Annotated in this window: 54 protein-coding genes and 1 tRNA gene; 41 read left to right on the plus strand and 14 right to left on the minus strand. The window is 66.4% G+C overall.

Going from position 1 to position 54,398, the window contains the following annotated elements:
* Positions 1-1,394, plus strand: a 1,394-nt coding sequence (locus IT540_RS10165) for a helix-hairpin-helix domain-containing protein (protein ID WP_291176735.1), incomplete at its 5' end; no start/stop codon positions are given.
* A gap of 84 nt (positions 1,395-1,478) precedes the next feature.
* On the opposite strand, the gene ubiE is transcribed toward IT540_RS10165, so the two are convergent.
* Genes ubiE through ggt form a run of 3 tightly spaced genes read right to left on the minus strand, consistent with a single transcriptional unit; the run spans position 1,479 to position 5,061 of the window.
* On the minus strand, positions 1,479-2,261 hold the full coding sequence (gene ubiE / locus IT540_RS10170; protein WP_291176738.1) for a bifunctional demethylmenaquinone methyltransferase/2-methoxy-6-polyprenyl-1,4-benzoquinol methylase UbiE: 783 nt from the start codon (positions 2,259-2,261) through the stop codon (positions 1,479-1,481).
* 9 nt (positions 2,262-2,270) lie between these two features.
* Positions 2,271-3,326 carry an FAD-dependent oxidoreductase gene (locus tag IT540_RS10175; protein WP_291176741.1) on the minus strand — a complete coding sequence of 352 codons (1,056 nt, stop codon included), beginning with the start codon at positions 3,324-3,326 and terminating at the stop codon, positions 2,271-2,273.
* Positions 3,316-5,061, minus strand: a complete 1,746-nt coding sequence (gene ggt, locus IT540_RS10180) for a gamma-glutamyltransferase (RefSeq protein ID WP_291176744.1) — start codon at positions 5,059-5,061, stop codon at positions 3,316-3,318. Before ggt ends, IT540_RS10175 begins: the two co-directional genes overlap by 11 nt.
* Positions 5,062-6,053: 992 nt before the next feature.
* On the opposite strand from ggt, the gene IT540_RS10185 reads away from it, so the two are divergent.
* Positions 6,054-6,977: a L,D-transpeptidase gene (locus IT540_RS10185; protein WP_291176746.1), complete on the plus strand. Its 924-nt coding sequence runs from the start codon at positions 6,054-6,056 to the stop codon at positions 6,975-6,977.
* 182 nt (positions 6,978-7,159) lie between these two features.
* Here the strand turns inward: IT540_RS10185 and IT540_RS10190 are convergent, their stop codons facing one another.
* A complete protein-coding gene (locus IT540_RS10190; RefSeq protein WP_291176749.1) occupies positions 7,160-8,227 on the minus strand; it encodes a zinc ABC transporter substrate-binding protein in 1,068 nt (355 codons plus the stop codon).
* A 239-nt stretch (positions 8,228-8,466) separates the two neighbouring features.
* On the opposite strand from IT540_RS10190, the gene IT540_RS10195 reads away from it, so the two are divergent.
* The 28 genes from IT540_RS10195 (at position 8,467) to IT540_RS10330 (ending at position 38,046) form a co-directional block, all read left to right on the plus strand.
* Positions 8,467-9,117: a DUF1007 family protein gene (locus IT540_RS10195; protein WP_291176752.1), complete on the plus strand. Its 651-nt coding sequence runs from the start codon at positions 8,467-8,469 to the stop codon at positions 9,115-9,117.
* Positions 9,114-10,271, plus strand: coding sequence for a nickel/cobalt transporter (locus IT540_RS10200; RefSeq protein ID WP_291176755.1), 1,158 nt, complete (start codon positions 9,114-9,116; stop codon positions 10,269-10,271). Before IT540_RS10195 ends, IT540_RS10200 begins: the two co-directional genes overlap by 4 nt.
* Before the next feature lie 69 nt (positions 10,272-10,340).
* Positions 10,341-11,918: a murein biosynthesis integral membrane protein MurJ gene (murJ, locus tag IT540_RS10205; RefSeq protein ID WP_291176758.1), complete on the plus strand. Its 1,578-nt coding sequence runs from the start codon at positions 10,341-10,343 to the stop codon at positions 11,916-11,918.
* Between the two features lie 72 nt (positions 11,919-11,990).
* The gene (trpS, locus tag IT540_RS10210) at positions 11,991-13,049 is read left to right on the plus strand and encodes a tryptophan--tRNA ligase (RefSeq protein ID WP_291176761.1); all 1,059 of its coding nucleotides are present in this window, start codon (positions 11,991-11,993) and stop codon (positions 13,047-13,049) included.
* Positions 13,050-13,140: 91 nt separating this feature from the next.
* On the plus strand, positions 13,141-13,653 hold the full coding sequence (locus tag IT540_RS10215; protein WP_291176764.1) for a universal stress protein: 513 nt from the start codon (positions 13,141-13,143) through the stop codon (positions 13,651-13,653).
* Positions 13,654-13,799: 146 nt separating this feature from the next.
* Positions 13,800-14,354 (plus strand): NifU family protein, encoded by a 555-nt coding sequence (locus tag IT540_RS10220; protein WP_291176767.1) that lies wholly within the window; start codon positions 13,800-13,802, stop codon positions 14,352-14,354.
* Between the two features lie 167 nt (positions 14,355-14,521).
* Entirely contained in the window at positions 14,522-15,112 is a 591-nt protein-coding gene (locus tag IT540_RS10225) for a malonic semialdehyde reductase (RefSeq protein WP_291176770.1), read from the plus strand.
* 50 nt (positions 15,113-15,162) lie between these two features.
* Positions 15,163-15,861, plus strand: coding sequence for a tRNA (adenosine(37)-N6)-threonylcarbamoyltransferase complex dimerization subunit type 1 TsaB (gene tsaB, locus IT540_RS10230; RefSeq protein ID WP_291176773.1), 699 nt, complete (start codon positions 15,163-15,165; stop codon positions 15,859-15,861).
* Positions 15,858-16,343 carry a ribosomal protein S18-alanine N-acetyltransferase gene (rimI, locus tag IT540_RS10235; RefSeq protein WP_291176776.1) on the plus strand — a complete coding sequence of 162 codons (486 nt, stop codon included), beginning with the start codon at positions 15,858-15,860 and terminating at the stop codon, positions 16,341-16,343. The genes tsaB and rimI overlap by 4 nt, the downstream gene beginning before the upstream one ends.
* Before the next feature lie 91 nt (positions 16,344-16,434).
* Positions 16,435-16,887, plus strand: a complete 453-nt coding sequence (locus tag IT540_RS10240) for a Fur family transcriptional regulator (RefSeq protein WP_291176779.1) — start codon at positions 16,435-16,437, stop codon at positions 16,885-16,887.
* 278 nt (positions 16,888-17,165) lie between these two features.
* On the plus strand, positions 17,166-18,047 hold the full coding sequence (locus tag IT540_RS10245; protein ID WP_291176783.1) for a lysophospholipid acyltransferase family protein: 882 nt from the start codon (positions 17,166-17,168) through the stop codon (positions 18,045-18,047).
* A 226-nt stretch (positions 18,048-18,273) separates the two neighbouring features.
* Positions 18,274-19,662 carry a tRNA (N6-isopentenyl adenosine(37)-C2)-methylthiotransferase MiaB gene (miaB, locus tag IT540_RS10250; RefSeq protein ID WP_291176887.1) on the plus strand — a complete coding sequence of 463 codons (1,389 nt, stop codon included), beginning with the start codon at positions 18,274-18,276 and terminating at the stop codon, positions 19,660-19,662.
* Between the two features lie 165 nt (positions 19,663-19,827).
* Entirely contained in the window at positions 19,828-20,796 is a 969-nt protein-coding gene (locus tag IT540_RS10255; protein WP_291176889.1) for a PhoH family protein, read from the plus strand.
* Between the two features lies 1 nt (position 20,797).
* Positions 20,798-21,355, plus strand: a complete 558-nt coding sequence (gene ybeY, locus IT540_RS10260) for an rRNA maturation RNase YbeY (RefSeq protein WP_291176787.1) — start codon at positions 20,798-20,800, stop codon at positions 21,353-21,355.
* A gap of 10 nt (positions 21,356-21,365) precedes the next feature.
* The gene (locus IT540_RS10265) at positions 21,366-22,394 is read left to right on the plus strand and encodes a hemolysin family protein (protein WP_291176792.1); all 1,029 of its coding nucleotides are present in this window, start codon (positions 21,366-21,368) and stop codon (positions 22,392-22,394) included.
* Positions 22,395-22,401: 7 nt separating this feature from the next.
* Positions 22,402-24,048: an apolipoprotein N-acyltransferase gene (gene lnt, locus IT540_RS10270; RefSeq protein WP_291176795.1), complete on the plus strand. Its 1,647-nt coding sequence runs from the start codon at positions 22,402-22,404 to the stop codon at positions 24,046-24,048.
* Positions 24,049-24,242: 194 nt separating this feature from the next.
* Positions 24,243-24,701, plus strand: coding sequence for a helix-turn-helix transcriptional regulator (locus IT540_RS10275; RefSeq protein ID WP_291176798.1), 459 nt, complete (start codon positions 24,243-24,245; stop codon positions 24,699-24,701).
* Between the two features lie 230 nt (positions 24,702-24,931).
* Positions 24,932-26,134 (plus strand): methionine adenosyltransferase, encoded by a 1,203-nt coding sequence (gene metK / locus IT540_RS10280; protein WP_291176801.1) that lies wholly within the window; start codon positions 24,932-24,934, stop codon positions 26,132-26,134.
* Positions 26,135-26,346: 212 nt separating this feature from the next.
* Complete coding sequence (locus tag IT540_RS10285) at positions 26,347-27,060, plus strand: tRNA (guanine(46)-N(7))-methyltransferase TrmB (protein WP_291176805.1); 714 nt, start codon at positions 26,347-26,349, stop codon at positions 27,058-27,060.
* Positions 27,061-27,261: 201 nt separating this feature from the next.
* Positions 27,262-27,888: a ribosome maturation factor RimP gene (gene rimP, locus IT540_RS10290; RefSeq protein WP_291176808.1), complete on the plus strand. Its 627-nt coding sequence runs from the start codon at positions 27,262-27,264 to the stop codon at positions 27,886-27,888.
* A gap of 2 nt (positions 27,889-27,890) precedes the next feature.
* Positions 27,891-29,543 carry a transcription termination factor NusA gene (gene nusA, locus IT540_RS10295; protein WP_291176811.1) on the plus strand — a complete coding sequence of 551 codons (1,653 nt, stop codon included), beginning with the start codon at positions 27,891-27,893 and terminating at the stop codon, positions 29,541-29,543.
* Between the two features lie 42 nt (positions 29,544-29,585).
* Complete coding sequence (locus IT540_RS10300) at positions 29,586-30,278, plus strand: RNA-binding protein (RefSeq protein WP_291176814.1); 693 nt, start codon at positions 29,586-29,588, stop codon at positions 30,276-30,278.
* A 10-nt stretch (positions 30,279-30,288) separates the two neighbouring features.
* On the plus strand, positions 30,289-32,985 hold the full coding sequence (gene infB / locus IT540_RS10305) for a translation initiation factor IF-2 (protein ID WP_291176817.1): 2,697 nt from the start codon (positions 30,289-30,291) through the stop codon (positions 32,983-32,985).
* A 167-nt stretch (positions 32,986-33,152) separates the two neighbouring features.
* Positions 33,153-33,551: a 30S ribosome-binding factor RbfA gene (gene rbfA / locus IT540_RS10310; RefSeq protein WP_291176820.1), complete on the plus strand. Its 399-nt coding sequence runs from the start codon at positions 33,153-33,155 to the stop codon at positions 33,549-33,551.
* Between the two features lie 102 nt (positions 33,552-33,653).
* Positions 33,654-34,568 carry a tRNA pseudouridine(55) synthase TruB gene (truB, locus tag IT540_RS10315; protein WP_291176823.1) on the plus strand — a complete coding sequence of 305 codons (915 nt, stop codon included), beginning with the start codon at positions 33,654-33,656 and terminating at the stop codon, positions 34,566-34,568.
* A 258-nt stretch (positions 34,569-34,826) separates the two neighbouring features.
* Positions 34,827-35,096 (plus strand): 30S ribosomal protein S15, encoded by a 270-nt coding sequence (rpsO, locus tag IT540_RS10320; protein ID WP_291176826.1) that lies wholly within the window; start codon positions 34,827-34,829, stop codon positions 35,094-35,096.
* A gap of 171 nt (positions 35,097-35,267) precedes the next feature.
* Positions 35,268-37,460 carry a polyribonucleotide nucleotidyltransferase gene (pnp, locus tag IT540_RS10325; RefSeq protein WP_291176829.1) on the plus strand — a complete coding sequence of 731 codons (2,193 nt, stop codon included), beginning with the start codon at positions 35,268-35,270 and terminating at the stop codon, positions 37,458-37,460.
* Positions 37,461-37,527: 67 nt separating this feature from the next.
* Positions 37,528-38,046, plus strand: a complete 519-nt coding sequence (locus IT540_RS10330; protein ID WP_291176832.1) for a GrpB family protein — start codon at positions 37,528-37,530, stop codon at positions 38,044-38,046.
* On the opposite strand, the gene IT540_RS10335 is transcribed toward IT540_RS10330, so the two are convergent.
* The 3 genes from IT540_RS10335 to IT540_RS10345 are packed head-to-tail and all read right to left on the minus strand — an operon-like array spanning position 38,015 to position 39,730.
* A complete protein-coding gene (locus IT540_RS10335; protein WP_291176835.1) occupies positions 38,015-38,770 on the minus strand; it encodes a CbiX/SirB N-terminal domain-containing protein in 756 nt (251 codons plus the stop codon). The two genes, IT540_RS10330 and IT540_RS10335, sit on opposite strands and share 32 nt — an antisense overlap.
* Positions 38,767-39,360: a DUF4202 domain-containing protein gene (locus IT540_RS10340; RefSeq protein WP_291176838.1), complete on the minus strand. Its 594-nt coding sequence runs from the start codon at positions 39,358-39,360 to the stop codon at positions 38,767-38,769. The genes IT540_RS10335 and IT540_RS10340 overlap by 4 nt, the downstream gene beginning before the upstream one ends.
* A gap of 10 nt (positions 39,361-39,370) precedes the next feature.
* Positions 39,371-39,730 carry a DMT family protein gene (locus IT540_RS10345; protein ID WP_291176841.1) on the minus strand — a complete coding sequence of 120 codons (360 nt, stop codon included), beginning with the start codon at positions 39,728-39,730 and terminating at the stop codon, positions 39,371-39,373.
* Between the two features lie 178 nt (positions 39,731-39,908).
* Here IT540_RS10345 and IT540_RS10350 point away from each other — a divergent pair, with 178 nt between their 5' ends.
* Both IT540_RS10350 and IT540_RS10355 read left to right on the plus strand, forming a co-directional pair.
* Entirely contained in the window at positions 39,909-40,457 is a 549-nt protein-coding gene (locus tag IT540_RS10350) for a sigma-70 family RNA polymerase sigma factor (RefSeq protein WP_291176844.1), read from the plus strand.
* Positions 40,454-41,173, plus strand: coding sequence for an anti-sigma factor (locus IT540_RS10355; RefSeq protein ID WP_291176847.1), 720 nt, complete (start codon positions 40,454-40,456; stop codon positions 41,171-41,173). Before IT540_RS10350 ends, IT540_RS10355 begins: the two co-directional genes overlap by 4 nt.
* Before the next feature lie 167 nt (positions 41,174-41,340).
* Here IT540_RS10355 and IT540_RS10360 read toward each other — a convergent pair whose 3' ends face one another.
* On the minus strand, positions 41,341-42,081 hold the full coding sequence (locus tag IT540_RS10360) for a superoxide dismutase (RefSeq protein WP_291176850.1): 741 nt from the start codon (positions 42,079-42,081) through the stop codon (positions 41,341-41,343).
* Positions 42,082-42,198: 117 nt separating this feature from the next.
* Here IT540_RS10360 and IT540_RS10365 point away from each other — a divergent pair, with 117 nt between their 5' ends.
* Both IT540_RS10365 and IT540_RS10370 read left to right on the plus strand, forming a co-directional pair.
* Complete coding sequence (locus IT540_RS10365; protein WP_291176853.1) at positions 42,199-42,933, plus strand: TlyA family RNA methyltransferase; 735 nt, start codon at positions 42,199-42,201, stop codon at positions 42,931-42,933.
* Positions 42,926-44,140 carry an RsmD family RNA methyltransferase gene (locus IT540_RS10370; protein WP_291176856.1) on the plus strand — a complete coding sequence of 405 codons (1,215 nt, stop codon included), beginning with the start codon at positions 42,926-42,928 and terminating at the stop codon, positions 44,138-44,140. Before IT540_RS10365 ends, IT540_RS10370 begins: the two co-directional genes overlap by 8 nt.
* Before the next feature lie 116 nt (positions 44,141-44,256).
* Here IT540_RS10370 and IT540_RS10375 read toward each other — a convergent pair whose 3' ends face one another.
* Positions 44,257-44,424 (minus strand): hypothetical protein, encoded by a 168-nt coding sequence (locus IT540_RS10375; RefSeq protein WP_291176858.1) that lies wholly within the window; start codon positions 44,422-44,424, stop codon positions 44,257-44,259.
* Between the two features lie 213 nt (positions 44,425-44,637).
* On the opposite strand from IT540_RS10375, the gene IT540_RS10380 reads away from it, so the two are divergent.
* Both IT540_RS10380 and IT540_RS10385 read left to right on the plus strand, forming a co-directional pair.
* Entirely contained in the window at positions 44,638-45,900 is a 1,263-nt protein-coding gene (locus tag IT540_RS10380; RefSeq protein WP_291176860.1) for a DUF3419 family protein, read from the plus strand.
* A gap of 3 nt (positions 45,901-45,903) precedes the next feature.
* Positions 45,904-46,554, plus strand: a complete 651-nt coding sequence (locus IT540_RS10385) for a class I SAM-dependent methyltransferase (RefSeq protein WP_291176862.1) — start codon at positions 45,904-45,906, stop codon at positions 46,552-46,554.
* Here IT540_RS10385 and IT540_RS10390 read toward each other — a convergent pair.
* Complete coding sequence (locus tag IT540_RS10390) at positions 46,551-47,570, minus strand: VTT domain-containing protein (protein WP_291176865.1); 1,020 nt, start codon at positions 47,568-47,570, stop codon at positions 46,551-46,553. The two genes, IT540_RS10385 and IT540_RS10390, sit on opposite strands and share 4 nt — an antisense overlap.
* A 105-nt stretch (positions 47,571-47,675) precedes the next feature.
* Positions 47,676-48,137, minus strand: a complete 462-nt coding sequence (locus tag IT540_RS10395) for a hypothetical protein (RefSeq protein WP_291176868.1) — start codon at positions 48,135-48,137, stop codon at positions 47,676-47,678.
* Between the two features lie 148 nt (positions 48,138-48,285).
* On the opposite strand from IT540_RS10395, the gene IT540_RS10400 reads away from it, so the two are divergent.
* From IT540_RS10400 to IT540_RS10410, 3 genes are all read left to right on the plus strand, one after another.
* Positions 48,286-49,251, plus strand: a complete 966-nt coding sequence (locus IT540_RS10400; protein WP_291176892.1) for a quinone oxidoreductase — start codon at positions 48,286-48,288, stop codon at positions 49,249-49,251.
* 27 nt (positions 49,252-49,278) lie between these two features.
* Positions 49,279-49,914 carry a glutathione S-transferase N-terminal domain-containing protein gene (locus IT540_RS10405; protein WP_291176870.1) on the plus strand — a complete coding sequence of 212 codons (636 nt, stop codon included), beginning with the start codon at positions 49,279-49,281 and terminating at the stop codon, positions 49,912-49,914.
* Positions 49,915-50,187: 273 nt separating this feature from the next.
* Positions 50,188-50,457: a hypothetical protein gene (locus IT540_RS10410; protein ID WP_291176873.1), complete on the plus strand. Its 270-nt coding sequence runs from the start codon at positions 50,188-50,190 to the stop codon at positions 50,455-50,457.
* A 21-nt stretch (positions 50,458-50,478) separates the two neighbouring features.
* On the opposite strand, the gene rpoH is transcribed toward IT540_RS10410, so the two are convergent.
* Positions 50,479-51,366 (minus strand): RNA polymerase sigma factor RpoH, encoded by an 888-nt coding sequence (gene rpoH / locus IT540_RS10415; protein WP_291176876.1) that lies wholly within the window; start codon positions 51,364-51,366, stop codon positions 50,479-50,481.
* Between the two features lie 321 nt (positions 51,367-51,687).
* Positions 51,688-52,800, minus strand: coding sequence for an RluA family pseudouridine synthase (locus IT540_RS10420; RefSeq protein WP_291176879.1), 1,113 nt, complete (start codon positions 52,798-52,800; stop codon positions 51,688-51,690).
* A gap of 120 nt (positions 52,801-52,920) precedes the next feature.
* Between IT540_RS10420 and IT540_RS10425 the strand changes: the two genes are divergently transcribed.
* On the plus strand, positions 52,921-53,328 hold the full coding sequence (locus tag IT540_RS10425; RefSeq protein WP_291176882.1) for a hypothetical protein: 408 nt from the start codon (positions 52,921-52,923) through the stop codon (positions 53,326-53,328).
* A 92-nt stretch (positions 53,329-53,420) separates the two neighbouring features.
* A tRNA-Glu gene (locus IT540_RS10430) sits at positions 53,421-53,496 on the plus strand.
* Between the two features lie 460 nt (positions 53,497-53,956).
* Here the strand turns inward: IT540_RS10430 and IT540_RS10435 are convergent.
* On the minus strand, positions 53,957-54,398 hold a 442-nt coding region (locus IT540_RS10435), incomplete at its 5' end, for an NAD(P)(+) transhydrogenase (Re/Si-specific) subunit beta (RefSeq protein WP_291176884.1).

Here is a 54,398-nt window from a genome sequence, read left to right on the forward strand (position 1 = left end):
GGACTGAGGTCGTCCCGGCGGCGTCGAGCGTTACGAGCGCAGCGGCCGCTCCGGCGGCGGTCGCGCCAGCCACGACCGACCGCTTCGGCAGGGCCCTCACCGGCGGCGCGGGTCCCTCCGTGCCGCCCGTGTTCCAGCCGGGTCAGCCCGTCGTCGAGGTTCAGCCGCCGCCTGCTCCGGCCCCGCAGCCTGTCGTCGCCCGCACCGCGCCGCCTCCTCCGGCACCGCCGCAGCGCGATGTGCTTCATCCCGAGCCTGCACCGGCGCCGCAGCGGGCCGCGCCGCCTAGCCTGCCACCGGAGCCTGCTCCGAGCCCCGCACCCGCTGCGGAGCCTGAGCCCTCTACCGGCGATAGCTATACGCAGATTGCCGTCGCCGCGGCCGCCGCGGCGCTGGCCGCAGCCCGGGCAAGGGAGGCGGAAGCCGAGGCGCCTGCCGAGCCCGAGGCCGCTCCGGATGAGGATACGGTTGGGGCTGAGATCGATGATGATTCCTCCTCCCGCTTCGGAACACCGGCGGCTTCCACACCGCTCGAACCGGCGCCCGGCGAGCCGGTGGACGATCTCACGCGCATCCGCGGCATCGATGTCGAGCTCAAGGAGCGGCTCATCCGCTACGGCGTGCACACCTTCGCTGCGATCGCGGCCTGGACGCCGGAGGACGTGCGCGGGGTCAGCCAGACGCTCGGCTTTCAGGGGCGGATCGAGCGGGAGAACTGGATCGAGCAGGCGCAAATCCTCGCGGCCGGCGGGGATCCAGGGCTTGCGCCACGCGTCGCGCCGGCTGAGGCCGCCGTGCCCGTCGATGGCGATCGTCTCAACCGCATCCTCGGCATCGATCCCCAGTCGGAAGACCTCCTGCGCGCCAACGGTGTGACGCAGCTCGCCCATATCGCCGCCTGGAGCGGGGACGATATCGTGTGGTTCGAAGGGTTGCTCGGGGCTCCCGGGCGTATCTCGCGCGAGGGCTGGGTGGAGCAGGCGCGTTTCCTTGTTCGCGGCTTGGCACCGGCTGCTGCTGAGGCGCCGGAGGCTCTTCCTTCCGATGCGGCTCCGGCTGCGAGCGCGCCGCGCAGCGACATCTATGTGGCGCTGCGGTCCGTGCGCTCCGAAGCGTTGCGGGGCGACGGCGTCGTCGGCGTTACGACCGACGCTGTGGACGACCTCAAGCGCATCCGCGGCATCGGCGTCTTGATCGAGAAGCGGCTCAACTCGCTCGGCATCACTGCGTACGAGCAGGTGGCCAACTGGACGCGCGCCGACATCGACCGCATCAGCGGGCTACTGGACTTCAAGGGCCGCATCGAGCGCGAGAACTGGATCGAGCAGGCGCGCATTCTGGCGTCGGGCGGGCAGACGGAGTTCTCGCGCCGCGTCGACCGCGGGGATGCGTAGCGTTTTTATCGGTAGATGGCCTGAGGCGATGTGGTGACGCGTCTGGATCCCGGCCTTCGCCGGGATGACGTTTGCCGGTCGATTTTAGAGCTTCCAGGCGGAGTGGATGGCGGCGATGCCGCCCGTGAGGTTGCGTACGGACACGCGCTCGAAGCCCGCCTCTCGGATCATGGCCGCGAAAGCCTCCTGGTTCGGGAAACGGCGGATGCTCTCGACGAGGTAGCGGTACGGCTCGGCCGCGCCGGCAGCGAGCTCTCCGAGGCGCGGGATCACCTCGAAGGACTGGAAATCGTAGAGGCGGTCGAGCAGCGGCACCTGGCACTCGGAGAACTCGAGGCACAGGAAGCGGCCGCCGATCTTGAGCACGCGATGGGCCTCGCGGAGCGCGGCGTCGATGTGGGTGACGTTGCGGATGCCGAAGGCGATCGTGTAGGCGTCGAAGGCGCGATCGGGAAACGGCAGCGCCTCCGCGTTGCCTTGCGCCAGCGTGATGCGTGGCGCGAGCCCCTTGTTGGAGACCTTGGAGCGCCCTTCCTCCAGCATCTCCGGACTGATGTCGGCGAGCACGGCGGTCGCGTTCGGGCCTGAGCCCTCGGCATAGCGGATGGCGATGTCGCCGGTGCCGCCGGCCACGTCGAGCAGCCGGAACGGCCGCTCGTCGCGCGGGGCGCCAATCATGGCCACGAACTCCGCCTTCCAGAGACGGTGCAGGCCGCCTGACATGAGGTCGTTCATCAGGTCGTAGCGCGAGGCGACCGACGAGAAGACCTTGTTGACGAGGCCTTGCCGCTCGCCCTCGGGCACGGCGCGGAAGCCGAAGCTCGCGGTGCTGTCGGGTTCCTGCGGTGGGTTGGGTTCATTCGACATGGCGCGAGCTTAGACGGAATGCGGGCGGCGCGCCAACGGCTCCGACGTAACGAGCAGCGGATGCGGGGTTTGGTTAGCGAGATGCGCGGCCACGGCCTCGGCCAGCACGGGGGCGAGCAGGAAGCCGTGACGGTAGGCGCCGTTGACAAAAATGTGCCGGCCGCCGTCGCGGATCTCGGCGTGGGGCAGGTTGTCGGGAAAGGCCGGGCGGATGCCGGCCCCGGTCTCGAGGATCTGAGCCTCGGCGAAGGCCGGGTGCAGGGCGTAGGCGGTGCCCAGCAGCTCGAGCGCCGAGCGCACGGTGATCGGCCCGGTGTCCTCGCTCTCGATCACTGTGGCGCCGACGAGATAGCGCCCGCTGGTCCACGGCACGACGTAGAGCGGGTGGCGTGGATGCAGCAGGCGGACCGGGCGCGAGAGGCGGATCTCGCGGGTCTTGATCACGAGGCGCTCGCCGCGCACGCCGCGCAGCGCCGGAAGTTCGCTCGCGGAGGCCATGCCGCGGCAGTCGATGACGACGTCGGACGCCGAGGGCGAGGTCCATGCGGCGCCCAGCTCGACGGCCACGCCTGCCATGCGCGCGGCGTCGAGAAGGAAGACGAGCGCGTCGGGCGTGGTCATGTGGGCTTCGTCGGGGAAGTAGAACGCCTGGGCGAAGCGGCCGCCGAGGTCCGGCTCGAGCTCGGCGAGACCGTCAGCGTCGAGCGTCTGCGGTGGGCTCGTGGCGCGGGCGAAGCGCGTGGCCTCGGCCGAGTCCCGCGCGGCGGCGACGACGAGGCTGCCGGCGTTGACGAGGCGCGGATAGGTGGCGCGCCAGAGCGTGAGGCCGTGCGCTCCGAAGTCGCGGATCTCGGGCGCATGCTCGCTCTCGCATCCGGGAGCGAGCATGGTGCCGGCGTAGCGGCTTGCGCTGTCGGCGAAGGGAACCGAGCTTTTTTCGACAAGGCGCACGTGGTGCCCGACGCGGGCGAGTGTCAGGGCCTGCCACAGGCCCAAGATGCCGGCGCCGATGACCGTGATCGTGAGCGGCGTCTCCGTGCGGGTGATCGTGTTCTCAGTCGCCAAGGGCCACTCCTTCGCGCCGCGGATCGGCGCCGCCTTCGAGCCTGCCCGCCCGTTTTGCCACGACATGGAGGCCCGAGTTCATAAGGTCGGGCGTGATGGCATGCCCATAGCTTTTCAGCATGAGGGCCTTCCACATGGTGGACCAGCCGTACTCCAGCTCGAGCGTCTGGCCGGTGCTGCCGAAGTTGGGGAGGTCGACGGCGGCCTGGGCATCGAGCTGCCAGTCGATCAGCCCCACCAGCGTCTTTACGACGAAGAGTATGATGCGATGGCCGCCGGGCGAGCCGAGCGCGGCAAAGAGACGCCCGTCTTCGTCGAAGACGATGGTCGGCGACATGGAGCTGCGCGGGCGCTTGCCGCCCTCGACGCGGTTGGCGATCGGGCGGCCGTCCGCATCGTCGGGACGGAAGGAAAAGTCGGTCAACTGGTTGTTGAGCAGGAAGCCGCCCGCGAACAGGCCTGAGCCGAAGGGGCCCTCGATGGTCGTGGTGAAAGCCACCGCATTGCCATCGGCGTCGATCACCGACAGGTGGCTGGTGCCGGCGCTTTCAACGGTAGCGTCGGTGCCAAAGGCGCGCTTCTGAACATCGGGCGGCTCGCCCGATGTCGCCTGCGTCATGGCCTTGCCGGGGGCGATCAGCGCGCTGCGGGTGGCGACGTAGGCGGGGTCGAGCAGGCCCGCGACCGGTACGGGGATGAAGTCGGCGTCGGCGAGATAGCGGTCGCGGTCGGCGTAGGCCAGCCGCTCGGCTTCGACGATCAGGTGCATGGCGGGAATGCGCATGGCGTCGTCCGGCGTGCGGCCGAGGTCGAAGCGCTCGATCAGCTTCAAGGTCTGGCCGACGGTGACGGCGCCGGACGACGGCGGGCCCATGCCGCAGATGCGGCGTGCGCGATATTCGACGCAGACGGGTGGACGCTCGGCGACCTTGTAGGCCGCGAGATCGGCGAGGGTGAGATCGCCGGGCGTCCCCGGCGCTTCCTTCACGGTGGCGACGACCGCCTCGGCGATGGCGCCGGAGTAGAAGGCGTCGGCGCCGCCCTTGGCGAGCGCCTCCAAGGTTGCGGCATAGTCGGGGTTGCGCAGGCGGTGGCCGATCGGCAGCGGACTGCCGTTGTTGTCGAAGAAGTAGCGCCGGGCGGCCGGCGAGAGCCCTTCGGCGCCGAACCAGCGCAGCATGAAATAGAGGCGCGTCGAGATCTCGAAGCCCTCGCGCGCGAGCTTTACGGCCGGCTCGAACAGCTTCGTCCAGGGCAGCTTGCCGTGGCGCTTGTGCACGTGCTCGAGAAGGCGCGGCAGGCCCGGCGTGCCGACGCTGAGACCCGAGCGCACGGCCATGCCGAAGCCCATGGGCTTGCCATTCTGCAGGAAGCGATCAGGGCGGGCGGCGGCGGGGGCCGTTTCGCGGCCGTCGTAGGTCAAGAGCTCCTTCCTGCCTTCGTCCCAGTGCAGGAAGAAGGCTCCGCCGCCGAGGCCAGAGGACTGAGGCTCGACGAGCCCCAACACGAGCTGCGCGGCGATGGCCGCATCCGTTGCCGAGCCGCCGGCGCGCAGCATCTCGCGGCCGGCCTCGGAGGCCAGAGCATTGGCGGTCGAGATCAGGTATTTGTTTGATATAGCGAGGCTTTTCTGCGTGCGGCCACTGCCTGCCTCGGGCTCGAGCTGGGCGCGCGGGAGACCGGCCTCCTGGGCGCTTGGAGCGTGCAGCGGAGCGCAAACGAGCAGCATCAGCATAGCGCAGGTCGCTCGTCCGCCTACCGATCGGAACGCATCCCTCATGAGCAGCCCATGCTTCCGTCAGTGCTGGCGCGAATCTCAGGCATGATCCTCTCGGGGCTCGCGGTTTTCCGGCTGTCGGCGCGCCCCCCGCGCGTTCGAGGCCACGCTACCGTTCTATAGGGGCGAGCGCATGGTTGGAAACCTCCGTATTCGTGCTGGGAGCGAGGCTGCGTCCGCCGGCCTGGCTTGTGCTTGCGCGGGCTTATTCTTGTCAGATCCGAAAAGGGCAACGCCCCTCAGGGCGCTGCTCTCCATCCGCAGAGACGGTTGTCCGCGAGCGGATCGTCTATGCTGCATGAGCGCCGAAGGGTTCGAGACGGCCGAGCTACAGTGCGCTGAAAAAAGACGGCCGGAATGGTAGGGGGACCATTCCGGCCGCTGGGCCAGGACCGAGGACGCAAACGCTGGTCGATGCCGCAGGAGTGGCAGGCAGGGGACCGTAGCGGCAGAGCGTGTTGCGGGATGGGGGCCGCAAAGCTTACGACGCTACGTTTACGCAAGAACGGAACACACGCTACGCGAAGCCTTCTTCGTGTTCTCCCATCGTCGCAGTCCGGCAGGGCCGGGCCTTGTCGAATGGGTTACGCAACTTACATCCCTAGCAGTCAGGCCTCACGTCATGCTCAGGGATGCTCGTTATGCCGATCGATTTTGTTCTTTTTTTGTTCTCGTGTGCGCTGTGCGCACTTTCCCTCCGCTTGTTGCCTAGTAAACTCCCGCGACGCCTCACAAATCAGCAACCGTTGCCGGCGCGCATCGGTCGATCCGGAAGTCGCCCTGTGCGGCGCAAGATGACCACAGTGTGACTGCTCTGCTCTGCCGAGAGATTTCGGAGTCGTCTATACGAGGCATTCATACGACGGGCGCAACAATGCCAGCGGCGGATGAAGCCAGCAGAGGGAACCGGTTTCACCCTTCGCAGCTTAATGACAGCGGGAGTTCTGTTGATGTCGGTGTGGAAGGCAAAGGTTGGCGGGGTTTTGACAGCGGTGGCCGCAGCGGTCGCCCTGGCAGGCGTTCCGAGCGCGGCCAATGCGCAGGGCCTGATCGAATTCCTTTGGGGCGGAGAGCCCGAGTACGGCGGCGGCAAGCGCCAGGTCGTGAGCTTCAATCCGCAGTACAAGGCGGGGCAGATCATCGTCAGCTTCGGCGACCGGCGTCTCTATCACATCACCAAGGAAGGCCAGGCGACCAGCTATCCGATCGCGATCCCGCGCGAGCAGAGCCGCTGGCAGGGCACCACCGTGGTCTCGATGAAGCGCGAGAACCCGGATTGGCGGCCGACGCAGGAGATGCTGAAGGAAAATCCCCGGCTGCCGAGCTGGGTGCCCGGCGGGCATCCCATGAATCCGCTCGGCGTGCGCGCGCTCTATCTGGGCACCAGCACCTACCGCATTCACGGTACCGACGCGCCCTGGACCATCGGGCAGAATGTCTCGAAGGGCTGCATCCGCATGTTCAACGAGGACGTGCTCGACCTTTATCCGCGCGTGCCGGTCGGTACCAAGGTCGTGGTGACGTGGGAGCGCTTCAAGACCGGTAACGTCGAGATGTCCGACGCGTCGGGCGACGAGCCGGCGCCGAGGGCGACGAGGAAGAAGACGCGCTCCGTGGCGTCCGCTCCGAAGACCGGCTTCTTTGTCTCCGATGACGAGGCCAATCCGCCGCGTCCCGAGGAGGACATGGTGACGTACTACAGCCGCCAGCCGGACGGCACCTATTCCGAGGACAACGTCGAGGAGGTCATCGACGACGAGCAGGCAGCCGAGGAGGCCAGCCCGCCGCGTCCCCGCGAAGGGATGGTGACGCGCTACAACCGCAAGGTCGGCGCTGGCTCCATCTCGCGCTCGGCGCAGACTGCCGTTGAGTAGGCCTCGAGTAGGCGATCCATTCCAACGGGCGGCTTGCTCACGCAAGCCGCCCGTTTTGTTTGGAGTGCACGGGTGCTTGCTTTGAACATTCCTCCTCACGCGGACGCGTTTTTCATCGCGGCGCGGGTCCCCTGCAGGATTTTGGGATGCGCCGCGCCGGCTGAGCCTTCAGCTGATGTGGGTCAGCTTCCCTGGGCGAGGCAGGACTTGAGACCGGAGGCGAGGTTGCGCAGAAGTGCGTCGTAGGCGGTGGGGCCTGGATCTATGAGCGCGCCTTCGGGGTCCAGGGTTCCCGAGCGGGCGCTTGTGCCCTCGATGACGGCGTTGACGAGCTTGGCCTGGAACTGCGGCTCGCTGAAGACGCAGGCCGCCTGCAATGCCGCAAGCTTGCGGCGAATCTCGGTCAGTCGCTTCGCGGAAGGCTGGGCCTCCGGGCTTACCGTGATGGAGCCCACGGCGGCGAGGCCGAAGCGATGCTCGAAATACTGAAAGGCATCGTGGAAGACGACGAACGGCTTGTCCTTCACCGGCGCAAGCTCGCGGGCGATGTCGGCCTCGAGCGCCACGAGTGCGGCGTCCGCGCGAGCGGCGTTGGCCTTGAAGGTCTCGGCGTGGGCGGGCGAGGCCTCGGCGAGCACGCGCGCGATCTCCGAGATCATTTTGCGGGCGTTCTCCGGGTCGAGCCAGACGTGGCCGTCGCGGGTTTCGCTCTCGTGGCCGTCGTGCGCGTCGCCACCGACCTCGGCATGATGGTCGTGATCGTCATGGCCGTGATCGTGGTGGCCGTGTTTGTGCTCCTTGTCATGATCGTGGTCATGATCATGTGCGTGGCCGGCTTCGTGGCCGTGGTTGTGTGCCTCGAAGGTCTCGCCCGTGCGCACGCTCAGGAGCGTGATGCCGGGCGACTCGGCGAGAGTCACGGTGCGCACCGATTTCGGCAGCGCGGACACGATCTTGCGCGTGAACGGCTCCACTGTCTCGGAGACGCGGAAGAACACGTCGGCGTGGTTCAGCGCCCTGGCGTCCGACGGCTTCAATGCGTAGGTGTGCGGTGAGGCGGCGCCCTGGACCAGAAGCGACGGCGTGCCGACGCCCTCCATCACCTGTGCGACCAGGGCATGGACGGGCTTGATCGTGACCGTCACCTTGAGCTCCGCGGACGCGGGGCTTGCGGAGGCGAGAAGCGCGGCGGCCAGGATCGCGCATGCCGCGCCGGCGCGGGTTGTTGCTGGTGTTGATGGTGTGGTCACGGGCATCTCCAAAAACGGGTGTAACGGATACTATAACATCCATTTTGGCGCAACCGGGGCAGTCGCGCCTTGGTTCTGCTCCAATTTTTTGGCTCGTCTGCCGTGCCTCAGGTGCATCCGTGCCGCGGTCGGGCTCAACGCGTCGGTCGATGTGCTAGACTGTGTGCAAGGTGCGTTTCGGCGTCGCCTTTTTTGTGGGGCGAAGCGAGGAGGGCAGCTTGATTTCGATTTCACGGGGCTTGGCACTTTGTCTCCTGGCGCTGGGCGCGCTTCTCATCGCTCCGGTCGCGCCGGCCGGGGCGCATCCGCATGTCTGGGTGACGGTGGAGACGACGGTGGTCTACGAAGGAGGGTCCATCACCGGCCTCAAGCACAAGTGGATCTTCGACGACATGTACACGGCGATGGCTATCCAGGGCCTCGACGCCAACGGCGACGGGCAGTACTCGCGCGAGGAGCTCGCGGAACTGGCGCAGGTCAATATCGACGGGCTCAAAGAGTTCGGCTACTTCACCGTCGCCAAGCTCGGTAAGACCGTGGTCAAGTCGAAGCCGCCGGTCGACTACTACCTCGAGTACAAGGACAGCCTGCTCGCCCTCCACTTCACGCTTCCGCTCGAGCAGCCGGTGCTTGCGGACGCGCCGGACTTCAATTTCGCGGTGTTCGACGAATCGTTCTTCATCGCCTTCGATTTCGGGAAGGACGATCCGGTGAAGCTTGCGGGAGCGCCGCAGGGATGCGCCGCGAACATCGGTATTCCGGAGAACGAGCTCGCGGAACTCCAGGCGCTCAACGAATCGTTCGGCGGCCAGCTCACGACCGGAGACGCGAACGCCGGCATGGGCCTCGGGTACGCACGAACGGTGACGCTCGGCTGCAAGAAATCATGACCCGTCTTCTGTCCGCGCTCGGCGCGCTGCTCCTTTGCCTGATCGTCTCGCTCGGCGCGCTCGCTCAGGGCGAGCCTCCGAAGTCGCCGTTCGGGGTGCCGCTAGCGCCGGGTCAGACCGCCGCCGCGCCGGCGCAGAAAGTGGAGCGCAGCTTTTTCGGCGACGTCTGGTCCTATGTGCTGGCCCAGCAGCAGCGCATCAACCGGGAGCTGGCCGGCGCCGTGCGCCAGATGAAGACCGGCAACGTGCTCGACGCCACGCTGCTGCTCGCGTTTCTGAGCTTCACCTATGGCGTGCTGCACGCGGCCGGGCCCGGACACGGCAAGGCGGTGATCTCCTCCTATGTGCTCGCCAACGAGAAGACGGTACGGCGCGGGATCATGCTCTCGTTCCTGTCCGCGTTCTTTCAGGCGCTGTCGGCCATCGCCATCGTGGGTGTGCTTGCGATTGCTCTCAACGCGACGAGCCTTCAGATCTCGGCCACCGAGAAGTGGATCGAGACCATCAGTTGGGGGTTCGTGGCGCTGATCGGCATCTGGCTGCTCTATGGCCAGCTCGGTGCGCTCATCAAGCGGCGCCGCGCGGCTGCCGCTGCGGCGGCGACCTCGCATGGCGGGCATCAGCATGCCCATGCGCATCCACATGCCGACGATCACGGGAGCTGCGGGTGCGGACACGATCATGACCACAGCCACGCACATGCTCACGATCACGGCCATGCGCACGCGTACGGACATGATCATCACCATGACCATGAACACGGGGCCTGCTGCGGGCATGCCCACATGCCCGATCCCAAGCAACTCGAGGGGCCGCTGTCCTGGAGCAAGGCGATCGCCATCGCGCTCTCGGTCGGCATCCGGCCCTGTACCGGCGCCATCCTGGTGCTGATCTTCGCGCTGAGCCAAGGGCTGCTGATCGCGGGCGTGTTCGCGACATTCGCCATGGCGCTTGGCACGGCGATCACGGTGTCGATCCTTGCCTCGCTGGCGGTCGGCTCGCGCGAGGTGGCGAAGCGGATGGCCGGCGGCGAGAGCCGGCTGGCGGGGGCGGTGGCCACGGGCGCCGGGCTGCTTGGCTCGACGCTCGTGTTCCTGATGGGCGCCACGTTCTTCGTCGCCTCGCTCGGTGGAGGGACGGTCTCGCCGCTTTAGACTTCCCGGCCGGCGTATTCCCCTCTATGGGAGGCGGCGAACTCCGCTCCGATCAGACCCAGGGCCGTCATGAAGCTCTACCGCGCTTTCGCTACCGTCGGCGGCCTGACGCTCGTCTCGCGTGTGCTCGGATTCCTGCGCGACATCGCCTTCGCGTGGGCCTTCGGCGCCGGCTGGGTGGCGGACGCCTTTAACGTGGCTTTCCGATTTCCCAACCTGTTCCGGCGGCTGTTCGGCGAGGGGGCCTTCAACTCGGCCTTCATCCCACTGTTCGCCAAGGAGCTCGAAGGGGGCGGCCGCGATGCGGCGCGTGCGTTCGCCGAGGAGGCGCTGAGCGGTCTTTTCGCTGTGCTGGTGGCGCTAACGGTGGTCGACATCCTCACGATGCCTTGGATCATGTATCTCCTGGAGCACGGCTTCAGCGCCACGCCTGAGAAGTTCGACCTCGCGGTGCTGCTGACGCAGATCACCTTCCCCTATCTGCTCTGCATGTCGCTCGTGGCGCTGTTCTCGGGCGTGCTCAATACGTTCGGGAAGTTCGTCGAGAGCTCCGCGGTCTCGATCGTGCTCAACCTCACGCTGCTCGCCGCGATTTTCATCGGCTTCGGGCTCGGGTTCCGAAACGAGCCGGGCGGCGGCATCGTGCAGGCGATTGGCGTGTTCATTGCCGGCGTGCTGCAGCTCTGGCTCCTGATCAGCGGGCTTCGGCGCAACAACTTCACGCTCAGGCTCCGGCGGCCGAGGATGACGGAGGGCATGCGCCGCCTGATCACGCTTGGCATCCCGGGCGTCGTCGCGGGCGGCGTGACGCAGCTCAACATCATGATCGGCACCATCATCGCCTCGCAGGAGCCGGGCGCGGTCTCGCAGCTCTACTATGCGGATCGGCTCTACGAACTGCCGCTCGCCATCGTCGGCATCGCCATCGGCGTCGTGCTGCTGCCGGACGTGTCGCGGCAACTCAGGGCGGGCAACCACACGGGCGTGCTCGACAGCCAGAACCGCTCGCTCGAGTTCGCGATGCTGCTCACGGTGCCGGCGGCGGTGGCGCTGGCGGTGGTGCCGATCCCCATTGTCAAGGTGCTGTTCGAGCGCGGGGCGTTCACGGCCGCGGACACGGCGAGCACGGCGGCGGTGCTGTCGGTGTTCGCGCTCGGGCTGCCGGCGTTCGTGATGATCAAGGTGTTCTCGCCCGCCTATTTCGCGCGCGAGGATACCAAGACGCCGATGCGCTACGCCGTGCTCAGCCTGACCGCGAACACGATCGGCTCGATCGTGCTGTTCTTCCTGTTCCGCCGTCTCGGCTACCTGCCGCACCTCGGCATCGCAGTAGCGACTACGCTTGGCGGTTGGCTCAACGCGGGGCTGCTGTGGGCAACGCTCGTCCGGCGCAGGCACTTCGTGCTCGACGGCAGGATGCGGCGTGCGTTCGCGACCATCCTGCTCTCCTCGCTCGTGATGGGCGTTGCGCTCCTCGCCGCGGCGCATCTCCTCGGGGTGTATTTTGCGCCGGATCGCGGATTCCTGGTCCATGCGCTCGCGCTCGCGGTGCTGATCGCGGCCGGGTTGGCGATCTACGCCTTGGTCGTGTTGGCGACCGGGACGATCAACCTCCGGCAATTGCGCAAGCTCATCCGCCGTAGCTGAGCGCGGGCCTTGCGCGCGAGGCTTGGCCGCGCCATAACCCGCGCCTGACAGAGGGCCGACGGGTCGAGGGCAATGGAACTTCAGGAACGTGTTTTCTCAGGCATGCAGCCTACGGGCAGCCTGCATCTCGGCAACTATCTCGGCGCCATGGTGCAGTGGATCGAGATGCAGAAGACGCATGAATGCATCTACTGCGTCGTCGATATGCACGCGATCACCGTCTGGCAGGACCCCAAGGAGCTCAGGCACGCCATCCGGCAGGTGACGGCCGCTTACATTGCTTCCGGTCTCGATCCGAAACGGAGCATCCTGTTCAACCAGAGCCAGGTGTCGGCGCATGCGGAGCTGGCCTGGATCTTCAATTGCGTCGCGCGCCTCGGCTGGCTCAACCGCATGACGCAGTTCAAGGAGAAGGCAGGCAAGGACCGCGAGGCGGCGTCGGTAGGGCTTTATGCCTATCCGAACCTGATGGCGGCCGACATCCTGGCCTACCGGGCGACGCATGTTCCCGTCGGCGAGGACCAGAAGCAGCACCTCGAGCTGGCGCGCGACATCGCGCAGAAGTTCAACAACGACTTCCGCGCCGAGATCGAGGCCAAGGGCTACAACGACGGCATCTTCTTCCCGCAGCCGGAGCCGGTGATCACGGGGCCGGCGACGCGCGTCATGAGCTTGCGCGACGGCACGAAGAAGATGTCGAAGTCGGAGCCTTCCGACATGTCGCGCATCAACCTGATGGACGATACGGACGCCATCTCCGAGAAGATCAAGAAAGCAAAGACGGACATGGAGCCGGCGCCGCCGGCCAATCTCGAGGAGCTGAGCACCCGGCCGGAGATCGACAACCTCGTCGGCATCTACGCGGCACTGGCCGGCGTCTCCAAGCAAGCGGCGCTCGATCTGCTGATCTCGACGTCCACGGAAGGGCCGAGCATCTTCACCGGCTTCAAGCGCGCTCTGACGGAGGTCGCTACCCAGAAGCTGGGTCCGATCCGGGCGGAGATCGTGCGCCTCATGGACGATCCGGCGGAGATCGACCGTGTGCTGGCTGACGGCTCGACGCGGGCGCGCGCCATCGCCAGCCCGATCCTGGACGAGGTCAAGGATATCGTCGGCTTCATTAGGTCGTGATGTCACCATCTTCCCCCTCGAGTGGGGAGGATGGTGGGTCGCTTCCTCGCGTCTGTTGTGGACTTCGCATTCGCGTGGCAGCATCGCGGGCATGATGCTCGAGTATCGCAAACGTCGCGCCTTCGAGGCCGGACACGCCCGGAAGTTCCTGCTCATCGTCGATGAGAGCCCGGAGGTGGAGAGTGCGCTCTACTATGCCGCGGCGCGGATCGTGCGCTCGTCCGGCATGATCCTCATGCTGTACGTCATCGAGCCGCAGGATTTCCAGCACTGGGCGGGCGTGCGGCAGGTGCAGATCGAGGAGGAGACGTTGAAGGCGCGGGCGCTGTTCCGGCTGTTCCGGCGCAAGCTGCACCTTGTCGGCTTCGAGAACATCCCCTGCGAGGAATTGGTGCGCGAGGGCGTCAAGGCGGACGAGATCATGAAGACCATCGCAGAGGACGAGGATGTCTCCATCCTGGTGCTCGGCGCCTCGACCGACCCCAAAGGGCCGGGGCCGCTCGTTTCCATGCTGGCGGCGGGATCGGCCGCGGGATCGTTCCCGATTCCCATTACCGTGGTGCCCGGCAATCTGGCCTTCGATGACATCGTGGCACTGGCCTGATGCCCTCGATGCGGCCGAAAGAGCTTGTGGCGCGTGTGAAAAGCCCGACGTAAGGGCTAGACAATTGTCGAAGGCTTCCTTACTTGCTAGAATAATTCTAAAGATGCGACCGAGTGGGGCATGTCAGGCCCCGAGGAGACGACGACATGTTCATTCAGACCGAGGCAACGCCCAATCCTCAGACGCTGAAGTTCATCCCCGGCCAAACGGTGCTCGAGGACGGAACGGCAGACTTCCGTGCCAAGCGTGACGCGGAGTCATCGCCGCTCGCTCGGCGCCTGTTCAACATCGACGGCGTGACGGGAGTGTTCCTCGGCTCCGACTTCATCTCGGTGACGAAGTCCGATGCCGAGTGGCAGCACCTCAAGCCCATGATCCTCGGTGCGATCATGGAGCACTACATGTCCGGCGCGGCGGTGGTTGACGGCGAGGGCGCCAACGATGCGGCCGACGGCGCCTATGATGCCGAGGACGCGGACGTGGTCGCGACGATCAAGGAGTTGCTCGAGACGCGCGTGCGCCCGGCCGTGGCGCAGGATGGCGGCGACATCACGTTCGCCGGGTTCCGCGACGGCATCGTCTACCTGCACATGCGCGGCGCATGCTCGGGTTGTCCGAGCTCGACGGCGACGCTCAGGCACGGCATCGAGAACCTGCTCCGGCACTTCTGTCCCGAGGTGGAGGAAGTGCAGGCGGTCTGAGCCCGGGCCGCTGGGAACCCCGCTCTTTGGCTGGACCTATGATTCACGCTTCGGACTGATGGAGTCCGCGAGTGATCATGGTGCGGCCGGCGGGGTTTTTTCTTGCGACGGCGGACACTTCGCGTCCATCCTACCCGTCGCATTCTGCATCCCGAGGATCCGCCCCCATGTCGTCAGCGATCGATCAGGCTGCGCTCTCGCAGCTTTTCCTCTCCGCGCGTACGCACAACGCCTGGCAGGACAGGCCGGTGCCGGATGAGCTGCTGGCCCAGGTCGTGGATCTCATGAAGCTCGGGCCGACGAGCGCCAACTGTGAGCCGGCCCGCATCGTGTTCGTGAAGTCGCCCGAGGCCAAGGCGCGGCTCAGGCCGTTTCTCTCCGCAGGTAACCTCGACAAGACGATGGCGGCGCCGGTGTGCGCGATCATCGGCTACGACCTCGAATTCTATGAGAAGCTGCCGCGGCTTTTTCCGCATACGGATGCCAAGAGCTGGTTCACTGGCAAGCCGGAGCACGTCGTCGAGACGGCGTTCCGCAACGGCTCGCTGCAGGGCGCGTACCTGATCCTGGCAGCGAGGGCGCTGGGGCTCGATTGCGGCCCGATGTCCGGGTTCGATCAGGCCGGCGTCACCGCGGAGTTCTTCGCCGGCACGCCGGTGAAGGCGAACTTCCTCTGCAATCTCGGCTATGGCGATGCATCGGTGCTCAAGCCGCGCCTGCCGCGTCTTGCTTTCGACGAGGTGGCGAAAGTCCTCTGATCCTGACGCGAGTCATTGCGCGATTCGCCTCGTGCTTTATGCTCGCCGCCATGAATACGCTCGCCTTCGATACCTGCTTCGCTGCCTGCTCGGTGGCCGCCACATGGCGCATGCCTGACGGCGTCGCGGGCGCCTATCGCTTCGAGCGGCTCGAACGGGGGCATGCGGAGCGTCTCACGCCGATGATCGGGGAGGCAATGAGCGAGGCGCCGTTCGGATTTTCAGATATCGGTATGATCATCGTGACGACGGGGCCTGGGACGTTCACCGGGCAGCGCGTCGGCATCGCGGCGGCGCGCGCGCTCTCGCTGGCGACCGGGGCGCCGGTCGGCACGCTGTCGAGCCTCGCCGTCATGGCATACACGGCCGTTGCCGAGATCCCCGATGAAGTCGAGGGCAAAGTGCTGGCGGTTGCGGTCGATGCACGGCGTGGGGAAATCTATTTTCAGCGCTTCGCCGGGCCTGCGTGGAGCGCGCTCGGTGAGCCCGAGCTCGTAACGCCCGCGGCCGCGGCCGACAGGCTCGGTGCATCCGATGCGGTCGTGGTCGGCTCGGGAGCGGAGGTTGTCGCGGAGGCTTCCCGCAAGGTCGGGGGCTCCGTCAGCGCACGCATCGTCGCGCTCGAGCCCGACGTGCGGTTCATTCCTGACGGCGCTGTAAGGCCGGGATCGGTCTTGCCCCGGCCTCTCTACCTCCGCCCTCCGGATGCGAAGCCGCAGGATGGCGCCTCGCTGGGGAGGGTGTCATGACGGATGCAGCGCCGTTCGATGCCAGGTATGTCTCGTTGCTCTGGGCGGGACCGGAGCATGCAGCGGAGATCGCGCGGCTGCATGGGGAGCTGTTCTCCCCGGCGTGGTCCGAGGAGAGCGTCAAGGCGCTACTCGATCATCCTGCCTCAACCGCCTTCATGGCCATGGTCGGCGGGGCGCCCAAGACGTGCGTCGGATTCGTGTTGGCGCAGCTTGCAGCGGACGAGGCGGAGATTCTGACCATCGGGGTGGCCAAGGACTGGCAGCGCAAGGGCATCGGCCGTCGGCTCGTCGAGGGGGTGGCGCGCGCGGCGCAGCGCGCCGAGGCCAAGAAGCTCTATCTCGAGGTCGCCGCCGACAACGATGCCGCGATGGAGCTCTATCGCCGTGCGGGTTTTCTCGGCACGGGGCTGCGGCGCGGCTACTACGCAAGACCAGGCGGCGCGGCCGTCGATGCCGTGACCTTCGCACTAAAGCTTTAGACGGCCTTGCAGAATCCCAGCTTTTGAGCCAGTAGACAAACGGCAATCATGCCGTTATCTGCACGGCAGCTCACTGATCGGGATATGCGCCATGGCGGTCTCGAAAGACGAGAACCTTTCCCGGCTCGAGGTTTTGTGCGCGGAGCACGGGCTCCGCATGACCGGCCAGCGCCGCGTCATCGCCCGCGTGCTGTCGGAGGCGCGTGATCATCCGGATGGCGAGGAACTGCACAGGCGCGCGCATCTGGTCGATTCCCACATCTCGCTCTCGACCGTCTACCGGACCGTCAACCTGCTCGAGAAGAAAGGGATTCTGGAGCGGCATGCGTTCGGCAGCGGGCGCGGGCGCTACGAGGAGGCGGCGCGTGGCCACCACGACCATCTGATCGATATCGCCACCGGCCGCGTGATCGAGTTCCACAGCGTGGAGATCGAGAAGCTGCAGGAGAAGATCGCGCGCGAGCTTGGTTTCACGCTGGTGGGGCACCGGCTCGAGCTCTATGGCGAGCCGATCGAGAAGAAGAAGCCGGCGCGGAAGGGTTAGATGCTTTCTTTGCCCTTTGGGACCCGATGTGAAGCTCGTGCGCAGCCCTCTTGGATGCGGTGGCGGCCATTCTTAGACATCTCACAGGCGGAAACTTGCGTAGATCCCGGCCTTCGCCGGGATGACGTCTGTTGTGTGGAGACCGTTCGCCTCCTCTCAACGTCATCCCGGCGAAGGCCGAGATCTACGCCAGCACCCACATCGCCATGTGGGCAGGATCCTCGTGCAAGGGTAGTAGCATCATCGGTTTAGCAACGGCTTTCAGGTGAGGGGCGTGCGTGGGAACGTTGCGGGCTGCATCGATCCTGACCGGGTTTTTCGCGCTCACGGTGCCGCTGATGCCTGTGCAGGCCGCGTTGCTCAGGGTGTCGCCGCAAGGCGCGCGGCGCTTTCCGCACTGGTATCACCGGCAGGTGTGCCGGCTGATGGGCGTGCGGTTCTCGATCGAAGGCGGGATCCTGCCGGATAGGCCGGTGCTGGTGGTCTCGAACCATACGTCGTGGCTCGATATCCCGGTGCTGTCGGCGGTGGCGCCGCTCTCGTTCATCGCTAAGAAGGACGTGGCGCGGTGGCCGTTCGTCTCGTGGCTCGCCAAGTTGCAGCGCAGCGTGTTCGTCGACCGCGAGCGGCGCAGTGCGGTCGGCGAGGCCACGAACGAGATCATGGCGCGGCTCGCTGCCGGCGATGCGGTGGTGTTGTTCGCTGAGGGTACGTCGAGCGATGGCAACCGCGTGCTGCCGTTTAAGACGTCGCTGTTTGCCGCTGCCAAGCCGACGGCTCGTGCGGCCGAGGCGGCAGGCCCGTCCGATGTCGTCGTGCAGACGCTGTCGGTCGTCTACACGCGCCTGCACGGCGTGCCGATCAACCGCTGGGCGCGCCCGGTCGTCGGATGGTTCGGGGACATGGAGATGCAGAGCCACGCCTGGGAGCTCCTCAAGGCCGGGCCGCTGGACGTGCGGATCCGCATCGGCGCGCCTATTCCGCTCGACAGCTTCGCCGACCGCAAGGATCTCGCACGGCGCAGCGAAACGGAGATCCGCGAGAACGTGGTGCGCATGCTTCGGAGCTATCCCGACGACGCCGAGATCGCCGTGACCACGCCGGTGGCGGAGGCGCGCAGCGCAGTGCGCCCGTCGCGGAGCGGATCCGTGTTCCGCTAGCGCCGATATTCTGGGGTGTTCGGCAACGTTAATGGCGTTTGTTCAGGTTGCCCTGGTCTGAGCCCCATGCGTCAATCTTTTGTGTGCGCTGGACAAAAGGGCACCGCAATGCTGCAATGCGGCAATGTGGGGGTGCGGCCGCGGCCGAATTGTGATACCGCGGGGCGCACCGGGGGAACTGCTGAAGACCGGGACGCAAAACCTCTTGGACGATCTCGATTCATCGCTGCTTGCCGATACGGCACCCCAGGTAGGGCCGGCCGAGCGCGATTCCGTGCCCGCGCCGAAAAGGGTGTTCATCAAGACGTTTGGCTGCCAGATGAACGTCTACGATTCCGAGCGCATGAGCGAGGCGCTGGCGGCGGAGGGGTATGTCGAGACCAGCGAGCCTGCCGAGGCCGACCTCGCGATCCTCAATACGTGCCATATTCGCGAGAAGGCGGCCGAGAAGGTCTACTCCGATCTCGGGCGGCTGCGCGACGTCAAGCGCGAGCGGGCCGAGAGCGGGAAGGAAACGCTGATCACCGTCGCCGGCTGCGTGGCGCAGGCGGAGGGCGAGGAGATCGTGCGGCGCGCGCCCGTGGTCGATCTCGTGCTGGGCCCACAGAGCTACCATCGCCTGCCGGAGTTGCTCGCGCGCCTCAGGGGCGGCGAGACGGCGCTGGTCGAGACCGTCTTTCCCGACGAGGATAAGTTTCAGGCGCTGCCGGCGCGGCGCGCGCCGAAAGCGGTGTCGGCGTTCCTCACCGTCCAGGAAGGCTGCGACAAGTTCTGCACGTTCTGCGTCGTGCCCTATACGCGCGGCATGGAATACTCGCGGCCCGTTGCGGCGCTGGTGGCGGAAGCGCGCCGTCTCGTGGACCGCGGGGTCGCAGAGATCACGCTCTTGGGCCAGAACGTCAACGGCTATCACGGCGAGGGGCCGGACGGCGAGGCAACGACGCTTGCCGGGCTCATTCATCATCTCGCGGCCATCGATGGGCTCCAGCGCATCCGCTACACGACCAGCCATCCGCGCGACATGAGCGACGACCTCATCCAGGCGCACGCGCAGGAAGAGAAGCTGATGCCGTATCTGCACCTGCCGTTCCAGGCCGGCGCAGACCGTGTGCTCGCCGCCATGAACCGCAAACATACGGCGGCGGAGTATCTGGATCTGATCGGGCGCATCCGTGCGGCGCGGCCCGACATTGCGCTCTCGACCGACATCATCGTCGGCTTTCCCGGCGAGACGGAGGCGGATTTCGAGGCGACCGTGGCACTGGTCCAGGAGGCGAACTTCGCGCACGCCTTTTCGTTCAAGTACAGCGCGCGGCCCGGAACGCCGGCCTCCACCATGGACGGGCAGGTGCCGGAGCCCGTGAAGCGGGCGCGCCTCGCGCGGCTGCAGGCGGTGATCGATGCGGGCTATCAGCGCTTCAACGGCACGTTCGTCGGCCGGACGCTGCCGGTGCTGTTCGAGAAAGCCGGGCGGCACGAGGGCCAGCTCGTTGGGCGGTCCCCTTATCTGCAACTCGTGCATGCAGAGGCCGACCCTGCGCTCGTCGGCGAGATCGTCGATGTGGAGATCCGGTCGGCCGGGGCCAACAGCCTCTCGGGCGTCATATGCGGATAGGCATGAACCTGTTAACGGTTCGAGTGCGGGCCGCAGGCGTTGATTCGACGGCGCTCAGGCCTATGCTAGGTTCATCAGAGAGGAGCTGCGAGTCGGCTCCGGCTGTCTCAGGAGACGAGACGATTGACAGCAATTCGCGGTCAGACGGCGGCAGGTCGCAAGCGCGTGCCTAAATCCCCGGTTCCAAGCAAGCGCCTGGTGGTCCCGTTCGAGGACAACCGGCATCTGACGCGCCTCCTCGGCGAGTTCGACTCTCATCTCGCGCTCGTGGAGGACCGTCTCGGCATCGAGGCGCATGCGCATGGCAACGTCGTCATCCTCTCGGGACCGGAGATGGCCTGCGAGATCGCGCGCGAGGTGCTGGAGCAGCTCTACGCGCGCGTGGCAAAGGGAGAGCACGTGGGACCCGGAGACTTCGACGGCCTGATCCGCCATGCCCGGCAGCAGGACGCGCCCTCAGCGGACGGACAGGCGCAGATCGCGACGCGCCGGCGCGTGGTCAAGGCGCGCACGCCGACGCAGAGCACCTATATCCGCGCGCTCGAAAAGACGGATCTCGTGTTCGGCATCGGCCCTGCGGGCACGGGCAAGACGTATCTCGCGGTGGCGTTCGCGGCGCAGTGCCTGGAGCGCGGCCTCGTCGAGCGCATCATCCTGTCGCGGCCGGCGGTGGAGGCGGGAGAGCGGCTTGGCTTCCTGCCGGGCGACATGCGCGAGAAGGTCGATCCGTATCTGCGCCCGCTCTATGACGCGCTTTATGATGTGCTGCCGCCGGAGAAGGTGGAGCGGGATCTCGAAAGCGGCGTCATCGAGATCGCGCCGCTCGCCTTCATGCGCGGGCGCACGCTCGCCAACGCGTTCGTCATCCTGGACGAGGCGCAGAACACGACGAGCATGCAGATGAAGATGTTTCTGACGCGGCTCGGCGAGAACTCGAAGATGGTGATCACGGGCGACCCCTCGCAGATCGATCTTCCGCCCGGCATGGCGTCGGGCCTGGAGGAGGCGGTGCGGCTGCTCTCCGATGTTCAGGGCATCACGGCGGTGCGGTTCTCGAGCGTCGACGTCGTGCGGCGCGATCTCGTGGCCAAGATCGTCGAAGCCTATGACAAGGTGGGGACGAGGAAGCCCTGACATGCCCGAAGAATCGGACAGTCGAAGTCTGAGCGAGGGGTGTCGCGGGGCACCTCTCTGGCTCAGCCTCGACATTCTGCATGAAGCGGGGGATTGGTCGCGGCTCGGCGACCGGGATGCGCTGATCGCGGCCGCGGGGCGGGCGCTGGCGGCGGATCCGCGCTTTGCCGCGCAAGCGCCATCGGAAGCGTGCGTGGCGCTCAGCGACGACGAGACCGTGCGCAGTCTCAATTCGCGCTTCCGCGGCAAGGACAAGCCCACCAACGTGCTGTCGTTTCCCGCGCTCGAAGGCTTCGGCGCGACGAGCCCGCAGTCGCTCGGCGACATCGTACTGGCGCAAGAGACGATCGAGCGGGAAGCCCTCGAGCAGGGCGTGCCGGCTGCCCATCACCTCCAGCACCTGGTCGTGCACGGCCTTCTGCATCTCCTCGGCTTCGATCACGAGACCGAGGCGCAGGCGCAGGAGATGGAGGGCATCGAAATCCAGATTCTTGCCACGCTCGGCGTGGCCAACCCCTACGGCGAGGACGCGCTGTTCGTTCAAGCCCATGATAAATGATGACGAACAAATGGACGATGTGAGCTACGACACGGAGCGCCGCACCATGCGCGAGAGCGCGAGCGGCTGGCTTCAACACCTCTGGACGCGGCTCGGCCTCGCCGAGCAGCCGACGCTGCGCGACAAGCTCGAAGTGCTGCTCAAGGAGGAGGCCAAGGCGACGGGCGGCTTCTCCCCCGAAGAGCGCAAAATGCTGTCGGGGCTTCTGCGCTTCGGAGCCTCGCGCGTGGACGAGATCATGGTGCCGCGGGCCGACATCGTCTCCATCGAGGAGATGGAGCCGCTTGGCGAGCTCATCCGGCTGTTCGAGGAGGTCGGCGTTTCTCGCATCCCGATCTATCACGAGACGCTCGACGACCCGCGCGGCATGATCCACATCAAGGATCTGTTCCGCTGGATCTCGGCCGAGGTGGCGGGCCGCGCACTGCGGGAGCCGACCAAGCAGCGGCCGGGCCAGCCCGAGGCCAAGGGCGATGCAGGCGCCAAGCCGGAATCGAGCAAGCCCGATCTCAGCCGCATCGATCTTTCGCGGCCGATTGCGGTGCTGAAGCTCAGAAAGCCCGTGCTCTATGTGCCGCCGTCGATGCCGGCGATGAACCTGCTCGTGCGCATGCAGGCCACCCACATCCACATGGCGCTCATCGTCGACGAATACGGTGGTACGGACGGTCTCGTCACCATCGAGGATCTGGTCGAGCAGATCGTGGGCGACATCGAGGACGAGCACGACGAGGAGGAGGCGGATCTCATCGCCGTCGATCCCAAGCTCGGGCTGGTGGCGTCGGGACGTGCTCCGGTGAAGGAGCTCGAGACGAGGCTCGGACAGAAGCTGCTCAAGCCCGAGGAGGAGGCCGACATCGACACGCTGGGCGGGCTCGTGTTCACTATCGTCGGGCGCGTTCCGGCGCGCGGCGAGCTGATCCGCCATGCGGCGTCGGGTGTCGAGTTCGAGGTGCTGGATGCCGATCCGAGGCGGGTGAAGCGGCTCAAGATCCATCTGCCGCCGGCGCCGTCGGTGGGCGACGCCGCGACCGGCTGATCTCACGATGGGGGGACGCGATCCGATCGGTGAGTGGCGTCGCACGGTGCGTGCGCTCGGCGGGTGGCGCCGCGCGGCCGTCGCGTTTGCGGCTGGGGCGCTGTCCAACCTCGCCATGGCGCCGTTCTTCTTCGCGCCCATCCTTCTCGTCACGCTTCCCGTACTGGTCTGGCTGATCGACGGGGCCGTGCACGGCGCGGGCGAAGTGCACGGCAAAGCGCGCGCGGGTGCGCTCGCCGGATGGTGGTTCGGCTTCGGCTATTTCCTCTTCGGGCTGTTCTGGATCGGAGAAGCGTTTCTCGTGGAGGCGGACAAGTTCGGCTGGCTCCTGCCGTTCGCGGTGACGCTGATGCCGGCCGGGCTGGCGCTGTTCTGGGCTGTGGCGGCTGCCGTCGCGTCACTCTTGTGGCGCCCAGGGTTCCAGCGGCTGCTCGTGCTCGCTCTCGCGCTGGCCGCCGCGGAATGGCTCAGGGGGCATGTGCTGACGGGGTTTCCCTGGAACGTCCTTGGCTATGCGCTTACCTGGCCGCTCGTGCTCATGCAGAGTGCGGGCCTCGTCGGCATCTATGGGCTGACGCTGCTTACCGTGCCGATCCTCGCCGCGCCGCTGGTGCTGGCGGCCGATGCCGAGCCGGGGCCGGCCCGGTGGCATGCCGGCTTGCGTGGGCTTGCGATTTGCGGGGTGCCGCTCGTGCTGCTCGCGGCCTATGGCGCCGCACGGCTCGCCACCGCGCCGGTCGGGGCCGTCGACGGCGTCAAGATCAGGATCGGGCAGCCGAGCGTGCCGCAGCACGAGAAATGGCGCTCCGACAAGCAGGCCGCGATCTTTCAGGACCATCTTGCGCTTTCGGAGGTCGATGCGTCGGAACAGCGCGATGGGCTCGCCGATGTCACGCATGTGCTCTGGCCCGAGGCGGCGATGCCGTTCCTGCCGCTCGAGCATCCCGAGGCGCTGGCGGCCATCGGCGAGATGCTGCCGGACGGCGTATTCCTCGTTACGGGCGCGCTGCGGCGAGAGGGGGCCGGACCTGACGCTTCCGGAACAGAGCCCATCCGGGCTTACAACAGCCTGATGGTGTTCGACAGCGCGGGTGCGCTGGCGAGCGCCTACGACAAGACGCACCTCGTGCCGTTCGGCGAGTATCTGCCGTGGCAAAGCACGCTCGAGGCGATCGGCCTCGAGCAGCTTACGCGCTTGCGCGGCGGCTTCTCGGTCGGGGTCTCGCCGCGGCCGCTGCTCAAGGTGCCGGGGCTTCCGCCGCTCGGCGGGCTCATCTGCTACGAGGCGATCTTTCCCGGTGTGGGCGCCCAGAGCGACGGACGTCCGGGTCTGCTCGTGAACGTGACCAACGACGGCTGGTTCGGGAACACGACCGGTCCGCGGCAGCACTTTCACCAGGCGCGTGTGCGGGCCGTTGAGGAGGGGGTGCCACTGCTCAGGGCGGCCAACAACGGCATCTCCGCTGTGATCGATTCAAGTGGACAAGCCCTCGTTATGCTCGGAATAAATGTAAGAGGCTCAATAGATTCGATATTGCCGCTCGCGCGCGACGCGCCGCCATATGCAGTGTTGGGGGATATAGTTTTTCTGCTCGTCGCACTACTTCTCGCGGCTACTCTTTATTTTTTCCGCCCATTGGGCGGTGAGGGCTGAGATCCCAGCTCAAGGGTCCCGCACATCATCCGTATTACAGTGTATGCGTCTTTTGGTTGCATTAAGTCGCAGATGCTCAATTAGAAATATAGCGTAAAAATTGTTTCTTCCGGGTAAATTATTGACCCCGAGCCCCGAGTTCCATAGGCAGAGACGTGCCGACGAGGTCGTGAAGGCAGGGAGTACGGAATCTAATGTCGAAAGAAGAGGGCGACGACGACGCCGACAACGAACGCGGTTCACGTAAGCCCAACCCGATCGATGCGCATGTGGGAACGCGGGTGCGTCTGCGCAGAATGCTGCTCGGAATGAGTCAAGAAAAACTTGGCGAGCACCTGGGGCTCACTTTCCAGCAAGTGCAGAAATACGAAAAGGGCGTCAATCGCATCGGGGCGAGCCGGTTGTTCGATTTGTCGCGGGTTCTCGGCGTGCCCGTCCAATTCTTTTACGACGAGGCTCCCGCCGAGCTCGTCGATTCCTCCCTGGCGCCCGGTTTCTCGGAACGCCCGACCGAAACCTATGTCATAGAGTTTCTTTCCACGCGTGAGGGGTTGGAGCTCAACAAGGCCTTCGTGAAGATCGCGGATCCCCGCGTGCGCCGTTCTGTCGTCGAGCTGGTGCGTACGCTCGGCGGCGAGGAGCCGCTCGACTGAAGCGGTCCGCGCGCCGCCCGCGTCAAACGCCCGCGCCGCGCTTTCAATCCCGGATGCTAAGCTTTCCAGGCTCCGGCGCTTGACCGGGCACGGTAAAACCGGCAAGACACGCCGCGGTCTCCTCGACGGTGGGTCGGGCCCGGGGCCTTTTGTGTATCTCGACAGGGATCAATCCCATGCAACGGGCCGCTGCAGCATTGCGGCAGGCAAGGGTGAATTAGGGGATCAGGGTGGCACGACAGTCATATTTGTTCACGAGTGAATCGGTTTCCGAAGGACACCCGGACAAAGTCTGCGACCGCATTTCGGACGAGGTGGTCGATGCCTTCTTCCGCGAGGGCATCGAGGAAGGGCTCGACCCGTGGGCGATCCGCGCGGCCTGCGAGACGATGGCCACTACCAATCGGGTCATCATCGCCGGCGAGTATCGCGGCCCGCGCGCCGTGACGGTTGCCAAGATCGAGGACATCGCGCGCACCGCCATCCGCGATATCGGCTACGAGCAGGCGGGCTTCCACTGGGCGAACTGCAATATCGAGGTGCTGCTGCACGGGCAGTCCGCCGACATCGCGCAGGGCGTCGATGCCAAGCAGCCGGCCAACCAGGAGGAGGGCGCGGGCGATCAGGGCATCATGTTCGGCTATGCCTGCCGCGAGACTCCTGAACTGATGCCGGCGCCGATCTACTACGCGCACAAGATCCTCGAGGATCTGGCGCGGGCGCGCAAGACGAAGAGCGGGGATGCGGCGAAGCTCGGCCCCGACTCGAAGAGCCAGGTGACGGTGCGCTACGAAGGCGGCAAGCCGGTCGGCGTCACACAGATCGTGGTCTCGCACCAGCACGTGGTCGAGGATCTCACGTCCAAGGACGTGCGCGACATCGTCGAGCCCTACGTGCGCGCGGCGCTCCCCGAGGGCTGGATCGGCAAGGACACGATTTGGCACATCAACCCGACCGGCAAGTTCTACATCGGCGGGCCGGACGGGGACACCGGCCTCACGGGCCGCAAGATCATCGTCGATACCTATGGCGGCGCAGCACCCCACGGCGGCGGCGCCTTTTCGGGCAAGGATCCGACCAAGGTTGACCGCTCGGCGGCTTATGCGGCGCGGTATCTGGCCAAGAACGTCGTCGCGGCCGGGCTCGCCGACCGCTGCACGATCCAGCTCTCGTACGCCATCGGCGTTGCGCGGCCATTGTCGATCTATGTCGATACGCACGGCACCGGCAAGGTGGACGAGGCGGCGATCGAGGGTGCCGTCGGCAAGGCCATGGACCTCACGCCGCGCGGCATTCGCCAGCAGCTCGACCTCAACCGGCCGATCTATGCGCGCACCTCGGCCTACGGCCATTTCGGACGCCGGCCGGACAACGACGGCGGGTTCTCCTGGGAGCGGCTCGACCTCACCGACGCGATCCAGAAGGCGGTCTGATCGATTACACTGGTTGGAGCGCGCGGCGCCCCCTCACCCGGACGCTATCCTCCGATCGCGTCGACCTCTCCCCACCGGGGAGAGGTAAACGAGACGCGCTCCCACTTCGCCTCTCTCCCCGGTGGGGAGAGGTCGACGCGAGGGTACAAGCCCGAGCGGCGGGTGAGGGTGCCGCACGGGTCAACCTTGCAACGATACCGGACGGGCCCGACGTGGATCCGGCAGACGGCAAATCCGAAGCATGGCACTCCCTCGAGATCCGCTCGTTCGGGCGGCGCCGGGGACGCAAGCTCAGTGCGCGCCAGGAGCGGCTGCTCGCCGAGCTGCTGCCGCGCGTCGGCGTCGACCTTTCGCAGCCGTCGCCCTCCAATCTCGCCAGCCTGTTTCCGCCGGGCACGTCTGCCGTGTGGCTCGAGATCGGATTCGGCGGCGCGGAGCATCTCATGTGGCAGGCGCGCGAGAACCTCGGCGTGGGCCTGATCGGATGCGAGCCGTTCGAGGAAGGCGTGGTCAAGGCGCTGGCCGCGATCGAGGACGGCGGGCTTGGCAATGTGCGGCTGCATTGCGACGACGTGCGCCCGCTCATCCGGTGGCTGCCGGAGCGGTCCGTCTCGCGCGTGTTCATGCTCTTCCCCGATCCTTGGCCCAAGAAACGCCACCAGAAACGGCGTTTGTTCTCGGTCGACCTTCTCAACCTCCTGGCGCGGGTGATGGTGCCGGGGGCGGAGCTCAGGCTCGCGACGGACATCGGTGACTATGCGCGCACTGCGCTCAGGGCGGTGGCGCAGACGCCTGCGTTCCGCTGGACGGCGGAGGGGCCGGCCGATTGGCGGGTGCGCCCGCCCGACTGGCCCGAGACGCGCTACGAGGCAAAGGCCGGCCGGGAGGGGCGGCGCTGCTATTTCTTTCGGTTTATCCGAGGCTAGGCCCGGTCGCTGTGCGTTTCGCAAGCTTTGCCGGCGGGCTCGGCAGCCGCGCGGTGAAAAACCGAGCAAATACGCTTGCCAGGACTGTCACAGTCACGTATTGTTCGTTTGCTCATGATCATCTCAACTCTGAGAGTGGGCCCCTCAAGGGCTCGCTCTTTTTGTTTTGGCAGCCGGAACGGCCGCCGGAAACAAATCGGCATGCAAAGCGCGAACGAGGTTGCCCCGGGCGACCGCTTCATCCAGGAGACCGGTCTTGCATCGGATGTCGCCCAGCTCGTCGAGCCGGTGCTCGACGGTCTTGGATTTCGGCTCGTGCGTATCGAAATATCGGGGCGGGACGGCAAGACGGTGCAGATCATGGCCGAGCGGCCGGACGGCTCGATGACCATCGACGACTGCGAGCAGGTGTCGAAGGCCGTTTCGCCGGTGCTCGACGTGGCGGACGTCGTGGCCGACAGCTATCGGCTCGAGGTATCGTCGCCGGGGATCGACCGGCCGCTGGTCAGGCCCTCCGATTTCGTGGATTGGGCCGGCTCGGAGGCGAAGATCGAGCTCAAGGCGCCCATCGACGGGCGGCGCCGCTTTCGCGGGCGCCTCGAAGGCTTTGAAGACGGCGAGGTGCTGATCGAGGCCGATCTCGGCGAGGACGGCCACAAGATCATCGGGCTCGCCGTGGCGCTGATCGCCAGCGCGCGGCTCGTGCTGACGGACGAGCTCATTCGAGAAGCCTTGAGCCGGGCCAAGGCCAAGGGCAAAGGACAGCTCGGGGACGGCGCGGAAGCCGATCCCGAGGATTTGAAGACCGACGACGTGGAGGGTCTCTGACGATGGCAGGCGTAGCAGGCATCAGCGCCAACAGGCTCGAGCTTCTGCAGATTGCAGATGCCGTCGCGCGCGAGAAAACGATCGACCGCAAGATCGTCATCCAGGCCAGGGAGGACGCGATCCAGACGGCCGCGAAGTCGCGCTACGGAGCCGAGAACGATATCCGCTGCGAGATCGATCCCAAGACGGGCGAGACGCGGCTCTCGCGCGTGCTGGCTGTGGTCGATGAGGTCGAGAACGAGGCCACGCAGATCACGGTCGAGGATGCCAAGCGCCGCAACGCCGACGCCAAGGTCGGCGACCTCATCGCGGAGGCGCTGCCGCCCTTGGACTTCGGCCGCGTCGCCGCGCAGAATGCCAAGCAGGTGATCGTACAGAAGGTGCGCGAGGCGGAGCGCGACCGGCAGTTCGGCGAATACAAGGATCGCGTCGGCGAGATCGTGAACGGCACGGTGAAGCGCGCCGAGTACGGCAATGTCATCGTCGACCTGGGGCGTGCCGAGGGCATCATCCGGCGCGACGAGATGATCCCGCGCGAGAATGTGCGCTACGGCGATCGCATCCGCGCCTACATCTACGACGTGCGCCGCGAGCAGCGCGGCCCGCAAATCTTCCTCTCTCGCGCCAGGCCCGAGTTCATGAGCAAGCTATTCGCGCAGGAGGTGCCGGAGATCTACGACGGCGTCGTCGAGATCAAGTCGGTGGCGCGCGATCCGGGGTCCCGCGCTAAGATCGCGGTGATCAGCCGCGACAGCTCGATCGATCCGGTGGGTGCGTGCGTCGGCATGCGCGGCGCTCGCGTGCAGGCCGTGGTCAACGAGCTGCAGGGCGAGAAGGTCGACATCATCCAGTGGAATCCGGATGCGGCGAGCTTCATCGTCAATGCGCTGGCGCCGGCGGAGGTTTCCAAGGTCGTGCTCGATGAGGACTCGAACCGCATCGAAGTCGTTGTGCCCGAGAGCCAGCTCTCGCTCGCCATCGGCCGGCGCGGCCAGAACGTGCGCCTCGCCTCGCAGCTCACCGGCTGGGACATCGACATCCTGACCGAGCAGGAGGAGAGCGAGCGGCGCCAGAAGGAGTTCGCGGAGCGCAGCCAGGTGTTCATGGATTCGCTCGACGTGGACGAGGTGATCGCGCAGCTTCTGGTCACCGAGGGCTTTGCCTCGGTCGAGGAGGTCGCCTACGTCGATCTCTCGGAGATCGCGCATATCGAGGGCTTCGACGAGAATACGGCGAGCGAGATCCAGACGCGAGCGCGCGAATACCTCGAGAAGATCGAGGCGGAGCGCGATGCGCGCCGGCGTGAGCTCGGTGTCTCCGACGATCTCACGAAGGTCGAGGGCGTGACGACGGCGATGTTGGTCGCGTTCGGCGAGCACGGAATCAAGACGCTCGAGGATCTTGCGGACTGCGCCACCGACGATCTCGTCGGGTGGACCGAGCGGTCGAAGGACAAGGACGTGGAGCCGGTGCGCCACAAAGGCGTGCTCGAAGGCTTCGAAGTGGGCCGCAAGGAGGCCGAGGACCTGATCATGGCGGCGCGCGTGCTCGCCGGGTGGATCACGGCCGAGGACCTTGCGCCGCCGCCCGAGGAGGATGCCGAGCCCGAGGCCGCAGAGGGCTCGGATGTTTCGGCGCCGGCGTCGGAAGCTTAAGGCCGTGACGCTGCGTGAAAGAGCTTTGGAGGTTTCGAGGCATTGGCTGACCGCCGCAAGCCGTTCGATGACGCCGAGCTTGCCGCCGACACCGGCGGCAAGCGTCTCTGCGCGGCTACGCGGGAGGCGCTGGACCCTGCCTGCCTGATCCGCTTCGTCGCCGATCCGGGCGGCGTCATCGTGCCGGACCTCGCCAGGCGGCTGCCGGGGCGCGGCGTCTGGGTCAAGGCGGAAAAGTCCGTGGTCGCCCAGGCCGTCCGCGCCAACGTCTTTGCCAGGAGCCTCAAGCGGGCCGTCAAGGCCGATCCCGCGCTTCCCGAGCAGGTCGAACGGTTGATCGAGAAGCGCGTACTCGAAGCCCTGGCGCTGGCCAACAAGGCCGGGCTCGTGACGGCGGGGTTTCAGCAGGTCGACGCGCTGATCGAGACGGGCGCGGCCGTGGTGCTGGTCCAGGCCGCCGACGCAGCAGAGAGCGGCCGCGAGAAGCTCGCCAGAAAATTTGCTGCAGTTGCACGTGCCAGGGGGCGTGAGCAGGCCCTGGTAACCAGTCTATCTACAGAACAATTGAGCTTGGCCATGGGGCGGTCAAATGTGGTACATGCTGCCCTCATACATGGCGGAGCCGCCGAGCGGTTCATGCTAGAGGCCGAGCGGCTCGACCGCTATCGGTCGGGCTCCGCTGCTTCCGGTGGGACACCCAACGGGCCGGAAAGTGCTCAAGATCTAGAGGTTTAACGGATATCGCATGAGCGAAACCAAGGATACTGCCGACAAGACGTTGACCGGGGGCGGTCGCAAGCCGCTCTCGCTCCAGCGCACCGTTGAATCGGGCCACGTCCGGCAGAGCTTCAGTCATGGGCGCTCGAAGTCCGTCGTGGTGGAGAAGCGCAAGACGCGCAAGCTCACGGCTCCGGGAGCACCGGCCGAGGCGGCCCCTGCGATGGCTGCGCCGAAGGTCGAGACGAAGGCGCCCGCCAAAGCGCCGGTTCGCACCGAGACGCGCTCCGAGCCCGGCAAGGCCGATCTTCTGCGGCCGGAAGAGCGCGATGCCCGCATGCGCGCATTGGCCAACGCGCGCCGCCAGGCGATCGAGGACGCGGAACGGGCCGATCAGCAGCGCGAAGCCAGTGCCGCCGCGCCGGCGGATGCGCCTGCGGCAGCGGCCTCCGCTGGGCCTGCGGCCGAGCCTGCTCCTTCGCCGGCTGCGGCTGAAGCCACGCGGCCGGCGCCGGTTGCCGAGCGCCCTCACGCGCGTCCGGCTTCCGACGGCGCTGCCGTGCGTCCTGGTGGCGCACGCCGCCCGCCAGCCAGCCTCGATACGCGGTTTGCGCCGCGCGAAGGCGGACGTCCGAAGCAGATCGAACTGCCCCGTCCGGCGGGTGCTCCTCCGGCCGCCGACCGCGGTACCGGCGAGGTGACCAAGATCGTCAAGGAGGTACGCGCGCGCCCGGCGGCCGTGGAGACGTCGGACGACGAGGAGAGCCGCGCCATCAAGCGTGGCGGCAAGCTCGTGCGCGTGCCGGTCAAGGCGCCGGTCACCGACGAGAAGCGCGAGCGCGGCAAGCTCACCATCAACAACGCGCTCGACGAGCAGCAGCGCGAGCGGTCGCTGGCGTCCCTCAAGCGCAAGCGCGAGCGCGAGAAGCTGAAGGCGATGGGAATCCAGCAGCCGCGCGACAAGATCGTGCGCGAGGTGGTCATTCCCGAGGCCATCACCATCCAGGAGCTTTCCAACCGCATGACGGAGCGGGCCGTCGACCTCATCAAGTTCCTGATGAAGGAAGGCGCCATGCACAAGATCACCGACGTGATCGATGCGGACACGGCGGAGTTGATCGTCACCGAGTTCGGCCACACGGCGAAGCGCGTTTCCGAGGCCGACGTCGAGTCCGGGTTCATCGGCGAGAAGGACGCCGAGGCCGAGCAGCGGCCGCGCGCGCCGGTGGTCACCATCATGGGCCACGTCGATCACGGCAAGACGTCGCTGCTGGACGCCATCCGCAAAACCAACGTGGTGTCGGGCGAAGCCGGCGGCATCACGCAGCACATCGGTGCCTATCAGGTGACGACGCCGTCGGGCTCGAAGGTGACGTTCATCGACACGCCGGGCCACGCCGCGTTCACCGCCATGCGTGCCCGCGGCGCGAAGGTGACGGACATCGTGGTGCTCGTGGTGGCGGCCGACGACGGCGTGATGCCGCAGACGGTCGAGGCGATCAATCACGCCAAAGCGGCGAACGTGCCGATCATCGTCGCCATCAACAAGATCGACAAGCCGCAGGCGGACCCGAAGCGGGTGCAGACCGATTTGCTCTCGCACGAGATCGTTGTCGAGAGCATGGGCGGCGAGACGCTCGAGGTGCCGGTCTCGGCGCTGAAGGGCACCAACCTCGACAAGCTGCTCGAGACGATCCAACTGCAGGCCGAGGTTCTCGACCTCAAGGCCAATCCGGACCGGTCGGCGGAGGGCATCGTCATCGAGGCGAAGCTCGAGCGCGGGCGCGGCCCGGTGGGCACGGTGCTGGTGCAGCGCGGCACGCTGCATGTGGGCGACATCGTCGTTGCCGGCATGGCGTGGGGCCGCGTACGCGCCCTTATCGATGACCAGGGGAAGAACGTGGCGGAGGCCGGTCCCTCGGTGCCGGTCGAGGTGCTGGGCTTCGACTCGGCACCGGAAGCGGGCGACCAGATCGCTGTTGTCGAGAACGAGCAGCGGGCCCGCGAGATCACCGACTACCGCATCAGGAAGCGCCGCGAGACGCTGGGCTCGGCAGGCACGCCGCGCACGCTCGAGCAAATGATGCAGACGCTGAAGGACGCTGCGGGCAAAAAGGACTTCACGCTTCTCATCAAGGGTGACGTCCAGGGCTCCGTCGAGGCCATCCAGGGCGCATTGAAGAAGCTCGGGACGGACGAGGTCGAGGCGCGGGTCGTGCATTCGGGCGTCGGCGGCATCACGGAATCCGATGTGGCGCTGGCCGGAGCATCGAAAGCGGTTGTCGTCGGCTTCAACGTGCGTGCCAACGCGCAGGCGAAGCAGGCGGCGGACGCTCAGGGCATTGAGATCCGCTACTACAGCATCATCTACGATCTCGTGGATGACGTGAAGGCAGCCATGTCGGGCCTGCTGGCGCCGACCGTACGCGAGAACTTCCTCGGCTACGCGACGATCAAGCAGGTGTTCAACATCTCGAATGTCGGCAAGGTCGCGGGCTGCGTGGTGACGGACGGCAAGGTCGAGCGGGGCGCCAAGGTGCGGCTCCTGCGCGACAAGGTCGTCATTCACGAGGGTACGCTCTCGATGCTCAAGCGCTTCAAGGACGATGTCAAAGAAGTGCCAGCCGGACAGGAGTGCGGCATGGCGTTCGCCAACTACCAGGACATCCGCGAAGGCGACGAGATCGAGTGCTTCCAGGTGGAGACGATCCAAAGGAGTCTCTAAGCGCTCACGGGCGCTGATACCGTTCGCCAAGAGGCGAACGGGGCGCCCTCCGCGGGGGCGCGGCTTGCCGCGGGTCGCTTTGCTCCCCGGCTGCTACGCAGCCGAGTTCCGTTCCCCTTCGAGGCGTTGGCCTCGTGCCGGTCCGATCCCGGTAGGATCAAGACAAGATGTCCAGAAAGAAATCCCATCAGGCGAAGGGGCCGTCGCAGCGGCAGTTGCGCGTTGGCGAGCTGATCCGTCACAAGCTCGCTGAGATGCTGGCGCGCGGCGAGATCTACGACGACGTTCTCGCGTCGCATGTGGTGACGATCTCGGAGGTGCGCATGTCGCCGGACCTTCGAGTGGCAACGGCCTACGTGATGCCGCTCGGCGGCAAGGACACCGAGATCGTGCTCGCGGCGCTGATGCGCAACAGCAAGTTCATTCGCGGCGAGGTCTCGCATGCGGTCGACCTCCGCGTTGCACCCGAGGTTCGCTTCCGCGAGGACGAGACGTTCGAGGAGGTTTCGCGCATCGACCGGCTGCTCCACAGCGAGAAGGTGCGCCGCGACGTGGAGAAGGGGTGAGGGTCAGCGCGGGCCACCGCCTCCTGTCATCCCGGCCGAGGAGCTCTTGCACCCGAGAGCGGGGGCGACGGAGCGGTTGGCTGTAAGTCCAGAAAGATCAAGATGGCACGACGCAAGAAAGGCAATCCGGTTCATGGCTGGCTGGTGCTCGACAAGCCGTTCGAGATGACGTCCACGCGCGCGGTCGGCATCCTGAAGCGGCTCTACTTCGCGCAGAAGGTCGGTCATGCCGGCACGCTCGATCCGCTGGCCACCGGTATCCTGCCGATCGCTTTCGGTGAGGCGACGAAGACGGTGCCGTTCGCGGTCGAGGGGGAGAAGGTCTATCGCTTCACGGTGCGCTGGGGTGCGGAGACCGCGACCGACGACGCGGAAGGCGAGGTGGTGGCAACAGGCGATGGCCGGCCGACCGTTGCCGACATCGAGGCGCTCCTGCCGCAGTTCATCGGCGAGATCCTGCAGGTTCCCCCTCAGTTTTCCGCTGTCAAAGTGGATGGTGAGCGGGCCTACGCGCTGGCGCGCGACGGTGAGGACGTTGTGCTCGAAGCGCGGCCGGTGGTGATCGACGAATTGCGCCTCATCGACGTGCCGGATGCCGACACGGCCATGTTCGAGGCACGCTGCGGCAGGGGAACCTATGTGCGCGCCATTGCGCGCGACATGGGCCGTGCGCTCGGCTGTCGTGGACATGTGATCGCACTGAGACGAACCCGCGTGGGGCCGTTCAGCGAGGACGAGGCCGTGGGTCTCGGCGAGATCGAGGATGCGGCCAAGGCGGGAGAGGATCTCACGTCGTTCCTGCAGCCGGTCGAGACGGCGCTGGGCGATATTCTTGAGCTCAACGTCAGCCCGTCGGACGCGGCCGACCTCGCGCAGGGGCGCAGCATCCTGATCCGCGGGCGCGACGCGCCCATACTGGGTGGCGCCGCCTATGCCATGTCCAAGGGCCGGATCGTGGCGCTGGGCGAGATCGAGAAGGGCGCCCTGCACCCGACGCGGGTGTTCAATTTTGGGTAGATGTCGGGCCGGGCGCTTCGCCTGCGGGGCTGCTTGCTCGGGCGTGCCTCCGGCACGGATGCAACTCTTTGATCGCATTAATGTAATTTTTCGCTCGCGCCGCCCTTGTGAATGTGTATAAAGCGCCATTCCGTTCGCGCCCTCGCGGTGCGGACGGTGTTTTCGTTTGCGACCTGGCTGGACGACATCCCGGCCATGGCCGTTCCTGGCCGGCCCGCCACTCGCGCGGCTGGCCCTCCAACCTCAAAGGAGGACCCGATGTCGCTTACGACGGAAGCCAAGTCCAAGCTCATCAAGGACAATGCCACCAAGGCGAACGATACCGGCTCGCCAGAGGTGCAGGTCGCGATCCTCACCGAGCGCATCAACGGCCTCACCGAGCATTTCAAGACGCACAAGAAGGACAATCACTCGCGTCGCGGCCTGCTCAAAATGGTCAGCCAGCGCCGTCAGCTTCTGGACTACGTGAAGCGCAAGGACGAAGCGCGCTACCAGAAGATCATCGAGAAGCTCGGAATCCGCCGCTAACGGGCGCCAGTCCCAGTTGGCGACGGCAAAGTTGTCCGGCTTCGGACCCTTGCGAATGTGAGGACAGACGGGGCGCCGCCGACCATTTGGGTTCGCGGCGCCGCGGGCATTCGTGCTAAGGAAGCCGCGCATCAAAGAGACATGAAACAGAGATAGAACGAAAGAACGCACATGTTCGATATTCATCGCGTGGAAATTGAGTGGGGCGGACGCACGCTCAAGCTCGAAACCGGGCACATGGCCCGCCAGGCGGACGCCGCCGTCGATGCGCAATACGGCGAGACCAGCGTGCTGGCGACGGTCGTCGGCGCCAAGAGCCCGAAGCCGGGCATCGATTTCTTCCCGCTCACGGTCAACTATCAGGAGCGCACCTACGCCGCTGGCAAGATCCCTGGCGGCTACTTCAAGCGCGAGGGACGGCCCACCGAGAAGGAGACGCTGACCTCGCGCCTCATCGACCGCCCGATCCGCCCGCTGTTCGTCGAGGGCTTCAAGAACGAGGTGCAGGTCGTCGTCACCGTTCTCAGCCATGACCTTGAGAACGATCCGGAGATCGTCGGCATGGTCGCAGCCTCTGCCGCGCTGACGCTGTCGGGCCTGCCGTTCCTCGGACCCATCGGTGCCGCGCGCGTCGGCGTGATCGGCGGCGAGCCGGTGCTGAATCCGATGATCGACGAGATGGTCGAGAGCTCGCTCGATCTCGTCATCGCCGGCACGCATGACGCTGTGATGATGGTCGAGAGCGAGGCCAAGGAACTGCCCGAGGCGCTCATGCTCGAGACCGTGATGTTCGGCCACAAGCACATGCAGCCCGTCATCCAGGCCATCATCAAGCTCGCGGAGAAGGCGGCCAAGGAGCCGTGGGACATCCAGATCCCCGACAAGGACAAGTACAAATCCCAGGTTGCGGCCATCGCCGGAGATCTGCTCAAGACGGCCTTCTCGACCAGGGAGAAAGGGAAGCGTCAGGATCTCTGTGCGGAAGCCAAGAAGAAGGTTTTCGAGGGCATCGAGATCCCCGTTGACGATCCGGCCGAGAAGGTGCTGCTGACCGACGCCTTCAAGGCGCTCGAGATGGAGATCATGCGTGGCGACGTGCTCAAGACGAAGCGGCGCATCGACGGCCGCGACCTCGAGACGGTGCGCCCGATCCTGTCGGAAGTGCACGTGCTGCCGCGTACGCACGGCTCGGCCCTGTTCACGCGCGGCGAGACGCAGGCGCTCGTCGTGGCCACGCTCGGCACGGGAGAGGACGAGCAGTACGTCGACAGCCTCGAGGGCACCAAGAAGGAGCGCTTTCTGCTCCACTACAATTTCCCGCCCTACTCGGTCGGCGAGACGGGCCGCATGGGCTCGCCGGGCCGGCGCGAGATCGGCCACGGCAAGCTTGCCTGGCGTGCCGTGCGCCCATTGCTGCCCAAGTCCGACGAGTTCCCTTACACGCTGCGCGTGGTGTCCGAGATCACCGAAAGCAACGGCTCGTCGTCGATGGCGACCGTCTGCGGCACGTCGCTCGCCCTCATGGACGCCGGCGTTCCGCTGAAGTCGCCGGTTGCCGGCATCGCCATGGGCCTCATCAAGGAGGGTGACGATTTCGCCGTGCTGTCCGACATCCTGGGCGACGAGGACCATCTCGGCGACATGGACTTCAAGGTGGCGGGCACGACCAACGGCGTCACTGCGCTACAGATGGACATCAAGATCACCGGCATCACAGAGGAGATCATGAAGGTCGCCTTGGCGCAGGCGAATAAGGGGCGCCTGCATATCCTCGGCGAGATGGCGAAGGCGCTCACAGGCGCCCGCGAGGAGCTCGGCGAGTACGCACCGCGCATCGAGACGATCAAGATCCCGACCGATAAGATCCGCGAGGTGATCGGCTCGGGCGGCTCGGTGATCCGCTCCATCGTCGAGGAGAGCGGGGCCAAGATCGACATTGACGACGACGGCACGGTGAAGATCGCGTCTGCCAACCGCGAGAGCATCGAGAAGGCGCTGGCGCGCATCAAGGGAATCACGTCCGAGCCCGAGGTCGGGCAGATCTACAAGGGCAAGGTCGTGAAGATCATGGAGTTCGGCGCGTTCGTGAACTTCTTCGGTGCCAAGGACGGTCTCGTGCACATCTCGCAGCTCACCCAGGGCCGTCCGCAGACGGTCGGCGAGGTGGTGAAGGAGGGCCAGGAGGTGTTCGTGAAGCTCCTGGGTTTCGACGATCGCGGCAAGGTGCGTCTGTCGATGAAGATCGTCGATCAGGCGACGGGTCAGGAGATCCCGCGTGCCGAGGGCGAGCCGGAGGAGGTGTTCTCGGCCGAGCGTCCGCCGCGGCGCGAGCGCGAGGGTGGTGGGCGCCGCCGCCGCGAATAGCCGGATTCGATAACATCAACGGCGGCGGCGAAATGCCCGCCGCCGTTTTTCATTGGGTCTTGTGCAAATGGTCCGCTCCGATTTGCCGCCAGAGCCGGATTTCTCGCTGCATCCGGACCAGGTGCAAGCGCGCGCCCTCGTGGAACGGCTGTTCGAGCAAGTCGCCGCCGAGCTGAGGGTGCTGCTGCCCGCCTCCGCGGATATCCGCCATGTCGGCGCGACGGCGGTGGCGGGATGCGTCACGAAGGGCGATCTCGACATCGTCGTACGGGTTCCGTCCGAGGCGTTCGTCACGGTGGATGACGCCTTGGCGGCAAGGTTTCCGCGCAATATCGGCTCCAAGCGCACGGATGCGTTCTCCTCGTTCGAGGATGCGACGACTACGCCGCATCTTGGCATCCAGCTCACGATCGCGGGCGGCGAGGACGACTATTTCCATCTTTTCGCCGATGCGTTGCGGCAGGATCCGGGGCTTGTCGCGCAGTACAATGCGCTCAAGCGGGAATTCGACGGCAAGCCGATGGAGGTGTATCGGGCCGCGAAGAGCGCCTTCGTCAGGGATGTCCTGAGCCGGCTTGGCCGGTGACCTCCTCTGTCAGCGCCGCGGCGATGAGCGGGGCGATGGTCGGCGAATTGCCGATGGCGCCGGTGTAGATGGCGTTGGCGCCGGTTTCCGCGATGATATCGGGCACGTCCTCGCCGGCGTGCATGCCGTCGCCGAAGAAGAAGCCGGCGACGATCGTCGGCACGGTTGCGGTTGCACGCAGCGTGTCCTCCAGGAAGGGCTCCTCCTCGAGAAAAGCCATCGTGACGCTCGCGAAGCGGCGGGCGAGGGCTACGCGGGCGGCCGCCTTGCGCGTCGCTGTGGCGGAGGCGGGGCCGAGCTTCGAGCCATGGCCGACGATCAGCAGGCGGGAGGTGGCAGGTTCGAATCCCTCCCGCTCCGCCACGGTCAGTGCTTCCTGCACGAGAAGGTCCGGCAGGGCGGGATCGAGGCCCAGCGGGACCAGGAGCTTCGGCTCCGGGGCCGTCTCTGTCGCGCGGATGCGGTCATTCAGGACCTTCTGCACGAAGTATCCGTCGGCCATGAACAGCGGATAGACGGCGATCTGCGCGGGGCCTGATGCTGCGGCCTCGGCGAGCGCCTGCTCGATGGTGGGTGTGCCCTTGAGCACGCCGATGGCGACGGGGAGCCCGGTCAAAGTGCGCACGGCCTCGGCCTGGGCCTCGAGCGCGGCATTGGGCGATGCCCCGCCGCGGTCTCCGTGGCTCGCGAGCACGGCGGCCAAAGGACGTGCCTCGCCGGTCATGGATCGGTCGCTTCCGCGATGGCGAGCTCGAGTGCGTGGCGGACGGCCGGCAGGAGATCGAGCGCGCAGGCGGCTTCCTTGCCGTGCTCGGACATCTTGCCCAGCGTCTTGGCCAGGATGTTCACGACCTTCTCCGGCGGGTGCTTGGCGGCGAAGTCCTCCGCATAGTGGGCGAGGAAGACAAGGGCGGCCACATCCTCGAGCGCCTGGGTTTCCGCATCGCGGCGCAGGTTCTCCTTGCGCAGCAGCGATCCCACGCGAGCGATCTCCTCGGCGCTGTAACCCGAGGCGGCCAGGATCTCGCCGGCCCACTCCGCGTGCTTGCGGCCCAGCTCCTTGCGCCAGCGCAGATAGCCGGGCCGGTCCATCGGGTACGTCGAACGCGGGACCTCCCAGCGGCGGATGTGCTGTGCGCGCACCGCGAGCTGGAGCGCCTCCGAGGCGTTCGGATAGACGCGCGCCAGCATGGCGGACATGCGTTGCCCGTAGACGAGCTCCGCGGGTACCTCGGCGCCATCGAGCGGGACACGGTTCGGATCCCTGCCGTTGGCGGCGTCGATGCCGGCGATGGCCTTGCTCAGGCGGTCCATGCTTCAGCTCTCACAGTGGTCCCTTGAAGATGAAATAGGCCCCGGCGACGATCAGTGCAAAGCCCACGGCATGGTTGATGGTCAAAGGCTCCTTCAGGAACAGGATCGAGAAGCCGGCAAAGACCGTTAGCGTGATCACGTCCTGGATCGTCTTGAGCTCGGCGGTGGTGTAGGTGCCATGCCCCAGGCGGTTGGCGGGCACGGCGAGGCAATACTCGAAGAAGGCGATGCCCCAGCTTGCCAGGATGACGATCCATAGCGGACTGGTCTTGTATTTCAGGTGCCCGTACCAGGCGAAGGTCATGAAGATGTTCGACAGGGACAGAAGCAGCACCGGCGCAAAAAAGTTCGGCGATCCGAAACTCGACAAGGGGGTTCTCCGTATCCGTTATGTGGAACTGCGCTCGACGGGCCTTGGTCCGCGGGTGCCTCAGGACTGATTAAGGCAAGCCGGTGGTGGTGTCTCGACAAGGGACGGCAATCCGCTATCAGTGGGCGTGGCGTTCCGCGGGAGGCGGACGCCTACGGCGTCGCCAGAGTGGGCAGGCATGAGGTCTTCGCGTCAAGAGCTGGATGCGCTCCTGGCCGGCGTGTCGCGCGGCGACGAGGCCGCCTTTGCCGAGCTGTACCAGGTCACCTCCGCGAAACTTTATGGCGTCGCACTCCGTATCCTGCGCAGCAAGGAGGCCGCGGAGGACGTGGTCCAGGACAGCTACTTCAAAGTCTGGGAGCGGGCAGGGGATTTCGATCCCAAGATCGCCGCTCCTGTCACCTGGATGGCGGCCATTGTGCGTAACAGGGCGCTCGACGAGGTGCGGCGGCGGGCGGCGCGTCCGCAGGCCGACGTGTCGGAGCTGGACAGCGTCGAGAGCGACGACGAGCCGCCGCTCGAGGTGCTGGGACGGCGGGAGGATCTGGACCGCCTGATGCGCTGCCTCGAGGGCCTCGAGCCCGAAAAGCGGCAGATGGTGCGGCTCGCCTATCTCGACGGCCTCTCCCGCGAGGCGCTCGCCGTGCAATTCGGCCACCCGGAAGGAACCATCAAGACCTGGCTGCGCCGCAGTCTGGCTCAGTTGAAGAGGTGCCTCGAGCCATGACCGAGCTCGACGACATCGATGCGCTGGCGGCCGAGTATGTGCTGGGCACGCTGTCCTTTGCCGAGCGGTCGGAGGCCGAGGCCCGGCGCGCGCGCGATCCCGCATTCGATAAGGCCGTGCTGGCATGGGAACGTCGCCTCGGGCCGCTGGTGGAGGCGGTGGTGCCGGTGGCGCCGCCGGCAGGGCTCTACAACAAGATCCGCGCGCAGATCGGGCTCGCCTCGCATGTGGCCTCGCTCAAGGCGCGGGAACAGGCGATCGTGCGGCGCGCAAACCGGTGGCGGAACGCGGCTATCGGCATGACGGCGGTCGCCGCCTCGCTGGCCGGTATTATCGGATGGCAGGACTATCAGCGTCGCTTGATGCCGACCCAGTACGTGGCGGTGCTGCAGGCAGGGGATGCTGTGCCCGCGTTCCTGCTGACGGTCGATACCAAGAGCAACATGTTCGTCATCTCGGCCATGCAGAAGCCTGCAGAGCCAGAGAAGTCCTATCAGCTCTGGCTCGTGCACAACGACATGCCGCAGCCGAAATCGCTCGGCGTGTTCGACGATGCCGGCATGGACGTGCGTCCCATGAGGCCGGACGGGCCGATGCACGACATGATGATGGACGGCACCTATGCCGTCAGCGTGGAGCCGAAGGGCGGCTCGCCGACGGGCACGCCCACGGGGCCTGTGGTGTTCAGCGGCAAGCTGGTCAAGGCGACGCCCTGAGCTTGGCGCGATGCGAGGTGCGGAGGCCCTGGGTCCCGGCTCTGCGTGGCAACGCTTGCGCGTCGCCACTTCGGCCGGGATGACGGGGTGGTGTGACAGATACAAGCGTGTCATCCCGGCCGAAGCGCAGCGGAGGGCCGGGACCAAGGCCAAGCGCAAGAAGAGTGTCAGATCGTTAGCGTGCCGGCCTTGGCGGCGGCGTAGCGCTCGCCGACGGCCTTCCAGTTCACGACGTTCCACCAAGCCTTCAGATAATCCGGGCGCTTGTTCTGGTACTTGAGGTAATAGGCGTGCTCCCAGACGTCGTTGCCGAAGAGGACCCGCTTGCCCTCCATGATCGGCGTGTCCTGGTTGGGCTTCGAAACCAGCTCCAGCTTGCCGGCCTTGTCGACGGTGACGAAGACCCAGCCCGAGCCGAACACCTTGCCGCCCGCGGTGTTGAAATCGGTCTGCAGCTTCTCGAGGCCGCCGAGGTTGCTGTCGATGGCGGTTTTGAGGTCGCCCTCGGGGCCGGTGCCGCCGGGCGCGCCCATGATCTGCCAGAACATCGAGTGGTTGGCGTGGCCGCCGCCGTTGTTGCGCACCGCGGTGCGGATCGCGTCCGGCACCTCGTCGAGCTTGGCCAGCAGCTCCTCGAGTGGCAGCTTGGCAAGGTCGCCATGGTCGGCCAGGGCCTTGTTCAGGTTGTTGACGTAGGCCTGATGGTGCTTTCCATGGTGCAGGCCCATGGTCGTGGCGTCGATGTGGGGTTCCAGCGCTTCGGGCTTGTAGGGGAGGTCCGGGAGCGTGAAGGGCCCGGTAGGCGCGTCTGCGGCGAAGGCGCGGCTAAGGCCGCCCGACGAGACGGCGGTCATCAGGGTCGCGGCCCCGGCGGCGCAAAGGAAGTTTCGGCGATCGGGTGTCAACATCGGCGGTCTCCGTAGTAGGCTGAACAACTGTTGCTGCCTCAGAACACGGTCAATCGGTATATAGCTACCCTTTAAGGCAACGCCAGATACAGCAACAAAGTTCATCAGGATACCGCAATGGGGCTCAGGCTCGACAAAGCGCTTCTTCTGAGGGGGCTCATACCCACGCGCTCGCGTGCCCGAGACCTCATTGTGCGCGGCGCGGTCAGCGTGGATGGGGCGGTCGAGCTCAAACCGGGTGCGCTCGTTGCGGACGACACGCCGATCGCACTCGCGGAATCGTCCGACTACGTTTCACGCGGGGGACTCAAGCTGGAGGCGGCGCTCGATGCGTTCGGCCTCGATCCGCAAGGTCGGGTGGCGCTCGATGTCGGGGCCTCTACGGGCGGCTTCACGGACGTGCTGCTGAGGCGCGGAGCCGAGCACGTCTTCGCGGTCGACGTGGGGCACGGGCAGTTCAATCCGCGTCTCGCGGCCGACCCGCGCGTTACCTCGCTGGAGGGGCAGGACGTGCGGGCGCTGACGGTGCGAGAGGTCCCGCGGCCGGTGGAGGCGATCGTCGCCGACGTGAGCTTTATCTCGCTCGAGAAGGCGCTGCCGGCGGCGCTCGGCTTGGCGGCGCCCGGTGCATGGCTGGTGGCGCTGGTCAAGCCCCAGTTCGAAGCGGGCCGCGAGGCGGTCGGCAAGGGCGGCATTGTGCGCGACGCGTCCGTGCGGGAGGCGCAGGTGGACAAGATCGCGGCGTGGATTGGCGGGCTTCCCGGATGGCGTGTGGTCGGCATTGTTGCCTCGCCTATCGCCGGCGGCTCGGGCAATCAGGAGTTTTTGCTGGGAGCGCGGCGCGATGGCTGAGGTCGTTATCGCGCACCTCGGGGCGAAGGGCGACGGCGTCGCCATGCGGGACGGCGAGGCGGTCTATGTGCCGTTCGCGCTTCCGGGCGAGCGCTGGCGGCTTGCGCCCCAGGAGGCGGTGCGGCTAACCGACAGCGAGGAACGCGCGGCACCTGCGTGCCGTCATTTCATGCAGTGTGGCGGCTGCGTCGCGCAGCACATGGCGCCCGCGCTCTATCGCGAGTGGAAACGCGACCTTGTGGTCGAGGCGTTCCGGCACCGGGGCATCGCGGCCGAGGTGGCGCCGCTCGTGGTCGTGGATGCGGCCTCGCGCCGGCGCGCGTTCCTCGGCATGGAGCGGCGCGGGGGCGAGGTCATCATCGGCTTTCGCGAGGAGGGGCAGCATACGCTCGTCGATCTCGCGGAGTGTCCCGTGCTCGATCCACTCATCGTCGGCGCCCTGCCAGGGCTGCGGGCGCTGGCGCAACGCGTGATGGCAGACCGCGCCGGGGGGCGACTGGTCGTGACGCGGCTCGATCATGGCCTTGATGTCTCGTTCGACAACGGTCGCAGGGATCTCTCGCCGCATGAGCGGTCGGAGATCGGTGCGCTCGCGCAGAGGATGGGGCTTCTCCGGCTCGTGGTCGGCGGGGAGCTGATCGTTGCTGCGGGCAGGCCCGTGGTTACCATCGGCGGGGTCGCGGTCGAGATCGAGCCGGGGCTGTTCCTGCAAGCCGTGCCCGAGGCGGAGCGGATGCTCGCGGCGCACTGCCTCGCGGCTTTGCCGAAGTCGGTCAAGCGGGTTGCGGATCTTTTCTCCGGCGCGGGGACTCTGACGCTGCCTGTGGCGCGGCGCGCGTCCGTCACCGCCTACGACAGCGATAAGCGGGCGATCGGGGCTTTGTCGGCGGCGGTGCGCCATGCGCAGGGGCTGAAGCCGGTCACGGCGCTGGTGCGGGACCTGTTCCGCGATCCGCTGTCTGTGCGGGAGCTTGCTCAGTTCGACGCAGTAGTGCTCGACCCGCCGCGCGCGGGCGCGGCGGCGCAGGCGGAGCGCCTCGCCAAGTCGACGGTGCCGGTAGTGATCGCAGTGTCGTGCAGCCCGGCGACGCTGGCGCGGGACGCGCGCGTGTTGATCGACGGCGGCTACCGCATGGGGCCGGTCATGCCGATCGACCAGTTCCTGTATTCACCGCATGTGGAGGCGGTGGTCGTGTTCCGGCGATAGGCGTGCGTGTCGCACCTTACCCGGAAGCGGATCCTGGCGATCGCTTCCGGCCTTCCCTCACGGGGGAGAGGCGAAGAGGGGTCGGAGGAACGCGAGGGTGACGGGCGAGCGGCGAATCAGGCCGAGGCCTTGGCCTTTGCGGTGCGGGCCTTGCCGGCCAGCTTCTTCAACCGCTTGCGGGCTGCGGCTGTGTTGCCCTGGATGCGGGTTGCCTTCGGACGCGGAATAGCGCGACGGGCCTTCTTCTTCTGCGTCTCGACCTTGCGGTGATGGCGGGCTGTCATGGGAAAATCCTTTAAATGCCGGGCCCTAGGTCCCGTGCCAACGATCTCGAACGCCTCGTCTAAGCGATCTCGCGCCGGGAGGCAAGCCGAACCGTCGGGGCTGGAGAGGCGGGGGTGTCCGGCAATATCCCCTGTGGCATCCGGCCTGTCACAGGGCTGAAACATGACACCATTAGTCGGGCCGGATTGAATAAGGTTATCCGGGGGCCTGCAATGGGTGGAGCGGTCGAGGCGCACGCGCAAGGTGAGGGCGTACTCAACAGACGGCGGAACCACCGCCTAACCGAGGCCGTGCATCGATACGGTGCGGCGAGCCGCAAGGGCCTCGAGGAGCGCTTTTTTACGTTCGCTTTCTCCGGTCTCGTCTATCCCCAGATCTGGGAGGACCCGGTCGTTGACCTCGAGGCGATGGCGCTGAAGCCCGGCGAGGCCGTGGCGGCGATCGCGTCCGGCGGCTGCAACGTCCTCTCCTATGTCACGGCCCAGGACGTGCGCGTTACGGCGCTCGACCTCAACCCGGCGCATGTGGCCCTCAACAAGCTCAAGCTGACGGCGGTCCGCCATTGCCCGGACTACGAGACGTTCGCGCGCTTCTTCGTCTCGGCGGCCGATCGCGGGACGGCGGAGATTTACGACGGGCTGCTCAAGCCGCACCTTGACCCCGCGACGCGGGCGTATTGGGAAGGGCGCGACATGCTGGGCCGGCGGCGCATCGGCTACTTCGCGCGCCGCTTCTACCGGCAGGGGCTGCTCGGCGGGTTCATTACGCTCGGCCACTGGGTCGCGCGCCTGCACGGGCGCAATCCGGCGGAGCTTCTCGCTGCCACGTCGCGCGCCGAGCAGGAGCGGATTTTCGAGGCGGAGCTCGCGCCGCTATTCGAGATGGGCCACATGCGCTGGCTCATGGACAAGCCGGCGTCGCTGTTCGGGCTCGGCATCCCGCCGTCGCAGTTCGATGCGCTCAAGGGCGACGCACCGCATATGGCCGACGTGCTCAAGGCCCGGCTCGCGCGTCTCGCTCACGGCTTCGATCTTAAGGACAACTATTTCGCGTGGCAGGCGTTCGGGCGTGGCTACGCCGTCGGCGGCGCCGGTCCGCTGCCGCCCTATCTGCAACGCGGCAACTGGGAAACGCTCAAGGCGCGGGCCGACAACGTCGGCATCGTGCACGCCAAGTTTGACGAGCATCTCTCGCGGCTTCCTGAGCCGACATACGACGCCTACGTGCTGCTCGATGCGCAGGACTGGATGACGGACGCGCAGCTCACGACGCTGTGGAGCGAGATCGTGCGCACGGCGCGGCCCGGCGCCCGCGTCATCTTCCGCACGGCCGGCGAGGAGACGATCCTGCCGGGGCGCGTGCCGCAGGCGCTCCTCAAGCGCTTCCGGTACGATGCAGAGCAGGGGCGCGCTTTCACGGCGCGCGACCGGTCGTCGATCTACGGCGGGTTCCATCTCTACACCTTCGAGGGGTGACCGATGGCGAACGCAGCGGCCGAGATGGACGCCATCTACCGCGTCCAGCGGCATATCTACGATGCGTCGCGAAAATACTATCTGCTCGGGCGCGACGGCCTGATCGACACGCTGGATGTGCCGACCGGCGGCAGCATTCTCGAGATCGGCTGCGGCACGGGGCGCAATCTCATCCTGGCGGCCCGCCGCTATCCGTCGGCGCGCCTGTTCGGGATCGACGTGTCGCACGCCATGCTGGAGACAGCGTCGGCGTCCGTCGCGCGGGCGGGGCTAGGCCACCGCATCATGCTCGCGCAGGCGGATGCGTCATGCCTCGACGCGCAAGCGTTGTTCGGGGTCGCTGGCTTCGACCGCGTGTTCGTATCCTACGCTCTGTCGATGATCCCGCCGTGGCGGGAGGCGCTCGTTTGTGCGTTCGAAGCGGTGCGACCCGGCGGCGCGCTGCACATCGTCGACTTCGGCGAGCAGAGCGGGCTGCCGTCGGCATTCCGCACGGGGCTCAGGGCCTGGCTGCGGAAGTTCTCCGTCGAGCCGCGCGCGGAGCTGGAGGAGGCGCTGCGGGCGCTTGCCGGCGAGACGGGTGCCGCGTTGACCTTCGAGCGGCCGTTTCGCGACTACGCCTGTCGCGTCGTGCTGCGGAAGCCCAGTAGCTAGGCGACGAGCTTGCCGACAACGAATGCGGGGAGGATGAGCGCCAAAGCCCAGAGCACGGCGGAAACGGCGCTCATGCCCATGAAGGGCAGCATCGGGCGTTCGAGGGAGCCGGTTTCCATCGGTACCAGACCGCGGTTGAAGCCCTGGAACTTGCTCAGGATGAGGCTCACGGGACCGTGGCTTTCGACAAAGGCGCGCGCGTCGGCGTGCTGCTTCTTGGTGGCGCAGAAGGGCCAGGCAAGGGCGCGGTTTTCCTTGTGCATGATGCCTTTGTAATAGGCGTAGAAGTCGCCGACGAACGCGCCGGCCGCGATCGCAAAGAGGATGAGTGCGATGTTGCCGTTGCCGAGCACCATCAGGGAGCCGAGCCCCAGGACGAGGACCAGCGTCGGCACGAACAGGATCGGGCGCGGGATGCTGTTGGCCAGGGCAAGGAAGAACAGGACCGTCGCGACCGCGTATTGATGCGTGGCCAGGAAGGCGATGACCTCGTCCTTGAAGGTCACGAGGTAGAAGGAGGGTCCGATGACGCCGATCGCCCAAATGAAGGCTGAGAGGATGTTGGCGATCTGAAACGGGATCTCCCGCATGTTGAACATGCCGGCGACGACCGGGATCACCGCGCGGACCGGCCCGAAGAAATGCCCCAGGAAAACGCCGAACGCGCCGTAGGTTTCGAAGAATTCCTGTGCCTGGGCGATGAGGTGTGGGCGCGTCGTGAACGGCCAGATCTTGTGCACGCTGTCCTTGAAATAGCGGCCGAGCCAGAACGAGACGGCATAGCCCAGGCTGCCGCCGAAGCCGGCCCATAGGATCGCGGGTAGCAGCACGCTTGCCTCGATGCCGCTGGCTGCCAGGAGGGCGGCGATGCCGACGAGGATGGCGGTGCCCGGCACGAGCAAGGAGAGGAAGCAGAAGCTTTCACCAAAAGCCACGAGGAAGGCGACGGGGCCGGCCCAGCTCTCGTGCTCGCGGACAAAGGCCACGACCGTCTCGACAACTGCCTCAAGTGCCATCAGGGAACATCCTTCATGTCAGGAGGGCCGGGCATTCAGGCGCTTCCGGCACGGAGGAGGTGGATGCAGGCGCCCGGACGGGGCCGCGGTCCAGTTTGGCGAGGCTCAGCCCGTCTTGCAACGCCGATTGATCTCATTCTGCAATTCGCGGCCGACCTCGCCGGCCAGCATGGTGCTGCGGGAGACCTGGGCCGGCGTCAGGCGCGAGCCCATGCTTGCGAGGCTCGTCCGGGCGGTGTCCGCCTCGAGCTTTCCGCGCCTGAGCTCCGCGCAGGTCAGCTCCTTCTTCTTGGTCTTGTATGCGAACAGCCGCACGCCCGACGCATAGGCTTCGGGCGTCGGCGACTCGTTGATCCAGCTCTTGGACTTGTCGTCCACCATGTGGCGCAGGGTAGCCTGACGGCGGTTTATGCATTCCGGGGAGTCGTCGACGCAGCCCAGCCCGGCGCGTGCTCCGATCTCCGGGCCGGTCCCTATGGCGCAGGCGCCGAGGCATCCGCTCAGGCCCAACAAGCCGGCAACCAGGGCCAAGTTCGCCGCACTTGCCGCGGCGTGGCGGACGTTCATCTCGGAGCCTCTTGTTATCACCGGTAGGAGCCAATAGAAGGCGGCCGTGGCAGGGTCAAGGCGCTCGCGTGGACTCCGTGTGCTCCAAAACGGGCGCGGCCACGTATCGAGCAAACGATATCCAATTTCTTTCATGGAGTTGCTCGCTATGGTGCATGGGATCCGTGTGCATGCCGTCGGCGGCCCCGACTGTCTCAAGTGGGAAGAAATCGAGGTCGGCGCGCCGGGTCCGGGGGAGGTGCGAATCAGACAGCGCGCCGCTGGGCTCAACTACATCGACGTCTACCACCGTACCGGCCTCTATCCGGTGGCGCTGCCCGCCGTGATCGGCATGGAAGGCGCGGGCGACGTGGTGGCGCTCGGGGAGGGTGTGACCTCGCTCGCGGTCGGCGACCGCGTGGCCTACGGGAGCGTGCTCGGCGGCTATGCGGAGGAGCGGCTCATCCCCGCGGACCGGCTGGTGAAGCTGCCGGGAGGCATCACCTACGAGACGGCGGCGGCGATGATGCTGCAGGGCATGACCGTGCGCTATCTGTTGCGCGAAACCTACAAGGTCGGACCGGAGACCGTGCTGCTGTTCCATGCGGCGGCCGGCGGTGTTGGGCTCATCGCGTGTCAGTGGGCGCGGGCGCTCGGCGCGACGCTGATCGGCACGGTCAGCACCGACGAGAAGGCTGAGCTGGCGCGGGCGAACGGTGCCACGCACGTCATCGTCACCTCGCGCGAGGATTTCGTCGCGCGGGTAGCGGAGATCACGGGAGGCAAGGGCTGCGACGTGGTCTACGACAGCATCGGCAACGACACCTATCTCGGCTCGCTCGACTGCCTCAGGCCACGCGGCATGTGGGTCAGCTTCGGCAATGCCTCGGGGCCCGTGCCGCCGGTCGATCTCAAGCTGCTCAAGGGCTCGCTGTTCGCGACGCGGCCCACGCTCATGGCCTACGTAGCGACGCATGCGGAGCTTGCAGAGAACGCCGCCGACCTTTTTCAAATGGTCGAGAGCGGGGCGATCAAGATCGTGGTCAATCAGACTTTCCCGCTCAAGGATGCCGCCCTCGCGCACGAGGCGCTCGAGGCACGGCGAACGACGGGATCGACCGTTCTCACCATCTGAGCGCTTTCCCCAGAGACAGGACACTCCATGGCGCAGAAAAAGCCGATCGACCTCTATTTCTGGCCCACGCCCAACGGCCACAAGATCCGCATCATGCTCGAGGAATGCGGGCTCCCCTATCGCATCAAGCCCGTCGACATCAACAAGGGCGACCAGTTCAAGCCGAGGTTCCTCAAGATCTCGCCCAACAACAGGATGCCGGCCATCGTCGATCCGGACGGGCCAGGCGGGGAGCCGATCTCGATCTTCGAGAGTGGCGCCATCTTGCAGTACCTGGGACGGAAGACCGGCAAGTTCTATCCGAAATCGGAGCGGGCGCGCGTGGCGGTGGAGGAGTGGCTCTTCTGGCAGGTCGGTGGGCTTGGGCCGATGGCGGGCCAGGCGCACCATTTCCGGCTCTTTGCCCCGGAGAAGGTCCCCTACGGCATCGAGCGCTACACGAAGGAGACGACGCGGCTCTACGGGGTGCTCGACAAGCGGCTCAAGGGCCGCAGCTTCATCGCCGACGACTACTCGATTGCCGACATGGCCGCCTATCCCTGGGTCCTGTCCTGGGAGCGGCAGGGGCAGGTCCTCGACGATTCTCCGCGCATCAAGGCGTGGCTCAAGCGGATCTCAGAGCGCGAGCCCGTGCAGAGGGGGATGTCGAAGGTGCTGAAATAGCGCCCTCGGCGCGTGTTCCGCCAATCTGCGAGCATGGTTAGCGGGAGCTTTCCATAATCGTTAAGGTTGGATTTCTCAGTGCCCGGAAGTCATGCGTTTGGGTCGAAACGAGTCGCGTGACAACGGCATTTTCGCGAAGCACCTGTTCCCTAGTTTACCGCTTCTCATGGGAGAGCGGCCTATCGTTCGTGTCCAGAGCCCAGTATTTCCGGCCTTGGTGGCGGGAGCACGGGCCTAGGGTTCCGATGGACGAAAGGCCAGAGGTGAACAGGGATGGCACGATTTGATTTTTCGGCCGACGACGTTGTGGACGTCGCGGCCCAGGGAGGCGGAGCGGACGCGCTTTTCCAGCTCGGCCTCATGTATTGCGCGGGTCGCGATGTCGAGATCGACCTCGTCGAAGCTCACAAGTGGTTCAATCTCGCGGCGCTGCGCGGCAACGAGGAGGCGAAGACCTACCGGCTCGAGCTTTCGCGCGAGATGACGAAAAAAGAAATCGCGGCCGCCCAGAAGAGCGCCCGCGAATGGTTGCGTTGCCACTAGGGCCGTACGTGGATCGGCCCTCTACGCGACGTCGCCAGTCTCGAGCCGCGCCGCGTTCTGCACGGCCTTCTGTACCTTCTCGAAGGCCCGCACCTCGATCTGGCGGATACGCTCGCGCGATACGCCGAACTCCGCGGACAGCTCCTCGAGCGTGATGGGATCGTCCGCCAGGCGACGGGCCTCGAAGATGCGGCGCTCGCGCTCGTTCAGCGTTGAAAGCGCGTCCGACAGATAGGACTTGCGTCGGCCCAACTCCTGGGTCTCGACAAGCCGCTCCTCCTGGTCCGGCGCGTCGTCCACCAGCCAGTCCTGCCATTCGCCAGATTCGGAATCGGCGCGCACCGGCGCGTTCAGCGACGCATCGCCGCCGAGGCGGCGGTTCATCGAGATGACGTCCTCCTCCGACACGCCGAACTTCTTGGCGATCGACTTCACGTGCTCGGGCTTGAGGTCGCCCTCCTCGAGCGCCTGAAGCTGGCTCTTGGCGCGGCGCAGGTTGAAGAACAGCTTCTTCTGCGCGGCCGTAGTGCCCATCTTCACAAGGCTCCACGAACGCAGGATGTATTCCTGGATCGAGGCGCGAATCCACCACATGGCGTACGTTGCGAGACGGAAGCCGCGGTCAGGCTCGAAGCGCTTGACCGCCTGCATCAGGCCGACGTTGCCCTCGGAGATCACCTCGCCGATGGGAAGGCCGTAGCCGCGATAGCCCATGGCGATGCGCGCCACGAGACGTAGATGCGACGTGATCAGCTCCTGGGCGGCATCGGGATCGCCGTGCTCGCGCCAGCGCTTGGCGAGCATGTATTCCTGATGCGGCTCGAGCATCGGAAAGCGGCGGATCTCCTCGAGATACCGCGAGAGTCCGCCGGAGCCGCCGGCACTGGTCGGAAGAGATTTCGCTGCCATCTGTCTCAAACGCTCTGGCCGGCCTTGACCGGTCAGTTCACGCTCCCCATGTCTCCCTCCAACGATGAACTCGCCTTCGGGTCAGCTCCGCTGCCGTCGGATGACGGCAACGTTGCATTCGATTCGTCAGGGCGCTTTGCCGCATCCGGGAAGAGCGTTTCCGCTCGCCCGGCCGATTTCAGCTTGCCTGGATCTTTTACGTCGGGTGCCGACGCTTGGATCTCTTACGTCTCCGTCGTAGTCCAACGCTTGGCACGCCGGACAGTTTCGACGTCTGCACTGTTAACGTAATCCTACAACCGAATCCGTCGGCGCGGCTAATTACCGTTTGGAAACGTTGGATTTTGCCTTGCGCTTGGGCACGCGTGCAGGTGCGATCGGAGCGGGCTTCAGTGCCCGATAGAGCGCTTCGATCTCCGGAGGTCGCGGACTTGTGAAGTGCAGCGGGCGACGCGTGACCGGGTGCTCGAACCCCAGCTCCATGGCGTGAAGCGCTTGCCGGCCGAGGTTCTCCAGCGCCTCGGCAGCTTTTTCCGGCAGGTGCCGGGCACTGGATTTGAAGCCTGCTCCATAGACGGAATCGCCCATGACCGGATGGCCGATGTGGGCGAGGTGGACGCGGATCTGATGCGTGCGCCCGGTTTCGAGTGCGAGGCGCAGGCGGGACGCGATCGGCTTTCCGTCGGGTCCCGTGAAGGTCTCCATAACCTCGAAATGGGTAACGGCGTGGCGCCCTTGCTCGCCGCGCATGACCGCCATGCGCGTGCGGTTGGTCGGGCTACGGCCGAGATTGGCCTCGACGGTGCCGCTGGGGCGTGAGGGGACGCCCCACACGAACGCTTCATAGGTTCTCACCAGCCGGCCGTCGCAGCCGTGGGCGGCGAACTGCTCGGCCAGGCCCCGGTGCGCGATGTCCGACTTGGCGACAACCAGGAGGCCCGACGTGTCCTTGTCGAGGCGATGGACGATGCCGGGACGCTTCACGCCGCCGATGCCCGACAGCTCGTCGCCGCAGTGGGCGATCAGGGCGTTGACCAGCGTGCCTTGGGTATGGCCGGCGGCCGGGTGCACAACGAGGCCTGCGGGCTTGTCGAGCACGAGAAGGTGTTTGTCCTCGAATACGATGGTGAGCGGCAGGGCCTCGCCCGTGGGACCTGCGGGCTCCGGCGGCGGGATGGCGATGCGGATCACCTGTCCCGGCGCCACCTTGCTCGCGGGATCGGACAAGACGCCCGCCGAGCTCTCCACGTGCCCCTGGCGGATAAGAGCCTGGATGCGGGCGCGGCTCAGGGCCTCAAGGCGACCGGCGAGGAAGCGGTCGAGGCGCAGTCCGGCGTCGGCCTCGCCTGCGGTGACCTCAAGCGGCCCGGCCGGGATCTCGCCTGCCGGATCCTCGGCGTCGTCGTCCCATTCGCTGTCACATCCGGTGGGCATCAGAGGACGACCGTCCGGGCAGGTAACGGCCCAGAGGCGAAATTCTGTCGTCTCGCCGGTAAACCTGTTAGAGCAGGGGCCTGATCCTGGGCGACACCAAGGACTTGCAAGGGCCTCGACATGGCGATCCTTCCGAACGACACGTCACCCCGCGACGCCGCCGACAGCCGCGCGGCGGGCGAGGCGTTCGCCCGGAACGTCAAGGAGCGCGTGCTGGTCTTCATCGTGGTCTTCCTCGGGCTCTTGATCCTGGCCGGGCTCGCGGCCGTGGTTCTCAGGATCATCTATCTCTCGTCGACCCCTGGTGCGCAACGGACGATGCCCGAGGCAGGGCAAAGCGCCGTCGCCGCGACCGCAGACCGCCTCGATCTGCCGGCAGGCGGCAGTGTGAAGTCGGTGTCGGTGAACGGGGACCGGCTCGCCGTTCACTACGAGGCGCCCGGCGGGGCCGGGATCGTGATTCTGGACGTTGCGAGCGGGGCGGTGCTGCGGCGCGTGGACGTCGTGCCCGGCGGGGTTCCGCGCTGAAGCCATCTGACGCGTCTTGCCTGTGCCAGCGGTGAAGTTCCTGCTTGATCGGCGCCGCCGCCTCTCCTATAGGTGGCGTCCTTCTGAGAGCAGCCCCGTTCGTCTAGTGGCCTAGGACACCAGCCTCTCACGTTGGTAACAGGGGTTCGAGTCCCCTACGGGGCGCCACGTTTTTTTAAAGTATTTCAAGCGCTTATACATCGCAACCCGTGGGGGACCGCGACAGCAACAATACTTCCGCGCGATGAACGATGCCGGATTTGAATGCCACGCTGTGAGATGGATCTTGTGATTCGGCTCGACGTGAAAAGCGCCCATCGCTGATCGGTCTGTCGTCGACACCGAGTTTGCGGACATCGCTGACGCTGTTCTTGCTGACGTCTTGCCGAATTTTGATGAGGTCCCCTCTTATTGCCGAAGCGGCCGTGCCTCGTATCCACACCTCAGGACTCGGGTGTGAACTCCAAGAGTTCATTTGGGGGGCAGCGCTGTCGATCCTTTCTCCGCCGCATAAGCCTACCTGATGAGGTAAGGGCTTGCGTGCTCGAAATGGCACGGTGGCTCCCGGCGCCGGACGGGCGGCGATTGCGCGTCCAAATCCCGAAAGCAGCCGCCGCCGCCAGGCCCTTCAATGCCCGAGCGCTTTGCCGATCTCCTCGGTCATCTTCTTGGCGTCGCCGAGCACCATGACGGTGTTGTCGCGATAGAAGACGGGATTGTCGATGCCGGCATAGCCCGAGGCGAGCGACCGCTTGTTGAAGAACACGGTCGCGGCCTTCCACACCTGCAGCACCGGCATGCCGTAGATGGGCGAGCTCTTGTCGTCCTCGGCCGCGGGGTTCACGACGTCGTTGGCGCCGATGACGTAGACGGCATCGGCCTGCGAGAACTCGGAGTTGATGTCCTCGAGCTCGAACACCTCGTCGTAGGGCACGTTGGCCTCGGCCAGCAGCACGTTCATGTGGCCCGGCATGCGGCCGGCAACCGGGTGGCTGGCGTACTTCACCTCGACGCCTTCCTTCTTCAGGTTGTCGGCCATCTCGCGCAGCGCGTGCTGCGCCTGCGCCACC

This window comes from Hyphomicrobium sp. (assembly GCF_020852195.1).
In the GTDB taxonomy this organism is placed as follows: Bacteria; Pseudomonadota; Alphaproteobacteria; order Rhizobiales; family Hyphomicrobiaceae; genus Hyphomicrobium_C.

Excerpts from the sequence above, each read along its gene's own strand:
- ubiE (WP_291176738.1), bottom strand. The coding sequence starts at position 2,261 with ATGTCGAATGAACCCAACCCACCGCAGGAACCCGACAGCACCGCGAGC.
- ggt (WP_291176744.1), bottom strand. The coding sequence starts at position 5,061 with ATGCTGATGCTGCTCGTTTGCGCTCCGCTGCACGCTCCAAGCGCCCAG.
- IT540_RS10185 (WP_291176746.1), top strand. The coding sequence starts at position 6,054 with ATGTCGGTGTGGAAGGCAAAGGTTGGCGGGGTTTTGACAGCGGTGGCC.
- IT540_RS10200 (WP_291176755.1), top strand. The coding sequence starts at position 9,114 with ATGACCCGTCTTCTGTCCGCGCTCGGCGCGCTGCTCCTTTGCCTGATC.
- murJ (WP_291176758.1), top strand. The coding sequence starts at position 10,341 with ATGAAGCTCTACCGCGCTTTCGCTACCGTCGGCGGCCTGACGCTCGTC.
- trpS (WP_291176761.1), top strand. The coding sequence starts at position 11,991 with ATGGAACTTCAGGAACGTGTTTTCTCAGGCATGCAGCCTACGGGCAGC.
- IT540_RS10215 (WP_291176764.1), top strand. The coding sequence starts at position 13,141 with ATGATGCTCGAGTATCGCAAACGTCGCGCCTTCGAGGCCGGACACGCC.
- IT540_RS10220 (WP_291176767.1), top strand. The coding sequence starts at position 13,800 with ATGTTCATTCAGACCGAGGCAACGCCCAATCCTCAGACGCTGAAGTTC.
- IT540_RS10225 (WP_291176770.1), top strand. The coding sequence starts at position 14,522 with ATGTCGTCAGCGATCGATCAGGCTGCGCTCTCGCAGCTTTTCCTCTCC.
- tsaB (WP_291176773.1), top strand. The coding sequence starts at position 15,163 with ATGAATACGCTCGCCTTCGATACCTGCTTCGCTGCCTGCTCGGTGGCC.
- rimI (WP_291176776.1), top strand. The coding sequence starts at position 15,858 with ATGACGGATGCAGCGCCGTTCGATGCCAGGTATGTCTCGTTGCTCTGG.
- IT540_RS10240 (WP_291176779.1), top strand. The coding sequence starts at position 16,435 with ATGGCGGTCTCGAAAGACGAGAACCTTTCCCGGCTCGAGGTTTTGTGC.
- ybeY (WP_291176787.1), top strand. The coding sequence starts at position 20,798 with ATGCCCGAAGAATCGGACAGTCGAAGTCTGAGCGAGGGGTGTCGCGGG.
- IT540_RS10265 (WP_291176792.1), top strand. The coding sequence starts at position 21,366 with ATGGACGATGTGAGCTACGACACGGAGCGCCGCACCATGCGCGAGAGC.
- lnt (WP_291176795.1), top strand. The coding sequence starts at position 22,402 with ATGGGGGGACGCGATCCGATCGGTGAGTGGCGTCGCACGGTGCGTGCG.
- IT540_RS10275 (WP_291176798.1), top strand. The coding sequence starts at position 24,243 with ATGTCGAAAGAAGAGGGCGACGACGACGCCGACAACGAACGCGGTTCA.
- rimP (WP_291176808.1), top strand. The coding sequence starts at position 27,262 with ATGCAAAGCGCGAACGAGGTTGCCCCGGGCGACCGCTTCATCCAGGAG.
- nusA (WP_291176811.1), top strand. The coding sequence starts at position 27,891 with ATGGCAGGCGTAGCAGGCATCAGCGCCAACAGGCTCGAGCTTCTGCAG.
- infB (WP_291176817.1), top strand. The coding sequence starts at position 30,289 with ATGAGCGAAACCAAGGATACTGCCGACAAGACGTTGACCGGGGGCGGT.
- rbfA (WP_291176820.1), top strand. The coding sequence starts at position 33,153 with ATGTCCAGAAAGAAATCCCATCAGGCGAAGGGGCCGTCGCAGCGGCAG.
- truB (WP_291176823.1), top strand. The coding sequence starts at position 33,654 with ATGGCACGACGCAAGAAAGGCAATCCGGTTCATGGCTGGCTGGTGCTC.
- rpsO (WP_291176826.1), top strand. The coding sequence starts at position 34,827 with ATGTCGCTTACGACGGAAGCCAAGTCCAAGCTCATCAAGGACAATGCC.
- pnp (WP_291176829.1), top strand. The coding sequence starts at position 35,268 with ATGTTCGATATTCATCGCGTGGAAATTGAGTGGGGCGGACGCACGCTC.
- IT540_RS10330 (WP_291176832.1), top strand. The coding sequence starts at position 37,528 with ATGGTCCGCTCCGATTTGCCGCCAGAGCCGGATTTCTCGCTGCATCCG.
- IT540_RS10335 (WP_291176835.1), bottom strand. The coding sequence starts at position 38,770 with ATGACCGGCGAGGCACGTCCTTTGGCCGCCGTGCTCGCGAGCCACGGA.
- IT540_RS10340 (WP_291176838.1), bottom strand. The coding sequence starts at position 39,360 with ATGGACCGCCTGAGCAAGGCCATCGCCGGCATCGACGCCGCCAACGGC.
- IT540_RS10350 (WP_291176844.1), top strand. The coding sequence starts at position 39,909 with ATGAGGTCTTCGCGTCAAGAGCTGGATGCGCTCCTGGCCGGCGTGTCG.
- IT540_RS10355 (WP_291176847.1), top strand. The coding sequence starts at position 40,454 with ATGACCGAGCTCGACGACATCGATGCGCTGGCGGCCGAGTATGTGCTG.
- IT540_RS10360 (WP_291176850.1), bottom strand. The coding sequence starts at position 42,081 with ATGTTGACACCCGATCGCCGAAACTTCCTTTGCGCCGCCGGGGCCGCG.
- IT540_RS10365 (WP_291176853.1), top strand. The coding sequence starts at position 42,199 with ATGGGGCTCAGGCTCGACAAAGCGCTTCTTCTGAGGGGGCTCATACCC.
- IT540_RS10370 (WP_291176856.1), top strand. The coding sequence starts at position 42,926 with ATGGCTGAGGTCGTTATCGCGCACCTCGGGGCGAAGGGCGACGGCGTC.
- IT540_RS10375 (WP_291176858.1), bottom strand. The coding sequence starts at position 44,424 with ATGACAGCCCGCCATCACCGCAAGGTCGAGACGCAGAAGAAGAAGGCC.
- IT540_RS10380 (WP_291176860.1), top strand. The coding sequence starts at position 44,638 with ATGGGTGGAGCGGTCGAGGCGCACGCGCAAGGTGAGGGCGTACTCAAC.
- IT540_RS10385 (WP_291176862.1), top strand. The coding sequence starts at position 45,904 with ATGGCGAACGCAGCGGCCGAGATGGACGCCATCTACCGCGTCCAGCGG.
- IT540_RS10390 (WP_291176865.1), bottom strand. The coding sequence starts at position 47,570 with ATGGCACTTGAGGCAGTTGTCGAGACGGTCGTGGCCTTTGTCCGCGAG.
- IT540_RS10395 (WP_291176868.1), bottom strand. The coding sequence starts at position 48,137 with ATGAACGTCCGCCACGCCGCGGCAAGTGCGGCGAACTTGGCCCTGGTT.
- IT540_RS10400 (WP_291176892.1), top strand. The coding sequence starts at position 48,286 with ATGGTGCATGGGATCCGTGTGCATGCCGTCGGCGGCCCCGACTGTCTC.
- IT540_RS10405 (WP_291176870.1), top strand. The coding sequence starts at position 49,279 with ATGGCGCAGAAAAAGCCGATCGACCTCTATTTCTGGCCCACGCCCAAC.
- IT540_RS10410 (WP_291176873.1), top strand. The coding sequence starts at position 50,188 with ATGGCACGATTTGATTTTTCGGCCGACGACGTTGTGGACGTCGCGGCC.
- rpoH (WP_291176876.1), bottom strand. The coding sequence starts at position 51,366 with ATGGCAGCGAAATCTCTTCCGACCAGTGCCGGCGGCTCCGGCGGACTC.
- IT540_RS10420 (WP_291176879.1), bottom strand. The coding sequence starts at position 52,800 with ATGCCCACCGGATGTGACAGCGAATGGGACGACGACGCCGAGGATCCG.
- IT540_RS10425 (WP_291176882.1), top strand. The coding sequence starts at position 52,921 with ATGGCGATCCTTCCGAACGACACGTCACCCCGCGACGCCGCCGACAGC.